The organism is Peribacillus deserti (assembly GCF_016909175.1).
In the GTDB taxonomy this organism is placed as follows: domain Bacteria; phylum Bacillota; class Bacilli; order Bacillales; family DSM-1321; genus Paraperibacillus; species Paraperibacillus deserti.
On the sequence record NZ_JAFBFI010000006.1, the window covers coordinates 173015 to 217646 of the forward strand.

Genomic DNA, 44632 nt, shown 5'->3' on the forward strand with positions numbered 1-44632 from the left:
GGTGTTAAAGTTGACAGGAATGGTTCTCCACAGCCTGACAGAGCAAGCGCCAAAATTGCAAAAATGGAAATCAGACGCCATTTGTGAAGCCGTTTTCTCATAGCTATTGAAACCCCTCTTTCGTAAAAAATTTCTTGTGTGCAGCTATTTGCTGGCTCAAATTCTCTCTATATAAATTCTTTTAAAAAGAAAGAATTCCCGATGAATAAGGAATTAAATTGAAGTTACAATCACCATGGCGACAAAAAGAATAGTTAAATAGTTTAATGAATAAACAAACATTAACTTAGCCCACTTTAAATCATCTTTCATCCTATATCCCATCAAAGCCATTGTTAACCAGCCAATATTTAATATCGCAGCAAGGATAACAAATGAAATTCCAAGATCAAGCATAAAGAATGGCAGCGGCAGCAGGGCAGCTACCCAGAGCAGCATGCTCCGTTTAGTGGCACTAAAGCCTTTTACTACCGGCAGCATAGGGATCCCAGCTGCACGGTATTCTTCGCATCTTTTCATGGCAAGAGCATAAAAATGCGGAGGCTGCCAGATAAACATGACTAAAAACAGCATCCATGCTAATACGGATAAATCCGGGTCAACAGCTGCCCAGCCGATCAGCGGAGGCACAGCTCCAGAAAAACTTCCAATGATCGTATTAGAGACTAGCTTTCTCTTAGCCCACATCGAATAAATAACAACATATGCAAACGCTCCAAATGTCCCAATCACAGCAGCTGTAAATGTAGTGAAGGCAAGCATAATAAGCCCTGAAGCCAGAAAAACAATACCAATAAACAGCACCGTCTTAGGAGAGAAGCGCCCGGTAACAGTCGGTCTCTCACGTTTGCTCTCCATGAGAGGATCAATATCGATATCTATAAAATTATTTAAGGCGCATGAACCTGCAATCACAAAAGCCGAACCTGCAATGGTTAAAAAAACAAGATCGAGATTTGATAAGAAGCCCTGGCCGGTAAAATGAAGTGCAAGCCAAATTCCTGTAAACGCTGTAATAATATTTGAATTGACAATTCCTATTTTAATAACGGAAAGAAAATCCTTCCAGACAGAGGTTTGTGCTGCAGTATCATCAAGGTCTGTATTGCTGTCTTTAAGATCTGCATCTGCCAAAACCCTAGTATTTGACATGTTCTATTCCTCCTCTAACAATTTCCCTGACTTAGGTTGACGTCCTGCTGATTTATCGTAAGAAAACGAATCTTATTCTAATCTAGTATTAAATAAATTAAAATTTATTCATGGGATAAATTAGTCTATTCTCTGTATATTAAAACATAACTTTGAGGTTTTTTGTGAATTTTTTTTGTATAACTTTTGACGGTTTAGTGTCTGTGAATATGTTTATGACAATCTCCTGCTCTTTTTACACGGAACTCTGGTATCATAAATAAAGGAGCCTGCACAGCGTTCTTTATGATTCCTGCAGGTCATATTTTTACTGAATTTCCATATACATCCTCTCTATTTCTATCAAATCAGACTTTAACTTTCAACTATTTTTATTTATATATCTATTCATCTTGTAAAAATAGGCAGAATTGTGTAATATCGAGAAAGTGTTTTAATTAGATATATACTTCATTTTAATAGATTAAGAAGGTGAGAGCTTTGCAACGGAGATTAAAATGGATTGCTGTACTTTCGACCCTGGGAATGCTCCTTGTACTCCTAGGAGGAGCATTGGTTACAAAAACGGATTCTGGAATGGGCTGCGGAAGAACCTGGCCATTATGCAACGGTGAATTCGTTCCAACCCAAATTGATGCCGCTCTTGCCATAGAGCTCGCACACCGGCTGGTTTCCGGTTCTGTCGGGATATTAATTTTATTATTATCTGTATGGAGCTGGAAGAAAATAGGGCATATCAGAGAAGCTAAATTTTTATCTATTCTTGCCTTTTTTTTTCTATTGCTGCAGGGGCTGATCGGAGCTGCCGCAGTAAAATGGGGACAATCTGATTTTGTTCTTGCTCTTCATTTTGGTATTTCGCTTATTTCCTTTGCTGCCGTGTTTCTATTAACATTGCTGATTTTTGAAGTAGATAAAAAGTTTAGAGCTGAAAAAGTTATTATTGATAATAAAATGAAACTTCATATTTATGGGATAATCATTTATACATTTTTTGTAGTATATTCTGGTGCTCTTGTGCGCCATTTAAAGGCCAGCCTCGTGTGTCCCGATTGGCCTATGTGTGTAAACGGCGATTTCGGGCTGCCGGCCAATATGTATCAATGGGTACAAATGGGGCACCGTACTGCTGCTGGGTTCATTTTTATCTGGGTTTTATATGCGGCATATTTAGCATTTAAAGAGTACAAAAGCCAAAAGGTCATTGTGTGGAGCTGGTTCATCGCTTCCATACTCGCTACCCTGCAGGTGACTTCCGGTGCTTTTATAATCGTCTCACGCCTGAACTTAATAGTTGCCCTCGCCCATGCTTTATTTATCTCCTGTTTATTCGGTGTTTTCAGCTACCTTGCATTGTTAGCATCGCGAAGCAGAAAAAATGCCAGAATGATTGAAGCTTCAAATATGGACGATGAAAGAAAAATTACAGCTATATAACAGAAAAGGCCATTTCCCTGTGAAATGGCCTTTTCTTTATAACTGTGCAATCCGTGCAATATACACTGCCGGCCGCATTTATTTTGATTTTGATATCTCTATCATCAAGTCTCCAGTTGCAATAGCTTCTCCATTTTGAACATATATTTCTTTTACTGTTCCTGAGAAAGGAGCTTGAACGGTTGTTTCCATCTTCATAGCTTCCGTTATGATTAAATGATCTCCCCGTTCTACCTTTTCTCCTTTTTCCACCAGCACACGAATAACCGTACCAGGCATAGTAGCTCCAATGTGATCTGCGTTTTTAATGTCTGCCTTCACTTTAGCAGCTACTGCTGATTTGATGCTTTCATCCCGGATAATCACTTCACGCGGCTGTCCATTAAGCTCAAAATATACGACTCTTGTTCCATCTGCTTGGGGCTGGCCAATCGAAATCAGTTTAACAATAAGTGTTTTTCCAGTTTCAATCTCTACCTCTATTTCCTCGCCGAGCCTCATTCCATATAAAAAGGTTGGGGTATCAAGACAAGATATGTTTCCGAAAGAATCAGCCGTCTTAGAATACTCAAGAAATACCTTTGGGTATAAAACATAGCCAAGAATATCAAAGTCGGTAACAGGCCTTCCCAGCTCGTTGAAAAGCTCTTCTTTAACTTTGGAAAAATCGACAGGTTCTAATAGTTCTCCCGGCCTTACTGTAATAGGTTTTTTGTCTTTCAGGATAACTTTCTGCAGTTCCTCCGGAAACCCTCCTTCCGGCTGTCCAAGATACCCCTCAAACAGTTCGATCACAGAATCAGGAAAATCAATCGCATGCCCCTTCTGCAGAACTGCTTCTTCATCCAGATCATTCTGGACCATAAATAAGGCCATATCCCCGACAACTTTAGAGGAAGGAGTAACTTTTACAATATCTCCAAAGAAATAATTAACTCTCCGGTACATTTCTTTGACTTCTTCCCATCGTTCTCCAAGCCCAACAGCTTTTGCCTGCTGCTGAAGATTGCTGTACTGCCCCCCGGGCATTTCATGTCTATAAATTTCTGAATGCGGCGCTATCATTCCGCTTTCAAATTCCTTGTAATATTTACGGACATCTTCCCAGTAGTATCCCAGCTGCTCAATTCCCTGAATATCCAGTTCAGGCTGTCTCTCCTTATTTTCAAGGGCATAATAAAGAGAGTTCATACTAGGCTGTGAAGTGAGCCCTGCTACAGACCCTAAAGCAGTATCTACTATATCGACTCCAGCATCTATAGCACGGGCATACGTATAAATACCATTTCCGCTTGTATCATGTGTGTGAAGATGTATAGGAAGGCTCACTGTATCCTTTAACTCAGACACTAGCATATAAGCAGCTTCAGGCTTAAGCAGGCCTGCCATGTCCTTAATTGCTAGAATATGTGCCCCCTGGTTCTCTAGTTCCCTTGCAAGGTTTTTGTAATAATCAAGATTAAATTTACTCCTTGACCCATCGTTAATATCCCCTGTATAGCAAATGGATGCTTCAGCAATTTTACCAGACTGTCTCACGGCGTCTATCGCGACTTCCATGCTTTTTGCCCAGTTTAAGCTGTCAAAAATACGGAAAACATCTACTCCTGCCTCAGCTGACTTTGCAACAAATTCCCTTACGACATTATCAGAATAATTTTTATATCCTACTGCATTTGAGGCACGGAGCAGCATCTGGAATAATAGGTTAGGAACTTTTTCTCTCAGGGAGATTAACCGATCCCATGGATCCTCCTTAAGGAATCTGTAAGCCACATCAAACGTGGCACCTCCCCACATTTCCAGGGAAAATACATCCTTCATAATTTTAGCAGTCGGCTCCGCAATACCAAGCAGATCAGCAGTCCGGACCCTGGTTGCCAGCAAAGACTGATGAGCATCACGGAAAGTCGTATCCGTTAGTAAAACTTTGTTCTGGCCTTTGATCCAGTTAACGACTCCCTCAGGACCTTCCTGGTCGAGAATCTGCTTTGTTCCATTCATTAATTCATGAGACTGGGACAGGTTAGGGATGCGTGCCCGGTCAAAGATCGGCTTCTTCTTTTTCTCAATACCGGGAAATCCATTTACTGTGACATTGGCAATATAGCTTAGCATTTTCGTTCCGCGGTCCTTCGTAACCGGGAATAAAAATAATTCTGGAGTATTGTCAATAAAGCCGGTATCATACTCCCCTTTTAAGAAATTTTCATGCTTAACCACATTTTCAAGAAAAGGAATATTTGTTTTAATTCCGCGGATTCTAAACTCCCTAAGGTTACGGACCATTTTTGCCGCAGCTTGTTCAAAAGACATCGCATGGGTAGAAAGCTTAACAAGCAGAGAATCATAATAAGGAGTTATGACCGCCCCTTGATATCCGTTTCCTGCATCCAGACGGACTCCAAAGCCGCCGCCTGAACGGTACACATTAATTTTTCCGGTGTCAGGCATGAAATTATTTAACGGATCCTCAGTCGTTACTCGAGACTGAATGGCATAGCCGTGTGTTTTTATCTCTTCCTGCTGTGGAATGGAAATCTTATCTCCATGCAGATCTCCCCCTGCGGCGATTAAGATTTGCGACTGTACAATATCAATCCCTGTAATCATCTCAGTGATTGTATGCTCGACCTGTACCCTTGGATTGACTTCAATAAAGTAAAACTGTTCTTCGGAAACTAAAAACTCTACGGTACCCGCATTTACATATTGTACATTTTTCATTAAATTCACTGCTGCTTCACAAATCTCAGCCCGGAGTTCATCCGTTAGAGACACACTTGGAGCAACCTCAACTACTTTTTGGTGGCGCCTTTGGACAGAACAGTCACGCTCAAATAAATGAACGATATTCCCATGAGAATCACCGAGTATCTGTACCTCAATGTGCTTAGGCTGCAGCACTAGTTTCTCAACATATACTTCATCGTTTCCAAACGCTGCTTTGGCTTCAGATTTTGCCCTTGTGAATGCTTCTTCAAGCTCACCCGCTTCCCTTACAATCCTCATGCCGCGGCCGCCTCCGCCTAGAGCAGCCTTAATGATGATAGGGTAGCCGGCTTTTTCAGCAAATTCATGGACTTCATCCAGGTTTGAAACTGGGCCGTCACTGCCGGGTATAACCGGTATATCAGCAAGAACAGCTTGATGCCGGGCTTTAACCTTATCCCCGAACATATCTAGATGCCTGGACTCAGGACCGATAAAAACAATTCCTTCTTCTTCACACCGCTTCGCAAATTCTATATTTTCAGACAAAAATCCATAACCGGGATGAATGGCATCCACACCGCTTTTTTTAGCGATTGCAATGATTCCTTCAATATCCAGGTAAGCCTCAATCGGGCCCTTCCCTTCTCCTACTAAGTATGCTTCATCCGCTTTATAGCGGTGGTATGCTCCCGAATCTTCCTTTGAGTATATAGCTACAGTTGGTATATTAAGCTCGGTACAAGCTCTGAATACACGAATAGCAATTTCGCCGCGGTTAGCAGCCAGAATCTTAGTAATGCGTCTGTTCAAACGAAAGCACCTTCTTACTATGTATTTTGAAAAGGAGGGAGAAGAGAATTCTCTCTCTTTTTTTCCAAGCTTTTTGAATTCTTATCTAAGTATAATTTGCAGCTTCGTTATGAGGGTCTACTATTTTAAGAGAGGTCGGTATTTAAGAATTCATACCCATAATTAACGCATGTAAAACTATCATAAAGTCATTATAACAGACAAATGATTAGCTGAAAATTAAGAAAATTTTTACTGCAAACTGCCTTGTCTATAAATATAGAATGAACCTGGACAAAATTCTTATATTAGCAGATTAATTATTATACACTATACTATATCACTTGATTCTCAAAGCTTCAAAAAGGAAGAATGCTTTTTGTTATGTAAAACTTGTACAGATCGTAAATAAAAAAACCCAAACATTTTAGATAGAGTGTTTGAGTTTTGATACTTTTATTTTCTTAATGATGCTTCGTGCAAGGCGGATAACTCACGTTCAAGTGTATCCAAAAGTGCTTTTCCTTCGTGTTCAGGTATAAGGCCTAAACGGACTGCAAAATCAATTTCTCGTGACAAACCGAACATTTGTGTATCTAAAACCTCTTCATATAAAGGGCATTGAGGCATAGTCAAATTATCCATCTGCACTTTAATTAATTTTAATATCTTGTCAGCATCTCCTTGTAGTAAGGTAAATGCTTTATCGCGATAGTTCACTAGTATATCTGAAGCCATTCTAAATCCCCCATTTCAGAGCGATTGACAATCTTATTCATAAATTCTACCGTTAAGTATTAAAAAAAGCAAGGAGATGAGAGCACTTTAGATTATATTTTACTCGGGGGACATATGTATGAAGACATAACCGGGACAAAGAGTTTATACTAACTATAGAGATAAGCAGCAGGAGGTATATTTATGGAATCCATTTTAATGATCCAAGGCAGGGTTAAATATCCAATTACTTTAGATCCTGGAGTCTGGATTTTTGATGATCGAAAAATCGACATGGATGTGTTCTTTTCATCGAATCCTGGGAAGCCGGTAAATGAAATCGAGGAATACACTAAAAAAGCATCCAAACATTGGGATAGAGAGATAATGGAAGGCGCGGTTCATCCGCCTACGCTGAAATCCGAAAAGAAATTCGAAAAAGAAAAGATTTTAACTGGAACTTTCGGCATACCGCTGCTGCCTTTTTTAAAGAATGCTGAACCGGAAAGCGGGGCTTCTATTATAAACATAGAAGCAAAAGAAGAAACTATACGGCTTAATCTTAGTGACGCTTCTGAGCTGATCCTTGGATTTTCTCAAGTGGGAAAACCATTAAAAGAGGGCGGACCTGTATATGTTTATTATAAAGATGGATCTAACTATACCAACCCGATTAAAAGCGTCAGCGGATTTAGAATCGAATAGATAACAGGCGGTAAAAAACGGCAAATTTAAGCTTTTGCCGTTTTGTTTATTTTATTTATAAAAGATTGGCCGCCAATTGTGCGAGCCCCGACCGTTCACCCTTAATAAGCTTAACATGCCCCGCAATCTGCTGGTCTTTAAACTTTTCCACCACATAAGTTAACCCATTATTATATTCATCTAAATATGGATGATCTATTTGTTCTGGATCTCCCATCAATACAATTTTACTTCGTTCACCCACACGCGTTAGGATCGTCTTTACCTCATGTTTTGTTAAATTCTGAGCTTCATCAATTATAATGAATTGTTCCGGGATGCTTCTTCCCCTTATATAAGTCAAAGCCTCTACCTCAATCGAACCCATGCCGGCAAGAATTGCGTCCAGCTCTCCTGGTTTCTTCGTATTGAAAAGATACTCCAGATTATCAAAAACGGGCTGCATCCAGGGGCGAAGCTTTTCATCCTTTTCTCCTGGCAGATATCCTAAATCTTTCCCGACTGGTACAATTGGCCGGGCAACCAGCAGCTTTTTATATAAGCCTAAGTCTTCTGTCTGCATTAATCCTGAAGCTAGTGCCAGCAATGTCTTTCCTGTTCCGGCTTTTCCAACTAAGGTCACCAGGGGTATATCCGACCGGAGCAGAAGCTCAAGAGCAATGGTCTGTTGAACATTTCTAGGCTTGATTCCCCATACATGATCGATATCACAAACAAGTTTTTTTACCTTCTGTCCTGTGCTGTCTATCATACCAAGAGCTGACGAAGATCCCCCATGTGCGTTTTTCATAATAAGAAATTGGTTGGGATAAAATCTTGGCTGAGAATAAATATTCGCGAGTGTCATTTCCCCGTCTTTATAAAAGCCGTTTACCTGTTCCGGCGAAAGATATAACTCCTGAAAACCGCTGTAAATATGATCCGTTTCAATAACACGATCACTTAAGAAATCCTCCGCCGTCAAGCCGATGGCATCTGCTTTTACTCTTACCAGAGTATCTTTGCTTACCAATATGACCGCTTTCCCATTTTGTTTTGTTTCTTCCTCTATCGAAAGATTTTTTGCTACAGCAAGAATTCTGTTATCGTTCGTTTTTTCCACAAAAATCTCCTGAAGCTGGTGAAATGAGCGATGATTCAATTCAATTCTTAGGGTTCCTCCATTATGCAGGGGGATTTTTTCGTGCAATTTTCCTATAGCACGAAAACTGTCAATAAGTTTGGAGACCTGCCTTGCGTTCCTGCCTACCTCATCCATGTACCTCTTTTTGGAGTCAACTTCTTCAAGGACCACCGCTGGGATGACCACATCATTATCTTCAAAAGAAAAGATGGCATGTGGATCTTGCAATAGGACATTGGTATCTAATATATAGATTTTTGTCAATTGGATGCCTCCTGCTTAAAATATCAAAAGCTTAAACCGAAAAAATTTCAGGTGAATTGCTTTGATATTAGTTTATGAATGGGACAAGACCGTTGCTAAAATATATGACATTTTGCATAAAGATAGAATGCTAAATCCACACTAATTAAAAATGATTTCAAGATGCGTGTTTGCCCGCAGCTGTTTCACTATACATACTACGAGGAGGATTTTGATGAAAAAACTGATTCCACTCCTTTTTGTCTGTCTAATTTTAGGAGCTTGTCAAAGTACTGATGACGCAAATGATACAAATGGCAGAGGGGGAAATGTCAGAGTCAAGAATTCTGCGCTTCATAGCAATAAGGATCGAGAAACTGGGCAGCGTATATCAAGGCACTTAGAAAGTCTGGCAGTAAGAAACCCGAGTGTAAATAACGCTACGGCTGTAGTTTTAGGGAATTTCGCTATTGTCGGGATTGATATTGACAATGATATTGAACGCTCACAAGTCGGTTCCATAAAATATGCAGTTGGCGAAACTCTTAAGGATGATCCAAATGGTGCGAACGCCATTGTGGTAGCCGACCCAGATCTGAATGCGAGGCTTAGGGAAATTTCAAATGATATTGCTGCTGGCAGGCCTGTCCAAGGCATATTAAATGAGCTTGCTGATATCTCTGGAAGAGTAATCCCTACCGTCCCTGGAGATGATAACAGCCAGGCTCCTTATAAAACAACTGAAGAACCGAAAAACCAAATGAGTCCTAAGGACAGAAAAACACTGGAACAGGAACAAGACCGCCAATCCAATCACTACCAGGACAAAAATAGATAAAATAGCTCAGAGGAAAGAAAAAACCTGTCAACTGGTGATTGACAGGTTTTCTATTTTATTCTCATTGCTTCCATTATCTGGTGATCAAGCCTTTCTGCTGCCTTCTTATCGTATGTTTTATCGTATTCGGGCTCTGTTACGATTTTGGAACCATAAAACATGACATCTCTCACTTCATTTATGGTCATCTGAATTAATGCCAGTTTCAAGGGTACATCATCCATTTTTTGCATTTTAATGAAGGCATCACCGCTCACGGAGAAAGTAGATTCATCAACAAGCAAAGTCAGCACCGTCTTCTTATGTTTGTTAATGTTTTCGATAATACGGGATCTATTATCTACGGCAAAATAAATGGTTTGTACATCTTTTGCAAGAACCCAGGAAAGTGCATTAACATTGGGCCCTCCTGTTTCAAAATCTACTGTTGAAAGAATCACAAAGCGTTCCTTTTGAAGTGATTGAAACAGGATTTCTGTTAATTGAGATTCAACTCGATTAGCCATTTACTTCAGTCCTTTTTATTAGAGCTGGCTGTTATACTTATAATGTTATGCTTATCCTTATTATATGAAATCCGATAAGTGTATATCAAATATTCCATCCTCAAGGAAAGATGGTATACTAAAAGAGAATACATGGCAAAAGAGGTGCCGCAGTGAGAGTAAAATGTGTGCTTTGTGAAAAAATAGAATCCCTTAACAGTGATACATTGCTGGCTAAACGCTTAAGAAACCGGCCTATTCATACATATATGTGCCAGGATTGCTATAACCGTATTGAAGACCGAACAAAGGAAAGGCTCGCTACAGGAAATTTCAAGCTGTACCGTACTCCGAAAAAACCTGACGACTGGTGACCCGCGGCGGCTTCCCAGAATATAAGGGTTTCTTATTAGCGGCTTCACAGCCCCGTCAACAAAAAAAAAGGTACAAAAAGGCCCAGCCATAGCTTAATGCTCTGGCTGGGCCTTTTTATTCTTTTTAAATGGAACCCTAAGTAAAATTCCTGTATCTATGAGGTTCCTCGTTGATCTGCTGCAGCATGACTTCTACTAATTCCACCGGAAATCGAGCTGTTTTTGTTTCGCCTGCCTGTGTATATTCAACAACATACATGGGTTCTTGTTTAACTGCTTGAAAATAGCTGAGTTTATGGTCTTCCACTAAAAGCTCTTCAAACATTTGCTTAGTATCCTGTGCGGCTGTATCATCCGGTCTTGCATCGCAGACAATCTTTATTGTCAGCCAGTTATATATGGCATCCTGCAGTGAATTCATAAGCTCTGCTCACTGCTCACATCATGACGTTTCTGCTTATGAAGCCTTATTTTATATATACCGAGAATAAAGGCGGCTACTAACAGGGATTCAACAACAGGAAGCTGAATGGCGAGAATGGTTAAGACTAAACAGCCAAGCGCTAACGAAATATAAATGACCACATTTTTAAGGAAAGATAATTTTCGTGCAAACCCAAGGTTATACACTAAAATTGACAGAATCACCAAAGCTAAGTAAAGAACATTCGTCCCTGCCTTTGTGCCAAAAAGGTCTACAAATAATCTCGTGGCTGGACTTAAGTGCTCCATTCCCTCCATACAAATACCTCCCCCGCTGAACTGCTATTAGTTCGACTCTGCGAATTTTTTCTTTTTAGTAACTCTTTCGCGTTCATTTTTTTCAAGTATTTTCTTTCTAAGACGAATAGATTCAGGAGTTAATTCACAATATTCATCGTCATTCAAATACTCAAGAGCTTCTTCTAAAGACATAATTCTAGGTTTTTTCATTGTTGTAGTCTGATCTTTATTGGCTGAACGCATATTTGTCATTTGTTTTACCTTAGTAATGTTAACTGTGATGTCGCTCTCACGGTTATGTTCCCCAACAATCATACCTTCGTAGATTTCAGTACCCGGCTCAACGAAAATAACTCCGCGGTCTTCTACCTGCATGATTCCATACTGAGATGCTTTCCCTGATTCCATGGAAACAAGAACTCCACGGCTGCGTCCGCCTACCTGACCCTGTGCCATTGGCTGATAGCTGTCAAAAGTATGGTTTAAAATTCCATAGCCGCGTGTCAGCGTTAAGAATTCTGTAGAATATCCGATTAATCCACGTGCCGGTACCATGAATATTAATCGAACCTGGCCGCTTCCGTTATTAATCATGTCAATCATTTCACCTTTTCTTGCCCCAATAGATTCCATGATCGCACCAGTATGCTCTTCAGGCACATCGATCTGAACGCGTTCTACTGGTTCACAGCGGACACCATCTATATCTTTAACGATAACCTCTGGTTTTGAAACCTGCAGTTCGTATCCTTCTCTTCTCATGTTTTCAATTAGGATGGAAAGGTGAAGCTCTCCGCGTCCAGATACTACCCATACATCAGGAGAATCCGTATTTTCAACACGAAGGCTGACGTCTGTCTGAAGCTGCAGATCCAGTCTTTCTTGAATTTTTCTTGCAGTCAAGAATTTACCCTCGCGGCCTGCAAACGGGCTGTTATTTACAAGAAATGTCATTTGAAGAGTCGGCTCATCAATACGCAAAATAGGCAGTGCTTCCTGCGCGTCAAACGGACATACCGTTTCCCCGACATTAATATCTTCCATTCCTGAAATGGCAATAAGATCTCCAGCCAATGCTTCTTCTATTTCTACTCTCTTAAGACCGGTGAAGCCGAAGATTTTAGTCACACGGAATTGTTTCACACTGCCGTCAAGCTTCATTAATGCAACCTGCTGTCCAACTTTCATTGTCCCGCGGAATACACGTCCAATACCAATTCTTCCAACATAGTCATTGTAATCAAGAAGTGCAATTTGGAATTGAAGCGGCTCCTCACTATTATCAACTGGAGCTGGAATGTTATCGACAATTGCTTCGAATAATGGCTCCATGTTTTCCTCCTGCTTAGCAGGATCCGGTTCAACGCTCGCAGTACCGTTAATGCCTGATGCATATATAACTGGGAAGTCCAGCTGATCTTCTTCTGCTCCCAGCTCAATGAACAAATCGATAACTTCATCCACAACTTCTTCAGGACGGGCAGCATCACGGTCAATTTTATTTACAACCACGATAGGAGTGATTTTTTGTTCTAATGCCTTTTTAAGAACAAAACGTGTTTGAGGCATACAGCCCTCATATGCATCAACAACAAGAAGAACACCGTCAACCATTTTCATGATACGTTCTACTTCTCCGCCAAAGTCAGCGTGTCCTGGAGTATCCAGGATATTAATACGTGTATCTTTATATTGAACGGCAGTATTTTTTGCCAGAATCGTTATTCCTCTTTCTCTTTCGAGATCATTGGAGTCCATAGCCCTTTCTTCCACATGTTCATTAACGCGGAATGTCCCGGACTGTTTCAAAAGTTGGTCAACCAGTGTAGTTTTACCATGGTCAACGTGGGCAATGATTGCTATATTGCGAATATCGCTGCGAAGATTCAAAGAATTTCACTCCTAGATTTGTTTGAATTTTTGATTTAACCATTAACCTATATATTATATCATAAAGACAGTAGAAACAAAATTCGAAATTAAGTACAATAGGTAGTATAGAGGTGATACACATGAAATACAAGGGATTGTTTATAGTATTATCTATTCTTGCAGCCGCAAGCATAGCTGGAATAGGTATTGCCATTGCTGAAGAAAGTATCCTGCTGACTTTAATTTGCATAGCTGCCCTTATTATTATTATGGGCTCAGGCTTCAGCTTTAAAAAGAAACTAAGGGAACGGGGAGAATTATAAGCTCTTCCATCCCCCTGTAAGTTTACAAAAAAAAATTGCCCGGCATTGGGCAATTTTTTTCTATTCTTTTGTAAAATATGTATCAATCATGTCCTGATGGAGTCCAGGTTTGGAAGCAAAGATAGAGCTTTTCTTCAAGAAATCAATTTTATCCCCGAAAACATCTGTCACTTCTCCGCCGACTTCCTCTACAAGTAGAATTCCAGCCGCATAGTCCCATGGTGACAATCTTAATGTAACATATGCGTCATATCTTCCTGCGGCTACATAGGCAAGCTCAAGGGCTGCAGAACCTGTGGAGCGAGTACCCCTGACATCTGAAACCAGGCTGATCAGCTTTTCTTTAGGCACTAATTTATTCGAGTGGATCCAGGAGGCATTGATAGCTAATATGGTTTCTTTTACAGGTACCGGCTTTAAAGGCGGCAGCTTTACTTCATTCATGTAAGCTCCTTCCCCTTTAAAAGAATGATAAAGCTCATCATGCACCACATCGTAAATAAGCCCGATTTTGCCCACTCCATCCGCGAAAATTCCGATTGAAATTGCAAAGTTCCTCTGCTGATGAACAAAATTAATCGTTCCGTCAATAGGGTCAATAATCCACACAACCCCTTTTAGATCGGTAATTTCTGAACCGATGCCCTCTTCCCCTAGTATTCTGTGATCAGGAAATTGCTTATTAACCTTTTCATAAAAAAACTCTTCTGTAGCACGATCCATATTTGTGACAAGATCATTGGCATTCGACTTGGTCTCTACGGTAAGCTCTAAATCAAAGGAATCCCTTATCCTTTTTCCAGCTTCTTTTATCCATTGCTTTGCGTATGTATCGATTTCTTTCCAGTTCATAAATCCGCCTCCCGCACTTATTGTATGTGTTGCTGATGGTTCATTGTTGTGTTTACTCCTCCAAAGTGGAACTCTTCAGACAGCTGACGGTAATTAAAAACCATCTATCCGAAACAACATCCAATCAGAAAACTCACTTATATTTCACTCTATTTTCAGCTTAAGATAACCTTCGTAATCATTCAAGTTTTTCCAACCATATATAAAAGGCGGACTGGGTATAGTTTAACTTTAACCGAGCCCGCCTTAAGGATTTTCTTCCATCTGGCCATATAAAGTATCCATTTATTCTGCTTTGACTCCTATTCTTTTCCTGTTCCTTAGAAACTTCTTAAACGAACCAGTTCCTGGCGAATTTTTTCTAGTCTTTGTTTGCATTTTGTTTTCTTTTCATCATTTTTTTCTGTCATTGCCTCATAAAGTGTTGCTAACTCATAATCCATTTCCATTCTTAGGACGGCTGTTCTATGTTTTTCAACTTCTTTTGCTTTAAGAGCTTGATTCATGACCTGTTTCATAATAGGCACCCCTTCTTTTACTTGTGCTTAATTATTTAAATTTTCAGATATTATTTTTACTATTCTATGATTACCTAGACAAAACTGCAACAAAATTGTGCTGAAACCTATTTATAATCAAAGAATCTGATCCTAACATTTTTTTGTTTAATGCCTCTATGATAAAATCACTACATAATTAGAAAGTTATAGGAGGATCTATTTTGGAACTCAAAGCATTTTCAGCATCAGATTTTAACGTTTTTAAAATAAATGGTCTTGAAGATAGAATGTCAGCATTACAGGAAAGAATTCGTCCAAAACTTGAAGCGCTGGGGCAGCATTTTTCGAAGGAACTTTCCCATTTAACCGATGAAGAACTATACTATCATGTGGCAAAACATGCACGCCGGACTAAAAATCCGCCAAATGATACATGGGTTGCTTTTGCTGGCAGCAACAGAGGCTATAAAATGCTGCCGCATTTTCAAATAGGTCTTTGGGAAACTCATCTTTTCATCTGGTTTGCTGTAATCTACGAAGCTCCAAACAAAATCAAGGCTGGCCTGGCATTTGAAGAAAACATCGACGAAATTATGACAATGGTACCTGACGATTTTGTTTGGTCAGGCGACCATACTGTCCCAAATGCAACACCTCATCGAGAGCTTTCCAAGGACGAATTACTGGCACTTTTCCAAAGAATCCAGAGGGTTAAAAGCGCTGAAATCCTCTGCGGTTTACATATCCCCAGGGATGAAGCTATCGAGTTATCTCCACAAAATTTAGAAGATAAAATTTATAAGGTGTTTGAAAAATTAATACCCCTTTATAAATTTTCTTAAACACAGAAAGCCTTCTTGGAGACCAAGAAGGCTTTCTCTTTAAGGACTTATGGCTGCATGCTAAGTTTACTGCCTTCCTCTGCGGTTTTTGCTTTTTGCAATATTTTATATGAAGAATAACCACTCATTTCCTCAAATTCGCCAGTCAGCTTTTTTTCTTCAGCCTTCCCTGGTACAATCTGTTTAAATCGGCGGTATTTATCCATAAACTGTTCTTTAGTTATTCCTTTTTCATACGCCTGCTCAACTGATTCAAAAAATTTAATAACATCGATTGTTTCTTCCGTTGACCAGCTGTAATCTATTGGATATTGGTAATCCATAATATGTCACCTGCTTCTTAATGTTTATTGCCGCTGCTATTAAAGTGCCCAATTTCTCCGAATTTCTTCAGCCTGGGATATGATATCGCGAATAAGGTCTTCTGCTGATGGCTCATTTTCGATCAACCCCATAACCTGTCCGGCCCATGCAAAGCCGTTCTCAAGATCTCCATCATAAATGTATTTCTTGTTTGCCTTTCCACTTATATAGTCCTTCACATCTTCATAAGCGGCTCCCTGCTTCTCCAGTTCTATTAACTTTGAAGTCCAGCTGTTTGCTATCGCACGGGCTGGAGCACCAAGCGAGCGTTTAATAACAATTGTATCACTTTCACTGCCCTCAATCAGGGCTTTCTTATAGAAGGGATGCGCATGAACACATTCCTTTGTGGCAATAAACCTTGTCCCCATCTCTATGCCCTCGGCTCCAAGGGACAAGGCTGCCATTAATCCCCTTCCGTCTCCAATGCCGCCTGAGGCTATAACGGGGATACTTACAGAATCGGCTACCTTTGGAATCAGCACCATCGTTCCTGTATCACTTTTACCCAGATGGCCTCCTCCTTCCTGCCCAACGACCATCACTGCGTCTGCACCCAGCTCCTCGGCCTTTACTGCCTGCCTCCTTGCAGCCACAAGTACAAGCTTCTTGACGCTGGTCCCCTTAAGCATGTTAAAAAAAGGAGCAGGGTTGCCTCCCGTTACCGACATAACCTCTACATTTTCTTTCAAAGCCGCTTCAACGAAATGTTCAAAAGGCCTGCCATGCTGGCCAATTGCAAAATTCACTCCAAACGGCTTCTCGGTTAACTGTTTTGCCTTATGTATCTCTTTTACTAGCTGGTCAGGATTTTCTAGGGACATTGCGGTAATCTGTCCAAGTCCCCCCGCATTTGAAACCGCAGCAGCAAGCTCTGCATAAGCGAGGTAAGCAAGCCCTCCCTGTATAATTGGGTATTTAATTTCCAATAACTTAGAAACCCTCGTCTGCCACAAAAATATAACCTCCTTTATTCAACCAGCTTCTTAAAAACTTTTCCGGGATCAATCCTCAGGCTCTATGCAAAAAAGTAAACAAATGCTATAATTCATTTGTTTTGTTAATACTAACAATGACTAGCAGCATTAGTACACTAATTTAAGCAAAGAGGTGTTTATGAAATTGACTCAGAACGAAACACCCCTTTTTACCGGATTACTTGAACATGCAAGGAAAAATCCAGTTCAATTTCATATTCCCGGCCATAAAAAGGGACAGGGCATGGATCCTGAATTCAAAGAATTTATTGGAGAAAATGCTCTCTCCATTGATTTAATAAATATTGCACCCCTGGATGATCTCCATTCACCAAAGGGTATGATACATAGAGCACATGTCCTTGCTGCTGAAGCTTTTGGCGCAGATCACACCTTTTTCTCTGTGCAGGGAACAAGCGGTGCAATCATGACCATGGTAATGGCGGTCTGCGGACCTGGGGACAAAATCATCGTTCCGCGAAATGTTCATAAATCAGTTATGTCCGCAATTGTTTTTGCTGGTGCCGTCCCTGTGTTTATTCATCCTGAAATTGACAATAATCTAGGGATTTCCCATGGAATAACTACTGATTCAGTTGAAAAAGCATTAAACCAGCATCCCGATGCAAAAGGTGTATTGGTTATTAATCCAACCTATTTTGGCATCTCAGCTGATTTAAAAAAGATTGTGGAAATTGCTCATTCATTCCATGTTCCAGTGCTTGTAGACGAGGCCCACGGTGTCCATATTCATTTCCATGAAGATCTGCCCCTCTCAGCCATGCAGGCAGGCGCTGACCTTGCAGCAACCAGCGTCCATAAACTGGGAGGTTCATTAACACAAAGTTCTATTCTTAATGTTAAAGAAGGATTAGTGTCAGTTAACAGAGTTAAGTCGATCCTCAGCATGCTGACAACCACCTCTACCTCCTACATCCTGCTTGCTTCATTAGATGTTGCAAGAAAAAGGCTGGCAACAGAGGGCCGTGAGCTGATTGAAAAGACGATTAACCTGGCCAACTACATCCGCAGCGAAATCAATAAAATACCCCAGCTGTACTGTGTTGGAGAAGAAATTCTAGGCAGCAAAGCTACTTATGATTATGATCCAACCAAGCTGATCATTTCAATTAAAAAGCTTGGCTTAAATGGCTACGATGTAGAAAAATGGCTCAGGGAAAAACACAATATAGAAGTAGAGCTTTCAGACATGTATAACATCCTCTGTATTGTTACGCCTGGTGATACTCAGCAGGATGCCGGAGCCCTGATTCATGCGATGAAAGATCTTACGGTTGAATTTAAAAATTACGCCGAAGAACATAAAGAAATACCTGTAATTCTTCCAAACATCCCTGGTCTAGCCTTGACCCCAAGAGATGCCTTCTATGCTAAAACAGAAACCGTTCCGTTTGACGAATCGGAAGGAAGAATCATAGCCGAGTTCATCATGGTTTATCCCCCAGGCATACCGATATTCATTCCTGGTGAGATCATAACCAAAGAAAATCTGTACTACATCAAGAAAAACCTGGAAGCTGGCCTTCCAGTACAAGGACCTGAAGACAGCGACTTGAACTATTTAAGAGTCATAAAAGAGCAGCAGGCCATCAGATAAAAATGAGCCCGCGTAACAAAACAAAACCTTGTCAGGCATTTGCTGACAAGGTTTTTTCTATGATTATTTATCTTGTTTCCTGCCCGTGTTCTTCACTTTGGCAGCAATCGCACTTAGCCGAATACAATACATTTACTTTTTCATCCTCATAATGATCAATCGTCGAGTTGCAAGTTTGACAAACAATAATACCCATATTTTCAAACCCCTTTATACATGATTTTGGTCACTCATTATGAAAGCGCTTTACATCCTATAAATCTATAATAATATATCACTTTTAATAAATCAAGGTTTAATTGTATGTAACATTTATAAAAAAAAGCCTATTTTTATGCTTCATTGGACATATTTGATGCGAATAGAGCATATAGTTATTAGATGTTTTTTATGTCATCCCTCTTATTACTCAGAAAATTATGTGAAAAAGGACCATAGCAGTGTTAAAATTAGTTAAATATTCAATCTACTTTTAGGAGGTTTCCCATATGTCTGAAAACGCATATATCAAACTTGTTGAAGGCTCTGAACAGCAAACGGTTACACTGGATGAATTAAAAGAATGGTTCAGCTATTACAAGTATATCACCTCTAAGACAGGCCAGCAGGTGGAATGGAATTACAGCAGCAAAGCCTTTCCATACGAGATCAAAGAAACTACTGAACAGTCTCAGGACTGGTTTTATCTAGCCTCCGGAGAGGACCGGTACAAACACATCATCCTGGGAGTCTCTAAAGAAAAAATCATCTTGGATGACGAAACAGAAAAAATTCAATCATACATACAAATCACCCTGCCCGACTCCTCCACATATGGCGACAAAGGAAAAGCCAACGAATTCTGCAAATTCCTCGCAAAAAAACTAAAAGGCGAACTTCATCTCTTTAACGGCCGGGTTATGTATTATTATCCAAGAAGATAGAACAGCCGCTGGTGAGCGGCTTTTTCTATTTGGTATGGTGGTTGGTTAATGTTAATAATGGGTAATGTTGGGCATCAACGCAAATATATCTTATAAACGGAATAAAAATCTAAAGGTGAGCTCATAAAAATATGCTTGCTTCATTTCAGCTCATATATTTCCGCTAACAGCGCATTTATTTTAAATTACAGCTCATATTTCTTTGATAACAGCTCATTTTTTTAAATATTCTGCTCATATATTGCTCAACACTAAAAAAGTGGAATGAGTAGAACTTTTTTAATACTCAATAAAATTAGTAAAGAGTAATTACACTCCTGAAAAAGCTCATTTCTTTCGACGAAGAATATAAGACCTCTATTGAAACATCTAATTAGTAAACCAGATTTCTTTTTCAAATTTAAAGGAATAATTTTTATCTTGTCGAACTCTTTTCTTATCACACGAAAAGGAGTGAAATAATTGATTGTAAAAAATAGGACAGTGCCGGCAGTAATTTTAAAAATGGAAGCATTGTTAAGGAGATTAAATAAACAACATCCAAAACGCAAGGAAATTGAGTCAGATTTGTCAAAAAGACTTGCAGGATATAAAGGAGAACAGTCTTTAGATTACTATTTAAATCAGCTGCCTTACGAGGATTTTATAATATTTCACGATCTTAGACTGTTTGCAGCTGGCTGTCATTTTCAAATTGATACACTGATTATATCCCCTTTTTTCATCCTCACCATAGAAGTAAAAAATATGTCAGGAACCTTGTATTTTGATAAAGATTATAACCAGCTTATTCGAACTCATAATGACAAAGAAGAAGGTTTTCCAGATCCGATTTTACAATCAGAGCGGCATCGATTGCTCTTAGTGTCTTGGCTTCAGTTAAAAGGCTTTTCCACCCTTCCTGTAGAAAATTTAGTTATCGTTAGCAATCCCTCAACCATTATTAAATCTTCCCCTGATTATGTAATAAGTTTAGAACGAGTCTGCCATGCTGCAAGATTATTGAAAAGAATTCATGAATTCAAAGAGTTTTATAATAAAAAAATGTGTAGTCCTTACCGTCTGAATCGATTAACACATTTGCTCTTGAAAGATCATATTCCGCTTATGAGTGATGTTCTATCTAGATATAAATTATCAGAAGATGAAGTAATTAAAGGCGTATTGTGTCCAGCATGCCATTTCGTAATGGAACGAAAACAAAGGTCATGGCATTGTAAATCTTGCAAGTTACCTTCTAAATATGCCCATTTAAAGGCGCTGGAGGATTATTTCATGCTGCTGGATAGTTCAATTACAAATGTAAAATTTAGAAAATTTCTAAATATAGAATCCCGTCACACAGCTTCAAATTTATTATCCTCATTGAAATTGCCCTCCACCGGCAAAAATAAAGGCACCATCTACCACCAGGCCCTTGCCTCTAATGAACCGACCTTCACAAACTTAAGACCAGGATACCCCGCACAACGTCAACTCGGCACCTCGATGAGTGCTGGGTCAACAAAACCATAGCCTTTTTTCTTTAGGCCGGCGATAATGTCAGGGAGGGCTTCTTTGGTCCATGGGCGGTCATGCATGAGGAGGTTGGCTCCCCTTGTCAGGTATGGTGAGTTTACCATGATGCTGGTGAGTGCTGTTTTATTCTGGTATGCCGGTTCCCAGTCGTAGCCATAGGTCCAGTTCATGATCGCCATTTTTTCCTGGGCAGCGATTTTTCTGGAATATGGGGTATTTACTCCAAAGGGGGCACGGAAAAATTTTGGACGATCTCCAGTTATTTTTTCTATTTCGTTGTTTAAGGTCACAATTTCGTTGTATTGTTCTAGTTCGCTTAGTTCTTTAAGATTTGTATGATGATAGGTGTGGTTTCCAATAGCAAAGCCCATTTGAGAAATATGTCTGAGTTTGGCTCTTCCCTCAGGCGAGTCAATGAAATGGCCATTTACAAAAAAGATGGCCGGGACTCCTAATGCTTTTAATAGTCCAGCCATCTCTACAGCATGTTTATCGGGGACATCGTCAATGGTGATGAGCACTATTTTCCTGTTTGCTTTTGAAATGGGTTCAATAGACCAGTCATTAGGATTAATTCTATATTGCGGCTTACCTTGTTCAGTTCCCTTTATTACTTCTGTTTCCTTTTTGTTTTTTGTCTGTTTATTTTTTACTTGCTGCTGCTTTTCTGTATTCTTTGTCACCGGTTCGAAGCCGTGGTTTGAACAGCTGTACACCATAATGAACAGAGTACACCCCATCAGCAAGATCAATTTTTTCACGAATGTGAACTCCTTTATAAATAGACATTAACTAACGTACTCAGGTCACACCTTCAACGGTATAAAGCTGTGCAGGCAGATTGTGATCAAACCATGGCACACCAGGCTGGTACATGTGATCAGGAGCGTTCTTTTATTGGATTTCAGAATCGTTTTTCCTATTATAAGGGCGAGGTAACAAAAAATAATGAACATTGTAATTTTATAGATCATCCGGTCATGGTTAGACAGCCATTCCGCAAGTGTATACCCACTCCAGACCATTGTCTGGAAAAGGAAGACAATATAGCTTTTCAAAAGACCTCAGCTCCAATTCCACCTATCATAAATGCTTCATATACTTATATGTATTACGAATTGGACAAATTCATGAGGAAGTTTACCTGAATGAAAATAAAAACACCCCTGCCAAATCCGGCAAGGGTGTTTCTTTTTTAATATTATTTTACGATATGGATTGGCATTCCTATAGCAACTTCTGCTGTTTCCATAGTAATTTCCCCAAGTGTTGGGTGAGCATGGATAGTCATGGCAATATCTTCCGCTGTCATTCCTGCTTCAATAGCAAGGCTAAGCTCAGAAATCATGTCAGAAGCACCTGCACCCGCAATTTGAGCCCCAATTACTACGCCATCTTCTTTTGTAGTAATAAGTTTCATGAAGCCATCAGTGCTGTTTAATGAAAGAGCACGGCCGTTTGCTGCAAATGGGAATTTAGAAGCTTTCACTTCAATTCCTGCATCTTTCGCTTCTTTTTCAGTGTATCCAACTGAAGCTAGTTCAGGTTCAGAGAATACAACTGCTGGAATTGCAAGATAGTCAATTTCTGCAGGATGTCCAGAGATCGCTTCAGCAGCAATTTTACCTTCGTAAGATGCTTTGTGTGCAAGCGGAGGACCTTCAACAATGTCACCGATTGCGAAGATGTTCTTCACGCTTGTACGGCATTGCTTATCGATTTCGATAAGGCCTCTTTCAGAAGTTTTAACACCAATCTGCTCTAATCCAAGCTCATCCGTGTTTGGACGTCTTCCTACAGTTACAAGAACGTAGTCAGCTTCTACAGTATGAGTTTCGCCTTTTGCTTCGTAAGTTACAACTACGCCATTTTCGGTTTCTTCTACACCTTTAGCCATAGCTTTCGTTACGATGTCTACACCTTTTTTCTTAAGGTTCTTTTTAACTAGTGAAGACATTTGTTTTTCAAAGGTAGCAAGGATTTCATCCATGCCTTCAAGGATTGTTACTTTTACACCAAAGTTAGCGTATGCTCCGCCAAGCTCAGTTCCAATATAGCCTCCGCCAATAACTACCATTGATTTAGGCATTTCTTGAAGGTTTAGAGCTCCAGTTGAGTTAAGGACACGCTTAGAATATTTGAATGCAGGCAGTTCAATAGGAGTTGAACCTGTTGCAATGATAGCATTTTTAAATGTATATGTTTGAGCAGAATTCTCATCCATTACACGAATGCTGTTTTCATCAGCAAAGTACGCTTCTCCGCGGACGATGTTAACTTTGTTTCCTTTTAAAAGACCTTCAACACCGCCAGTTAATTTGTTTACTACAGATGATTTCCAGGCTTGAACTTTTGAAAAGTCAACCTTTACATTCTCTGCAGAAACACCCATGTCTTCAGAATGAAGAGCATGATCATAGCGATGAGCAGCAGATATTAGCGCTTTTGACGGGATACAGCCGACGTTTAAGCAAACTCCGCCCATATTAGCTTTTTCAACGATTGTTACTTTTTGTCCTAATTGTGCGGCACGGATTGCAGCTACATAGCCGCCAGGGCCTGCACCGATGACAAGAGTATCTGTTTCAATTGGGAAATCTCCAACTACCATTTGTTACCCCTCCATTAACAATAGTTCTGGGTCGTTCAATAGACGTTTGATATGATTCAATGCATTCTGAGCAGTAGCCCCGTCAATCATACGGTGGTCAAAGCTTAAAGATAGTGCCAATACTGGTGCAGCAACGATTTCACCGTTAAGAACAACTGGTTTTTCAGCAATACGGCCAATACCAAGGATTGCAACCTCAGGGTGGTTAATTACAGGAGTGAACCATTGTCCGCCGGCAGAACCGATGTTGCTGATTGTGCAAGAAGCGCCTTTCATTTCTGCAGGTGCTAATTTGCCATCGCGCGCTTTACCAGCAAGCTCATTGATTTCGTTAGAAACAGCGAATACAGATTTTCGGTCCGCGTTTTTAACGACAGGAACAAGCAGGCCTTTTTCTGTATCGGCAGCGATACCAATGTTGTAGTAATGCTTGTGAACGATTTCGCTTGTTGCATCATCGATAGATGTATTCAACGCAGGGAATTCACGCAATGCACTTGTTAATGCTTTTACTACGTAAGGAAGGAATGTAAGCTTGATTCCTTTTGCAGCAGCCACTTCTTTGAACTTCTTGCGGTGTGCAACAAGCTTTGTCACATCAATTTCATCCATTAATGTCACGTGTGGAGCAGTATGTTTAGAATTAACCATTGCTTTTGCGATGGCTTTACGAATTCCGCTCATCTTCTCGCGAGTTTCTGGGAATTCACCTTCTGGGATTGCTGCAGCTGCAGGAGCTGCTGCTCTTTCTTCCTTAGCTGCTGGAGCTGCTTGTGCAGTTTCAGCGGCTGCAGGTGCTGCTTGTCCGCCTTGTGTGAAGGCATCAATGTCACCTTTAAGGATTCGGTTGTTGTCGCCAGATCCCGCAACTAGACGGATATCAACGCCTTTTTCACGTGCATATTTACGAACGGATGGCATAGCGATTATACGGCGGTTAGGATCCACAGCGGCTTGTGCTCCAGCGCCAGTAGCAGCTGCAGATTGTTCAGCTTGAACTTCCTCTTTCTTAACATCCTGGCCAGCTTCGCCTGTAGACTGAACTTGTTCTTCAGTCGCCTTGCTTCCTTCGTCTCCATGATCATCGCCTTTGAATTGAAGGTCTTCATAGCCTGGTGCATCAAAAGTAATTAAGACATCGCCTACAACGGCCACCGTGCCTTCTTCCACCTTAACTTCTAATACAGTACCTTCAACTGGAGATGGAATTTCTACTACCGCTTTATCGTTTTGCACTTCGCACAAGACATCGTCTTCCTGTACTTTATCTCCAGGTTTTACAAACCATTTCACTATTTCGCCTTCGCGGATACCTTCACCGATATCCGGAAGCTTAAATTGAAATGCCATGGATTTAACCTCCTAATATTATCGTAAATTCTTTTTGATTGAAAATAATAAATTAATTTTTCTCAAAACTTTTCAATTTTTCATTTTCCATGCAAAAGCTCTCTTTTTGGAATCGAGAGAGCTTGTTACACAATTGAAAACTAAAAATTAAAAGTTAAGAACTTTTTTAGCCGTTTCAATGACATCTTTATAATTTGGAAGCCATATTGATTCTGCCTGCGAGAATGGATAAATAGTATCTGCAGCCGCAACACGCAATACAGGTGCTTCAAGGCTTAAAACTGCACGCTCCATGATTTCACTGACTACATGGTTAGCAATACCAGCCTGGCGCTGTGCTTCTTGTACCACAATTGCACGGCCAGTTTTCTCAACAGAAGCAATAATCGTATCTACATCAAGAGGCATGATTGTACGAAGGTCAATAACCTCAACTGAGTGTCCTTCTTTTTCAAGCTCTTCAGCTGCTTTTAGAGACTCGTGAACCATAGCTCCGTAAGTAATGATAGAAAGATCAGAACCTTCACGTTTTACGGCTGCTTTTCCAAGAGGAATCGTATATTCTTCTTCAGGTACTTCTTCACGGAAAGCACGGTATAATTTCAAGTGCTCTAGGAAGATAACTGGATCGTTATCACGGATTGATGAAATTAAAAGTCCTTTTGCATCATATGGAGATGATGGAATGACTACTTTTAATCCTGGTGTCTGAGCCATCAAGCCTTCTAAGCTGTCTGAATGCAATTCAGGAGTATGAACGCCGCCGCCGAATGGAGAACGCACAGTAACAGGCATGTTATAACGGCCGCCGGAACGGTAGCGCATACGGGACATCTGGCCGGCAATGGAATCCATTACTTCAAATACGAATCCGAAGAACTGGATTTCAGGAACCGGACGAAAACCTTGAAGAGAAAGACCAATAGCTAAACCGCCAATACCAGATTCAGCAAGCGGAGTATCAAATACTTTATCTTCACCGAATTCTTTTTGAAGACCGTCCGTTACACGGAACACACCGCCGTTTACGCCAACGTCTTCTCCAAATAATAGAACATTTGGATCGTTTTTAAGTTCATTGCGCAATGCATCATTGATTGCTTGAACCATTGTCATTTGAGCCATGGCTTACTTCGACTCCTTTTCTTTATAAATTTCATACTGTTCTTTCAAGTGGTGAGGCATTTCTTCATACATATTTTCCATCAAGTCAGTTACCTTTTGTTTAGGCTCTGCGTCCGCTTCCTTGATAGCGTTTTTAATATCTTCTTTAGCTCTTTCAATTACTTCGTTTTCCTTATCTTCATTCCAAAGGTTTTTGCCTTCAAGGAATTTACGGAAACGAACAAGAGGATCTTTTTTCTCCCATTCATTATCCAGATCAGAAGTACGGTAGCGTGTTGGGTCATCCCCAGCCATGGTATGCGGTCCGTAACGATAAGTAAGTGTTTCGATTAATGTAGGACCTTCACCGTTTATTGCGCGTTCACGAGCGTCACTTACCGCCTTGTAAACAGCCAGTGGATCCATTCCATCTACCTGGATTCCAGGGATTCCTGCCGCAACCGCTTTTTGAGCAATTGTTTTAGCAGCTGACTGCTTTTCAACAGGAGTTGAGATGGCAAAACGGTTATTTTGCACAACAAAGATCGCTGGTGCTTTATATGCACCTGCAAAGTTGATTCCTTCATAAAAGTCCCCTTGAGAAGCTCCGCCGTCACCTGTATAAGTAATAGCTACCGATTTAGCGCCTCTCTTTTTCATTCCAAGTGCAACACCAGCAGCCTGGATAATTTGAGCACCAATGATAATCTGAGGAGAAATAACGTTTACTCCTTCAGGAATCTGGTTTCCTTTGAAATGTCCGCGGGAAAATAAGAAAGCCTGTGACAATGGAAGACCATGCCAGATTAATTGAGGTACATCACGGTATCCTGGAAGAATGAAATCTTCTTTTTCTAAAGCGAACTGAGATGCAAGCTGTGATGCTTCCTGCCCTGCAGTAGGTGCATAGAATCCAAGACGCCCCTGACGGTTTAGTGAGATTGAACGTTGATCAAGTATACGAGTGTATACCATGCGCGTCATCAATTCCTGAAGCTGTTCATCCGTTAATTCAGGCATAGCAGCTTCGTTTACAACTTCTCCTTCTTCATTAAGAATTTGAAGTGTTTCAAATTGGTTTTCTACAGCCTGAAGCTGTTCTTTGACATCAAATTGTGCCTTCTGTGTTTTACCAGCCATCTGGGTCACCCATCCTTTCAAATTAAAAGGTTTTATATAAAGCATTTCGTGAGATTAAAGTCTAGGAGATCTTCTCTATTCTACAGCCCCTACACTAATTTCCACTATATGTAGGAGTGAAACATCCCCGCTTGTAATCTTGCAGTTGAACTAACCCTGTATCTATAAAATTAATTTTCATAATGATACAATGCTTTATTTTCCTCTAACAGTTTACAACAACTTATTTAGTATAGTCAAACACTAGGTTTGTAATCCATTAAATCATAAAATATTGTTTTTTTGTTACCGCTTTACACAGGTAAAATAATATCTGTTACATATCAGACACTTTAACTGTACTACAAAAACCCCCTTAAGTAAAAATAATTGCCTCGCTTTATTAAAAGACAAAAATGTTTGGTTTACCTATTTAATTTTTCCTTTCATGCCAAAAATAATCCAAAAAAAATAAGCGGCATCCTATCTGCCGCTTTTGTTCACTTTTGCGAATCCTACTCTCCGCTGTATAATAAGCTTTGTTTTCGGTAATTATATTCCTCTGTTAACTTATTAAACCTTTCATTTTCTGTTCTCACTTTCTCGTAAAGCTGATTAATCTTGTTAATTTGAGATTGGAGCTCTTCGAACTTCAGGTTCTTCTCTTTAAACATTTCATATAATCTAATATCCTGCAGAATACTATCCCTATAATAATCAACCAGTTTGTCGTGTGCCTTGTATCTATCCTGCATGGCGGCGTAAAGAAGCTTTTCCTCTCCATTATCCTGCAAAGCGGACAGCGGCTCCTTCATTTCCCCGAATGCTTTTTTAGACTGTCTCATGATTTTGTCTTCCTGATCAAGACTTTTACTCCGGGAATGAATAGCAGCAATCGCTTCATCTGAAAGTTTTACAATGGTACTGTATTCTTTCATGCTTAAATGAATAATCCTGTCGTATAGCTGCTTTTCCTTCGCCTCCAATTCCATCAAACGATTTTGCTGCTTATCAATTTCTTTTTCTGCTTTAACAATCTTGTCCTGCGCTTGGTTTATTTTTTCTTCCGGGCTCTCTTTATCTGTACATCCTTGTAAAAGAAGAATTGCAGCGATTAAAAAAAGGAATTTTATTAAAAGGTGTTTGAAAAGCATTTAGTTTCCCCCCATTTTGGTGTGCCGGGTTACATTTAAGATTAAACCTTCCGTTCTTATGCTTAAAAGCCTGTCCCTTGAATTATAGCAGGTCTGAATTCAGCTTTTACTAAAATACGTAAAAATAGGCTGATGCCTGCACAGTTGGGTTGTATTTGCATAGGCTATATTAAACCTGGTGAGCTGAAGCTGCCTTTTCGACACATATTCAATTGCAGCGCGCCATCAGGAGAAAAATGACAGGAGGAATTTCTTATGTACGGTTATGGCGGTTATTGCTATCCTGCATACGGCTATGGAGGCAGAGGCTTTGGAAGAGGCTTCGCATTACTGGTCGTACTTTTTATTCTGCTGATTATTGTTGGTGCATGCTTTCCATTTTAATGAATTTGATGCATCCCATTACAAATAATCCGTCCAGGGATGAGCTTTCCCTGGACTTTAATTATTGAACTGTTTTACATACTTAATTATGATTAACTTTTATATAATTATTTGCTACACTTATTGGTACATATTTTCGTCTAGCATGGGGGTAATGGAATGATTACAATGAAAGATATAATAAGAGAAGGACACCCAACTTTAAGGAAAGTGGCTGAGCCCGTCCCTCTTCCTGCATCTGAAGAAGATCAGGCTACATTAAAGAGCATGATGGAATATATCCAAAACAGCCAGAACCCGGAGATTGCCGCGATGTACAGCCTCCGTCCCGGAATCGGCCTTGCTGCACCTCAAATTAATGTTCCAAAAAGAATGATAGCTGTCCAGGTTCCCGATGACCGTGGAGGATTGATCAGCTATGCTCTGTTTAATCCAAAAATCGTAAGTCATTCTGTAGAGAAAAGCTATCTCACAGCGGGTGAAGGATGTTTATCCGTTGACCGTGAAGTTCCTGGCTATGTGCCGAGATATGCCCGTGTAACAGTAGAAGGCACTACATTAGAGGGTGAACAGGTTAAATTGCGGTTAAAAGGACTTCCAGCTATATGTTTTCAGCATGAAATAGATCATCTAAACGGAGTCATGTTTTATGACCACATAAACGAATCGAATCCATACGGTCCAATTGATGGTGTACCGATAGAAAGATAATGGTTTAGAAAAAGCTGTCATTTATTTGAGGCTTTTTAAGCCTGTAAAACTTGCCTGTTGGTTGCTGAGAATGGCACTCGCTTTTTTGCGGGCGGCCCGGGAGCCTCCTCTCACGCTTACGCCTTTGGGGTCTCCCTTGACCCGTTTTTCTGCTCAGAAGTCCCGCGCCTGCAGCGAAGATCAACATAGGGCCAAAATCAACAATAAACTTTAGCCATTCATATAAAAAGTGAGCTGCCCAAATGAGCAGCTCACTTTTTATATTAACTTTAATTTTTTCAGTCCCTGGAAGATTCCATCCTCACTTACATCGCTTGTAACGTAAGCAGCGTGTTTTTTTACTTCGTTTATAGCATTTCCCATGGCTACTCCGTGTCCGACCGTTCCAAGCATTTCAATGTCATTCAGACCGTCTCCAAATGCATAAACGTCTTCTAGTTTAAAACCTATTCGATCCATTAAGGATTTGATTCCTTCAGCTTTTGAGGCTCCTTTTGGGAGAACGTCGACGGCCAGCTCGTGCCAGCGGATGTAACGAAAGAAGGAGTGGTTCTGGTGATAGAACATTTCATCTTTAGGCTCACAGAAAAGAAGGGTCTGATATATTTCTCTGTTAGTGTAGAACTCTGTGTCTTTTTCCGGATGGGGAAAATTAAGAGTGCCCAGGCTTTCTTCAATAAAACTGCTGTGTTTAACCGAGGCTTTCATTGTTTTTTCGTTCATGAACACTAAGGAGTGTCCTGCTTTTTCGGCTGATTGATGCAGTCGTTCTAATTCCGCTGTATGAAGCGGATTTTTATAAACAACCTCATTTTCAAACACTACATATTGGCCGTTAAAGCTTACAAACGTTTCGATATCAAGTTCTTCCCGGATATAGTCAAACATGAATGGTGCCCTTCCTGTGGCAATTGCTACGTAAACACCATTTTGCTGAAGGGTTTTAATAGCTTCTCTAGTACTGTCGGGAATTTTCTTTTCATGATCAAGTATAGTGCCGTCAATATCAAAAAAAACGATTTTCTTCATTTTTACACGTCCTCTGAGAACTTATGGATTATTTTATTTTGCACCCATAAGATTTTGTTATTAGCTAGTGTTCCATTCTTCCTTCTTCACATGTAACTATTCTATTAAATTAATGTCAATTCATAAGCACTTCTTTTTACATTTCCATTAACATCCAGATTTTTTTTAGCAGTTTCTGCATAAAATACTAGCAGAAGAATGGAACGTGATTCTAGTCAATGCGGGACGCCATAAACTGCTCATAAAGATGTATTTACTTTATAGAATTTTCAGTTAAAATAATAGGTAAGGAGTGATCCGCCATGTTAAAAAAGTTACGTAAAAAACTAGTTAACCAATGGAAGGATTTACTTAGAAAAAAAACAATCGCATAAAACTTTTAAAAAAAGCCCTTCAAAACTTGCGAAGGGCTCTTTCCTTATTGTAAAGTACTCTAAGTATACTAAAAATAGGCTGGGAAATAATTCTTTTAGTGACTAAATTGTTGTAAAACATGAAAAATTCCCTTTTTTTTTATATAATCTATATACATAAAGGAAAATGAAAGATAATCTGTGAACAGAGCTTTTTTTTCATAAATCCTGGGCAGAATATAAAAATACGTTGATAGAGCAAATAATATTTAATTATATATATTAAAATAAGGTTGTTAGGAGAGATAGAAAAATGATTTTCAAAGTGTACTACCAAGAGACTGCCAGTGAGGTTCCAGTCCGTGAAATGACTAAAACGATATATGTAGAAGGCGAGTCCGCACGGGAAGTTATCAAAAAAGTATCTGAGCGCAAGTATAATATTGAATATGTTGAAAAGGTAAGCGGAAATTATCTTGAATATGAAAAACAAAACGAAGATTTTAATGTATTGGAGCTATGATGATTTATGAAATTTGTTAAAAATGACCAGACAGCTGTTTTCGCCCTCGGGGGTTTAGGCGAAATTGGAAAAAATACTTATGCCGTTCAATTTCAGGACGAAATTATTTTAATCGATGCAGGCATTAAATTCCCTGAAGATGAGCTTCTTGGAATTGATTATGTAATCCCTGACTATACGTATATTGTTAAAAATGAAGATAAAATTAAAGGGTTATTTGTAACGCACGGACATGAAGACCATATTGGCGGTATTCCTTACCTTCTTAAGCAGGTTAACATTCCTATTTACGGCGGTAAGCTTGCTCTGGGACTGATTCGGAATAAACTTGAAGAACACGGCTTGCTGCGTCAAACCAAGCTGATTGAGTTTCAGGAAGATGATATTATTAAATTCCGTAAAACTTCCGTAACATTTTTCCGTACTACACACAGTATTCCGGATTCGTACGGAGTTGTGGTTAAGACTCCAAACGGCCAGATTGTCCACACTGGGGATTTCAAATTTGACTTCACACCAGTAGGTGAGCCGGCTAACTTAACAAAAATGGCTGAAATCGGAAAAGAAGGCGTTCTCTGCCTGCTTTCAGACAGCACTAACAGTGAAGTTCCTAATTTCACAATGTCTGAACGCCGTGTCGGTGAAAGTATCCAGGATGTGTTCCGAAAAGTCGATGGACGGGTCATTTTTGCTACTTTTGCATCAAATATCCACCGCCTTCAGCAGGTGATAGAAGCTGCTGTTGAACATGGCCGTAAGGTTGCAGTTTTCGGGCGCAGTATGGAGGCAGCAATTGATATAGGCCAGGATCTCGGTTATATTGTCTGCCCTAAAGATACGTTCATTGATGCTCAATCTATAAACAGGCTGCCGGCAAATAAGGTGACCATCCTTTGTACGGGAAGCCAGGGAGAGCCAATGGCTGCTCTTTCTAGAATTGCCGGCGGAACACATCGCCAGATTCAGATTATTCCTGGAGATACTGTTGTATTTTCTTCTTCACCAATACCCGGAAACAATATCAGTGTATCGAGAACGATTAATATGCTCTCAAGGGCAGGCGCAGAAGTCATTCATGGTCCTCTGAGCGACATTCATACTTCTGGACACGGCAGCCAGGAAGAACAGAAGCTGATGCTTCGTTTAATCAAGCCTAAGTTCTTTATGCCGATCCATGGTGAGTATAGAATGCAGAAAATGCATGTAAATCACGCCGTTGACTGCGGTGTGCCGGAAGAAAATTGTTTCATTATGGATAATGGTGAAGTTTTAGCTCTAAGCGAAGACAAAGCGGCTGTGGCCGGTAAAATTCCTTCCGGAAATGTTTATATTGACGGAAGCGGAATTGGGGATATTGGCAATATCGTGCTTCGTGACCGCCGTATTCTTTCAGAAGAAGGCCTAGTAGTAGTTGTTGTAAGCATTAATATGAAGGATTTCAAAATTTCAGCAGGACCAGATTTGATTTCTCGCGGTTTTGTTTATATGCGTGAATCAGGGGATCTTATTAACGATGCTCAAGCTCTAATTTCTAAGCATTTGAACAAAGTGATGGAACGGAAAACCACTCAATGGTCTGAAATAAAAAATGAGATTACAGATACTCTATCTCCTTTCCTATATGAAAAAACAAAGCGCCGCCCAATGATTCTTCCAATAATCATGGAAGTGTAATAGGCGTAAAGATAAAAAAAACTGTCTCCTTAATCGCAGGAGACAGTTTTTTTATTAAATAAGAAAGGCTCTATAATATTTGTTGGGGTCGAGGGAAAATTTCCGGGCATAAAAAAACACGCAAACTTCCATTTCTTTTATACTTGAATTGTCGAGAAACAAGTAAAGGAATGAAGTTGCGTGCATATGAATTTTACCATGAATATTCCAGGTTTAAAAGGGGTTATCCCTACTAGATTTGAAGATGTAGGAGGAGTTATCCGGATTTACATAGAGGTGGAACGGAAGGCACACCGGTGTCCTCGTTGTCAAAATAGAACAAGCCGTGTCCACGACTACCGTATTCAAAAGATCCATCACTTAAAATGGTTCGAGAGGCAGACTCAAATCTATTACAAACGTAGACGATATGCATGTAGCTGCGGGAAAAGGTTTTCCGAAAAGAATCCGATTGTTCAGCGCTACCAGCGTACTTCAATTGAGTGGAACCAGGCTATAATGATTCGAGCTGTAAAAGGTAAGACTTTTAAGGAAACTGGCGAAAACTATGGTGTTTCGGCCACTAAGATTGTTCGCCGATTTGATCAAGTGGCTCGCAGCGAAATCCGAACTGTAGAACACTTACCTTCGGTCATTGCAATAGATGAATATAAAGGGGACACAAGGGAAGGAAAGTATCAGCTGATCATTGCGGACACGGTTACTCGAAAACCGATTGACATTCTTCCTAATCGTTATAAAAAGACGATTAAGCACTATCTGCAAAAACATGGCAGCCGGTACAGATGGTCGTCATGGATATGAGCCAATCCTTCAAGGCAGCTGTCCAGTCCGCGCTAGGACGTCCGGTTATCATTGCCGACCGTTTTCACTTCTGCCGATATATCCATTGGGCACTTGATGGAGTAAGAAGACGGTGCCAGCAGTCATTTCACGATTATGATCGTAAGAAATGTAAACGGATGAAGCACGTATTCCATAAATCTAGTACAAAGCTTAACGAAGAGGAACGATGGCATTTACAGCGTTATTTGGAGATGTCTAAAGAGCTCAGAAGAGCCTATGAATTAAAAGAAGCTTATCAGGCTTGGTTTTCACATGCCAAGGAAAAAGGGACCCACCAAATGGGAGAAGTAAAAGAGGAATTACACGAATTTTATGAACTGGTAAGAAGATCAGAAATTCCTGAAATGAATAAGGCGATAAAAACCTTGCAAAATTGGCAGACTGAAATCTTGAACAGCTTTATTTATCCCTATTCCAATGGGTTTTTAGAAGGTATAAATAATTCAACTAAGGTGCTGAAACGGAATGCCTTTGGTTTTAGAAGTTTCGACCGTTTTAGGGCTAAAATTTTATTAACACATCAGTATAAAGGAATTGGGGTTCACATTGGATAGGGGTGACTACTCAAGTCATCACCCCAACATTTGACGGAGAACCATAAGAAAGACAAATCTTAGGCAGGTACCGCTTTTCTTAATGCCTTTCAGGTGTCTGCTTTTCAAGTAGAATGATGTTTAAATAAAATTGTTTAAAGCACCGTTCTCCGCTTTTCTTGTTATCCAGCTGCGAACTGCCTTCCTTGAGTCTTAAGCCAATCAGTCCATGAGAGGAAAGAGCGCCTCTCATGGACTGCTCGTCTTGAGCTTGTCGGAAGGCTCCTCCACTTCGTTCCGGACCGTTCTCCGCTTTTATTCAACCATTTGTTTTTCAAACTTATTAACATCTTTATCAGCGCCTATTACAATCAGGATATCTTCATCCAGTATAGTTTCTTCAGCACTAGGTGAAACAATTATATCTTTATCTCTTTTAATGGCTACAATATTAAGCCCGAACCGCGCCCTTACATTGAGACCAATGATTGAATTTCCTGCCAGTCTCTTGCCTGCCCTGATTTCCACAATGGAGTGTTCATCAGAGACAGCCAGATAGTCGAGCACATTATTGTGCACTAGGTGATGGGCGATCCTCTTCCCCATGTCGCGTTCCGGATGAACAATACGGTCAGCTCCAATTTTCTTAAGCACTTTTTCATGATAATCATTCTGTGCTTTCACTGTAATATTGCTTACACCCAGTTCATTTAAAATTAAGGTTGTGAGTATACTGGCCTGAATATTTTCTCCAATAGCTACAATTACGTGATCGAAGTTGCGTATTCCCAAACTTTTAAGTACCGTTTCATCTGTAGTATCGCCCACGACTGCATGTGAAGCTATATTTGCAAATTCGTTAACCCTTTCTTCATCACTGTCTATTGCCAGTACATTGATCCCCTGCTCGACCAGCTCCCTGCAGATGCTCCCGCCGAACCGGCCTAATCCTATAACTGCATATTCTTTTTTCACGATTAATCCCCCAAATACATACAAAATCTGATAGTTTTGTGTTTATCAGCACGCCAGTTTTACACTCATTCACTTTTATTTTACACAAAGAAAAGGCTTATTAGCTATTTATTTCTCTCCGCCGCGATGGTGAATAGATGATAGATGACAAAAATACGTTCTTTTATGGATCTCATGCGTTTTAATAGTAAAATAATATAGCTTATCCTCATTATTATTTCTGCAAAAGAAAATCAAAAACCGCCTCTATATGTAAGAGGCGGCTGCTTGAGCTATCCAGCATCCAGCATATTAAATTGTGCTTTTACAAGGCTATAGTACTCCCCTTTTTGGTCCATTAATTCTTCGTGGCTGCCTTCTTCTAAAACACTGCCTGCCTTCAGTACAAATATCTTATCAGCATCCCTGATAGTAGAGAGCCTATGTGCAATAATGATAGAGGTACGTCCATGCAGCAATGTTTTTAATGCCTCCTGAATTTTCATTTCTGTTTCTGTATCAATACTCGCGGTAGCTTCGTCTAGAATAAGGATTTTTGGATCAGCCAGCAAGGCCCGAGCAAATGATAAAAGCTGTCTCTCTCCAACTGAGAGAATATTTCCTCGTTCCTGAACTTCGGTTTCGTAGCCGTTTGGCAGTTTTCCGATAAATTCATCGGCTCCTACGGCTTTGGCGGCGAAGAGTACTTCCTCATCAGAGGCATCCGGCCGTCCAAATCTGATATTTTCCATGATTGTACCTGAAAAGATGAAAGTATCCTGCAAGACGATGCTAATATGTTTTCGGAGACTGGAAAGACTGACCTCTCTTACATCAAGCCCATCAATCTTAACAGAACCTTGTGTAGGGTCATAAAAACGGCTGACCAGATTAGCAATCGTCGATTTACCAGAGCCAGTGTGGCCGACAAGTGCAACCGTACTGCCTGCTGGCATTTTTAATGAAATATGATTGAGTGCTTTTCTATTTTTTTCGTATGCAAATTCCACATCTTCAAAAACAATCTCTCCATGCATAGAGTTTAATTGAACGGCATTCATTTTTTCTGATACAAGAGGCTTCTCATCCAGAAATTCAAATATTCGTTCTGAGGAAGCCATGCCTATTAATAATTGATTATAAACCTGGCCCAGCCGTGAAATAGGCTCCCAAAACATTCCAAGATAGAAAGCAAATGAGACAAAAACACCTATAGAAATAGCTCCATTTTGTATTAAGCTCGCTCCATACCAGATAAGAATCACGGTACCAGCGGCATTAGTCATCTCTACAAGCGGCCGGAACATAGCGTTTTTCTTTGATGCCTGCTTCCAGCTCTCATAGTTTTCCTTGTTCACTTCATTAAAGAATGCCATATTTTCTGGTTCTTGAGTGAATGCCTGAGTCACTCGAATTCCCTGTATACTTTCATTAAGATGAGAATTCAGCTTTGATTGGCGGATCCTTACCACCTGCCAGCTTCTTCGGATGTTTTTTCGCAGGCTGGTAGAAATAAGGAACATCAGCGGCAGAATAATCATGATAGCTAATGTGAGTTCAGGACTCAGTGTAAATAACATCACCAGTATGCCAGCCAAAAGAATGATATCCATCAGGAGATTAATGACACCATTAGTGAATAGCTCCTGCAAAGAATTAATGTCATTCATGATCCTGACAAGAATCGATCCTGCAGACCTTTGATCAAAGAAACGGTGTGAAAGGGTCTGGACATGCGTAAACAGGGCTTTGCGCAAATCATAAATAATGTTCTGCCCAAGCTCATTCATCCACTTAATCCGAAAAATATTCGCAATATATGAACAAACATATAGACCGGTAAGTACTGCAACTAAAGTTATTAGCAGTCCTGTATCTTTATTTTTCAAGGCATTATCCAGTGTATACACCCCTATTAGGGCAGGTACAGCAAGCCTGACTGCCGTGGTGGCAATGACCATCAGCAATGCAAGCGGCAGCAACCGCTTTGAGTAAGGCTTCATATATGCCATAAGCCTCAGCATCTGTCCCCAGTTAAACGGTTTTTCAATAATTTCTTCAGTCGAGTAATGAAATCTTTCAAGCACTTTTTTATTTACCTGTTTCGTCTGCATCAATATTCCCCCCTTTTACTTCGACTCTAACAATACCTTTTCTCTGTCTTTATATTGAATGTCATAAATTCTACGATAGTAACTTCCGGATTGCAGCAGTTCATGATGTGTACCTCTCTCAACAACTTCACCATGATCAAGCACTAAAATCTCATCCGCATGCTTCAAAGAGGAAATTCTATGTGCGATGATAAAAGTGGTCCTGCCTTTCATTACTTCAATTAAGGCATCCTGTATCCGAAACTCCGTTTCCATGTCTACAGCACTTGTAGCATCATCAAGCACCAAAATACTGGGATTTATACAAATGGCCCGGGCAATTGCAATCCTTTGCTTCTGCCCTCCTGATAAGCCATTTCCCCTCTCCCCCAGGACCGTATCGTATCCATTGGGCAGCTCCATAATAAATTCATGTGCCTGAGCCCTTTTGGCTGCATCTATGATCTGATCCATAGTAGCATCGGGATTCCCATATGAAATGCCTGCTTTGATGGAAGAAGAGAATAAAAACGATTCTTGAAGGACAAATCCTATATTGCTCCGAAGAGTTTCCAATGAATATTGTGTTATGAGATGGCCGTCTATGTAGATATCTCCGCCTTCAGGCTCATAGAAACGGGTTATTAATTGAGTCAGGGAGGTTTTCCCGCTTCCTGTCGGCCCAATCAGCCCGATGACTTTACCAGGCCGGGCATGAAAGCTGATATTTTTCAGCGCAGGCTGATCATCTTCCGAATAAGTAAGAGTTACATTTCGAAACTCAACTTCTCCAAGCAATGAGGATTTTACAATTGGATGGTTCCTCTCTGCTATCTCCTGTTTTTCATCCAGGACTTCCAGCAGCCTTTCTCCTGAAGCTTTCGCCTGTGAAAACATATTGATCACAAAACCCAGATTAACAATTGGCCAGATGATGTACCATACGAGACTATAGAAAGCGACTAACTCGCCAAGCTTCAGCGAATCATCAATAACCAGGTAGCCTCCGTAGGAAAGGAGGAGAACAACAGAAAGATTCCCTATAAACTCCATTAACGGAAAGTATTTTGCCCAGATATCTGAAGTGAACAGATACTGATCTTTATAATCATTATTAGACCGATTAAACTTACCTATCTCGAAATCCTCTCTTGACAAGGATTTTACGGTGTTTATACCGCTTATATTCTCTTGAACATTTGTATTTAATTTTCCAAAAGATTTTCGAATACCCCTAAAAGCGGGATGTACGGCTCTATCAAATTTATAAACAACAATAGCCAGGAATGGCAAGGCTAAAATCGTAACGAGAGTTAAAGAAGCGGAGTAATAAAACATAACTCCAAGACTTATTCCTATCAAAAGGAAAAAACGGAGCAGCTCTGAAAATCCATAGGAAAGGAAAAAACGAAAGCCTTCGACGTCCGCTGTCAATCTGGACATTAAATCTCCCGTTTTGGCATTATCATAATATCGATAAGGAAGGTACTGAAGTTTTTCATAGAGGGAATTTCTTAGTTTGTAAACAGAGATGATTCCAAAAAGATCTCCTAGATACTGATTTATGTATGTGGCAAAGCCCTTGACGGCCATTAAACTGACGAAAGATAGAGCCAATATAGGAATCCAGCTATACTTCCTCCTAAGCACTACATCATCAATCGTAATCTGAAGGATGATTGGATAAAGAACGGTAATACCTGTAACTAGAAGCAAAAATGCCAAAGAAATAAAAAAATAGTTTCGATACGGCCAATAAAACTGTTTTAGCCTTTTAAAGGTTTCCAAACAGTTTCCCCCTTTCTTATTCACCATAAAAAAATGATTACGGCTTGAAACATATAATTTCAAAGAACAATGTATTACTAAATATATCGGGTTTCGAAATGATTTTCCACCCGTTTTGTAAAAAAGTTTGAAAATTAAGTAAAAATATTCATATGCTAATTTTTATACAAAGCTCTGTTAAACTTGATTGTTGGTTGCAGCGAGAGGCACTCGCTTTCCGCGGGCGGCCCAGGAGCCTCCTTTCACGTTTACGCCTGACGGGGTCTCCCTTGACCCATTTCTCGCGCAAGAGTCTCGCGCCTTCCACTCCAATCAACATAGTGCCAAAATCAACAATGAACTTTAACATAGCCCACAAAAAAAAGAACCTCTCAAAATGGTATTGAGAGGTTCTTTCTTTTATGCTTCTTTTTCCATTTCATCTAAGACACGATTGACGCGTTTTTCAAGCATTTTCATTCCGCTGCCGCCCGCCTGGAAGTGACGCAGATTTCCTTCTTTATCAAATACATAGTAAGCAGGAACGTACTGATTCTCGAATGAATCGTTCAGCTTTAATTCACTGTCCACGAATATAGGCTGTGTAATGCCATGTTCTTTAGCAACTGCTTCAATTTGCGCTAAATCTAGATCATCCTCTGATCTGGGCATATGAACAGCAACCACGTTCAGTTTATCTTTGAAGTCGTCACGGAATTGATTTACCTGAGGCATAGCCTCTTTACATAAATGACAGCTGATGGACCAGAAGTGAATTAAAGTTGGCTTAGTTCCCACTAATTCTTCCCGGCTTAGCTCGCCATTTAACCATGTTGTTGCACCATTTAATTCTGGCATTGGTTGTCTTAACTTCATTGTGGCACCTCCATTTAGTTATTGATATTAACACTTGCGACGTTAATACCCTTAGAAGAAAAGGCCTAACCGCATGTTAGGCCTGTCCGCTTTTTTAGAAAAGTTTAAAACTTATAATGTAGCCTGGCCTGGTCTCCAGTTAGCCGGGCAAAGTCCGCCTGTTTGAAGAGCCTGCAATACACGAAGAGTTTCATCTACGTCACGGCCGATGTTGTTATGGTTAACAACTGAATACATTAATTCTCCCTCAGGGCTGATAATGTAAAGACCACGAAGAGCTACTCCTTCTTCTTCAATTAAAACACCGTATTCACGAGAAACCATATGGTTAGTATCAGCCGCTAAAGGATATTTTAAATCTCCAAGGCCGTTTTCTTTACGGTCAGTATTGATCCATGCTAAGTGAGTGTGGATAGTATCAGTAGAAACACCGATCACTTCTGCGTCTAGATCTTCAAACTCATCGTAACGGTCAGACATTGCAGTAATTTCAGTCGGGCAGACAAATGTAAAGTCCATTGGATAGAAAAATAGAACGGTCCATTTATCATTTTTCATGTTTTCTTCTAAGCTGACTTTTCCAAATTCCTTGTTAGCTAAAACAGCATCCATTTCAAATCTTGGTGCTTGTTTACCTACCATACGTTCTGGCATATGTAATCCCTCCAAAAATAAGTTATATGAGAAAAATGCTGTTGATTTCTCATTTGTAATTTTAATCACATTTTTCATTATAGAGTAATGAGAATCCGCGAGTCAATTGGAATCATTTCTAAACAGAAATTATTACAAAGTGGTGATTTATTTCTGCCAAATATCAGTCTTCCCATTTACCTGGCTTTTTATTTCTTAGCTTTTGTTAAACTTGTCTGTTGATTTCCGCTACAGGCACTCGCTTTCCGCGGGCGGTCCGGTAGCCTCCTCGGCGTGATACGCCTGCGGGGGTCTCCCTTAATAGAAAAGCAGAGGACGGTGACTTTCAAGGTAGTTCTTTTTAGAGAATTGTGATGAACAAACTCGTTTAAAAAACCATTATATAGAAAGTCAGATACCTGACAGACATAAGACAAGCGCAGCGAAAGGCGCTTTTTGCCTTTTGATGGCGATTGGCTTATGACCGAAGGTGTCAGTCCGGAGCTGGACAATACTCGCTTTTCTGAGCAGGAGTCTCGCACCTTCCGCTCGAATCAACTTAGCGAGAAAATAAACATTGAGCTCAAACATCGCCTATTTATTAAGACTATACAAGTTTATCATTCCTCTTCCTTGTTACAAAACATAATGGCTCCATCCCTGCCCTTATGCTGTATTTTTTCTTTTCTTTGTTGTACGTTAAAAGGTATAAAAGCAAGAAAGGTTGAATCACCATGCGTAATTTTTTTGAGGGGAATGAATTTATGAACGGCATAAGACAAATCGATTATAGTGCACTCTTCATCAGCTTCGGTGCTGGTGTATTAAAAATTTTGGCGATCATTATTATCTTTTACTTAGCTAAGACCATCGCTGAGAAACTCATACATAAAAGCTTTGGTACATTGCAGTCACAAAAGAAAGTGTCAGCCACCAGAGTAAAAACGTTAGAAAGCCTCACAAGCAATATTATTGGATATGTGTTGATCTTCATTCTCATTGTAACGATCTTACAGGTTTTAGGTATACATGCTACTGCCGTACTGGCAGGTGCCGGAGTGGTCGGTTTAGCTGTCGGTTTCGGTGCACAGGGGCTGGTAAGCGATGTTGTCACAGGTTTTTTTCTTTTGCTGGAAAGACAGGTGGATGTTGGGGATAATGTAACAATTGCTACATTCTCTGGCATTGTCGAGCAGGTGGGGCTGCGCACTACTCATATTCGCGGATTTGATGGAACTTTGCACTATATTCCAAACAGGGGAATTACGAACTTGAGCAACCACTCCAGGGCAGATATGAAAGCCATTATTGATTTTAGTATTCATTATCCGCACGACCCGGAATTGGCCCAGGAGCTCATTCAAGAATCTTTTAATACATTTAAAGCAGATAACTCATCTATAGTGGACGGCCCAAGCATATTTGCCGCCGGCGTTGGACAGCCGCAGGGAAGCCTGAGAATCATAGGAAAAACTGTCAGCGGCGAACGGAATGCAATGAAAAGAAAACTGATGATTTTGATTAAAGAAACTCTTGAAGCTAATGGCTTAGAAGCACCTTCTATGGATCAGCCTGCTTTGGAACGAAAAAATAAAATGTAACAAAAAAAGTTGAGGCTTCCCCTCAACTTTTTTATTTATTACCTTTAAATTCAATATACTGAACGGCTAATTCGATGGCCTTTTCAATGGCATTTTCGTTTGGATTCAGTTTTGAATGGTGAAGTCCAAACTCTGAATTCACTCCAAGCCAGAACATGAATCCCGGAATATCCCGGGTCATAAAGCCAAAATCCTCACCTGTCATGGCTTCTTTGCATTCATGCACGTGAATACCTGATTGCTTTCTAGCAAAGTCCATAAACTCCCGTGCTAATTCTTCGTTATTATATACCTGGTGATACATGGCTCCATAGTCTAATGAAATCGTACATTGATAGCTTTTTTCGATACCCGTTATAATATCTTCTATTCTCTGTTTGACCTTCTGCATATTTTCCTCTGAAAAAGTCCGGATTGTTCCTTCTAAATGAACATTCTCAGCAATAATGTTCTGGGCAGTGCCGCCGTTTATGATCCCGAGCGTAATTACAGCTGAATCCAGCGGGTCTACATTTCTGGAAATGATGGTTTGAAGCTGGCCGACCAGCGCACTTGCAGCAACAATCATATCATTACTCAAATGCGGATAAGCGGCATGCCCGCCTTTCCCTTTTAAATCTATATATAATTCAGAAGTATTCGCAAATAAAAGTCCTTCTTTTAGGGCAATCGTACCCACTGGATACTCAGGGGCAATGTGAAGGGCAAAGATCATATCGGGCATCCATTTTCTCAGGACATCCGATGCAAGCATAGGTTCTGCCCCGCCAGGGCCTTCTTCAGCTGGCTGGAAAATAAACAGCACATCATCCTGAATGGGATGATGGATGATGTGTGTAAGAACTCCTAGGGCAATACTCATATGCAGATCATGTCCACAGGCATGCATTCTTCCTTCATGCTCCGATACAAACTCCAGACCGGTTTCCTCTTTTATCTGCAGACCATCAATGTCCGTACGGTACCCGATTGTCTTTTTAGGCTTCGATCCTTTTACTTTTACTAAGATACCTGTTTTCCAAGTTTCAATTTCCATACGGTCACCTGGAAGCGACTGAAGATAGTTTAGTAGATATTTCTGGGTTTTAAATTCCTGAAAACCCAGCTCTGGAATTTTATGAAGGTCTCTCCTAATTGAAACAAAAGGATGTAATCCCATGACTCTCCCCCGATCGTTTTATTTTAATGTAAATAATCCCTGTCAATTCTAGGTTGACAGGGAAGTTTTAAGAGGTTCAAATTACAGCTGGCGAAGCTCTTGTTTAATTTCAGTTTTTGATTTAGTTTTTTCATCAATTTCCTTGATAACTCTTGCAGGGGTTCCGGCAACAACTGTATACGGAGGAACATCTTCGATTACGATAGCACCCGCAGCTACAACAGCACCTTTGCCAACAGTTACTCCTTCAAGAACAACCGCATTCGCACCAATAACAACATCATCTTCAACAACGACCGGCTTTGCAGAAGGCGGTTCAATAACCCCAGCCAGTACAGAACCTGCACCAATGTGGCAGTTCTTCCCTACAGTTGCACGTCCGCCAAGCACCACATTCATATCGATCATAGTGCCTTCGCCAATAACCGCACCAATATTAATAGAAGCCCCCATCATAATGACAGCATTATCGCCAATTTCAACCTGATCACGAATAATAGCGCCCGGCTCAATTCTAGCTTTAATATTTTTCGTATCAAGCAAAGGAATCGCCGAATTACGACGGTCATTTTCGACCACATAATCCTCAACCTTATCCTTATTCGCATTTAGAGCTTCATTAATTTCAGCCCATTCCCCAAACACAACCCCTGTGTTCCCTGTAACAAACACTTTAGAGCTTTCACCAAAATTAATACCCTCAAGTTCACCTTTTATATAAACCTTAACGGGCGTAGACTTCGTGCTGTTTTGAATAAAAGAAATAATCTCATTCGCATCCATCATTTTCACGATACATTTCCTCCTACATAACTATGTATTTTCATTTTTTTACTTTAACAGACTAAAACACTTAAGACAAGCGTGAAAAGCGGAAAGCGGTGCCTTTCCACTCTTACAATTTTTTGCATAATGATAAATCGACTCTATATAAGACACCACATTGGATCGAAAGGCAGAGACCTGACAAGCACAAGACGAGCAGGCCGTGGGAGGCGCCTTCCCTCCCATGGACTGATTGGCTTATGTCTCGAGGGTGGCAGCTTGGAGCTAGACAACCAGAAAAGCG

The 44632-nt window shown here is 40.2% G+C and carries 43 protein-coding genes and 1 pseudogene (1 of these 44 only partly in view); 15 read left to right on the top strand and 29 right to left on the bottom strand.

The window, feature by feature from the left end; genetic code table 11:
• Window positions 1-101: the beginning of a cytochrome c oxidase subunit II gene (gene coxB / locus JOC77_RS08775; RefSeq protein ID WP_204541893.1), read on the bottom strand. The gene continues 982 nt to the left of window position 1, outside the view; only the first 101 of its 1083 coding nucleotides appear in the window; it begins with the start codon at window positions 99-101; the stop codon falls past the left edge of the window.
• 112 nt (window positions 102-213) lie between these two features.
• Window positions 214-1152 (bottom strand): heme o synthase, encoded by a 939-nt coding sequence (gene cyoE / locus JOC77_RS08780; RefSeq protein ID WP_204541896.1) that lies wholly within the window; start codon window positions 1150-1152, stop codon window positions 214-216.
• Between the two features lie 480 nt (window positions 1153-1632).
• Between cyoE and JOC77_RS08785 the strand changes: the two genes are divergently transcribed.
• The gene (locus JOC77_RS08785) at window positions 1633-2589 is read left to right on the top strand and encodes a COX15/CtaA family protein (RefSeq protein WP_204541899.1); all 957 of its coding nucleotides are present in this window, start codon (window positions 1633-1635) and stop codon (window positions 2587-2589) included.
• Window positions 2590-2667: 78 nt separating this feature from the next.
• On the opposite strand, the gene pyc is transcribed toward JOC77_RS08785, so the two are convergent.
• Together pyc and JOC77_RS08795 are read right to left on the bottom strand one after the other, a co-directional pair.
• Window positions 2668-6114 (bottom strand): pyruvate carboxylase, encoded by a 3447-nt coding sequence (pyc, locus tag JOC77_RS08790; RefSeq protein ID WP_204541902.1) that lies wholly within the window; start codon window positions 6112-6114, stop codon window positions 2668-2670.
• A 435-nt stretch (window positions 6115-6549) separates the two neighbouring features.
• Entirely contained in the window at window positions 6550-6831 is a 282-nt protein-coding gene (locus JOC77_RS08795) for an Fpa/YlaN family protein (RefSeq protein ID WP_204541905.1), read from the bottom strand.
• A gap of 183 nt (window positions 6832-7014) precedes the next feature.
• On the opposite strand from JOC77_RS08795, the gene JOC77_RS08800 reads away from it, so the two are divergent.
• Entirely contained in the window at window positions 7015-7515 is a 501-nt protein-coding gene (locus JOC77_RS08800) for a peptidyl-prolyl cis-trans isomerase (protein WP_204541908.1), read from the top strand.
• A 55-nt stretch (window positions 7516-7570) separates the two neighbouring features.
• On the opposite strand, the gene JOC77_RS08805 is transcribed toward JOC77_RS08800, so the two are convergent.
• A complete protein-coding gene (locus tag JOC77_RS08805) occupies window positions 7571-8902 on the bottom strand; it encodes a PhoH family protein (protein WP_204541910.1) in 1332 nt (443 codons plus the stop codon).
• 214 nt (window positions 8903-9116) lie between these two features.
• Between JOC77_RS08805 and JOC77_RS08810 the strand changes: the two genes are divergently transcribed.
• Window positions 9117-9719: a YhcN/YlaJ family sporulation lipoprotein gene (locus JOC77_RS08810; protein WP_204541913.1), complete on the top strand. Its 603-nt coding sequence runs from the start codon at window positions 9117-9119 to the stop codon at window positions 9717-9719.
• Between the two features lie 50 nt (window positions 9720-9769).
• Here the strand turns inward: JOC77_RS08810 and JOC77_RS08815 are convergent, their stop codons facing one another.
• Entirely contained in the window at window positions 9770-10225 is a 456-nt protein-coding gene (locus tag JOC77_RS08815; protein WP_204541916.1) for a pyridoxamine 5'-phosphate oxidase family protein, read from the bottom strand.
• 152 nt (window positions 10226-10377) lie between these two features.
• Here JOC77_RS08815 and JOC77_RS08820 point away from each other — a divergent pair, with 152 nt between their 5' ends.
• On the top strand, window positions 10378-10578 hold the full coding sequence (locus JOC77_RS08820) for a DUF2197 domain-containing protein (protein WP_204541918.1): 201 nt from the start codon (window positions 10378-10380) through the stop codon (window positions 10576-10578).
• Window positions 10579-10714: 136 nt separating this feature from the next.
• Here JOC77_RS08820 and JOC77_RS08825 read toward each other — a convergent pair whose 3' ends face one another.
• Genes JOC77_RS08825 through typA form a run of 3 tightly spaced genes read right to left on the bottom strand, consistent with a single transcriptional unit; the run spans window position 10715 to window position 13191 of the window.
• Window positions 10715-10999, bottom strand: coding sequence for a hypothetical protein (locus JOC77_RS08825; protein ID WP_204541921.1), 285 nt, complete (start codon window positions 10997-10999; stop codon window positions 10715-10717).
• Complete coding sequence (locus JOC77_RS08830) at window positions 10996-11310, bottom strand: YlaH-like family protein (RefSeq protein ID WP_377336899.1); 315 nt, start codon at window positions 11308-11310, stop codon at window positions 10996-10998. The genes JOC77_RS08825 and JOC77_RS08830 overlap by 4 nt, the downstream gene beginning before the upstream one ends.
• A gap of 36 nt (window positions 11311-11346) precedes the next feature.
• Entirely contained in the window at window positions 11347-13191 is a 1845-nt protein-coding gene (gene typA / locus JOC77_RS08835; RefSeq protein ID WP_204541926.1) for a translational GTPase TypA, read from the bottom strand.
• A 122-nt stretch (window positions 13192-13313) separates the two neighbouring features.
• Between typA and JOC77_RS08840 the strand changes: the two genes are divergently transcribed.
• Window positions 13314-13496 carry a DUF5325 family protein gene (locus JOC77_RS08840; protein WP_204541930.1) on the top strand — a complete coding sequence of 61 codons (183 nt, stop codon included), beginning with the start codon at window positions 13314-13316 and terminating at the stop codon, window positions 13494-13496.
• A gap of 60 nt (window positions 13497-13556) precedes the next feature.
• On the opposite strand, the gene JOC77_RS08845 is transcribed toward JOC77_RS08840, so the two are convergent.
• Together JOC77_RS08845 and JOC77_RS08850 are read right to left on the bottom strand one after the other, a co-directional pair.
• Entirely contained in the window at window positions 13557-14348 is a 792-nt protein-coding gene (locus tag JOC77_RS08845) for an inositol monophosphatase family protein (protein WP_204541933.1), read from the bottom strand.
• Window positions 14349-14668: 320 nt separating this feature from the next.
• Window positions 14669-14866 carry a hypothetical protein gene (locus JOC77_RS08850; RefSeq protein ID WP_204541936.1) on the bottom strand — a complete coding sequence of 66 codons (198 nt, stop codon included), beginning with the start codon at window positions 14864-14866 and terminating at the stop codon, window positions 14669-14671.
• A gap of 203 nt (window positions 14867-15069) precedes the next feature.
• Between JOC77_RS08850 and JOC77_RS08855 the strand changes: the two genes are divergently transcribed.
• Complete coding sequence (locus JOC77_RS08855) at window positions 15070-15690, top strand: YktB family protein (RefSeq protein ID WP_204541938.1); 621 nt, start codon at window positions 15070-15072, stop codon at window positions 15688-15690.
• A 47-nt stretch (window positions 15691-15737) separates the two neighbouring features.
• On the opposite strand, the gene JOC77_RS08860 is transcribed toward JOC77_RS08855, so the two are convergent.
• Together JOC77_RS08860 and JOC77_RS08865 are read right to left on the bottom strand one after the other, a co-directional pair.
• Window positions 15738-16013, bottom strand: a complete 276-nt coding sequence (locus JOC77_RS08860) for a UPF0223 family protein (protein ID WP_204541941.1) — start codon at window positions 16011-16013, stop codon at window positions 15738-15740.
• A 39-nt stretch (window positions 16014-16052) separates the two neighbouring features.
• Window positions 16053-17009 carry an NAD(P)H-dependent flavin oxidoreductase gene (locus JOC77_RS08865; RefSeq protein ID WP_204541944.1) on the bottom strand — a complete coding sequence of 319 codons (957 nt, stop codon included), beginning with the start codon at window positions 17007-17009 and terminating at the stop codon, window positions 16053-16055.
• A 166-nt stretch (window positions 17010-17175) separates the two neighbouring features.
• Between JOC77_RS08865 and JOC77_RS08870 the strand changes: the two genes are divergently transcribed.
• Window positions 17176-18648 carry an aminotransferase class I/II-fold pyridoxal phosphate-dependent enzyme gene (locus JOC77_RS08870; protein ID WP_204542057.1) on the top strand — a complete coding sequence of 491 codons (1473 nt, stop codon included), beginning with the start codon at window positions 17176-17178 and terminating at the stop codon, window positions 18646-18648.
• Between the two features lie 67 nt (window positions 18649-18715).
• Here JOC77_RS08870 and JOC77_RS08875 read toward each other — a convergent pair whose 3' ends face one another.
• Entirely contained in the window at window positions 18716-18844 is a 129-nt protein-coding gene (locus tag JOC77_RS08875; RefSeq protein WP_204541947.1) for a GapA-binding peptide SR1P, read from the bottom strand.
• A 292-nt stretch (window positions 18845-19136) separates the two neighbouring features.
• Between JOC77_RS08875 and JOC77_RS08880 the strand changes: the two genes are divergently transcribed.
• Window positions 19137-19571: a DUF1885 family protein gene (locus JOC77_RS08880; protein ID WP_204541950.1), complete on the top strand. Its 435-nt coding sequence runs from the start codon at window positions 19137-19139 to the stop codon at window positions 19569-19571.
• A 462-nt stretch (window positions 19572-20033) separates the two neighbouring features.
• A complete protein-coding gene (locus JOC77_RS08885; protein ID WP_204541953.1) occupies window positions 20034-21086 on the top strand; it encodes a nuclease-related domain-containing protein in 1053 nt (350 codons plus the stop codon).
• On the opposite strand, the gene JOC77_RS08890 is transcribed toward JOC77_RS08885, so the two are convergent.
• From JOC77_RS08890 to JOC77_RS08920, 7 genes are all read right to left on the bottom strand, one after another.
• Window positions 21044-21850: a polysaccharide deacetylase family protein gene (locus tag JOC77_RS08890; protein WP_338047203.1), complete on the bottom strand. Its 807-nt coding sequence runs from the start codon at window positions 21848-21850 to the stop codon at window positions 21044-21046. The two genes, JOC77_RS08885 and JOC77_RS08890, sit on opposite strands and share 43 nt — an antisense overlap.
• A gap of 45 nt (window positions 21851-21895) precedes the next feature.
• Window positions 21896-22147: a hypothetical protein gene (locus JOC77_RS08895; RefSeq protein WP_204541956.1), complete on the bottom strand. Its 252-nt coding sequence runs from the start codon at window positions 22145-22147 to the stop codon at window positions 21896-21898.
• Window positions 22148-22290: 143 nt separating this feature from the next.
• On the bottom strand, window positions 22291-23700 hold the full coding sequence (lpdA, locus tag JOC77_RS08900; RefSeq protein ID WP_204541960.1) for a dihydrolipoyl dehydrogenase: 1410 nt from the start codon (window positions 23698-23700) through the stop codon (window positions 22291-22293).
• A 3-nt stretch (window positions 23701-23703) separates the two neighbouring features.
• The gene (locus tag JOC77_RS08905; protein WP_204541963.1) at window positions 23704-25050 is read right to left on the bottom strand and encodes a dihydrolipoamide acetyltransferase family protein; all 1347 of its coding nucleotides are present in this window, start codon (window positions 25048-25050) and stop codon (window positions 23704-23706) included.
• Window positions 25051-25197: 147 nt separating this feature from the next.
• Window positions 25198-26175: an alpha-ketoacid dehydrogenase subunit beta gene (locus JOC77_RS08910; RefSeq protein ID WP_204541966.1), complete on the bottom strand. Its 978-nt coding sequence runs from the start codon at window positions 26173-26175 to the stop codon at window positions 25198-25200.
• A 3-nt stretch (window positions 26176-26178) separates the two neighbouring features.
• Window positions 26179-27294 (bottom strand): pyruvate dehydrogenase (acetyl-transferring) E1 component subunit alpha, encoded by a 1116-nt coding sequence (pdhA, locus tag JOC77_RS08915; protein ID WP_204541968.1) that lies wholly within the window; start codon window positions 27292-27294, stop codon window positions 26179-26181.
• Window positions 27295-27788: 494 nt separating this feature from the next.
• Window positions 27789-28427, bottom strand: coding sequence for a YkyA family protein (locus JOC77_RS08920; RefSeq protein WP_204541972.1), 639 nt, complete (start codon window positions 28425-28427; stop codon window positions 27789-27791).
• Between the two features lie 255 nt (window positions 28428-28682).
• Between JOC77_RS08920 and JOC77_RS08925 the strand changes: the two genes are divergently transcribed.
• Both JOC77_RS08925 and def read left to right on the top strand, forming a co-directional pair.
• On the top strand, window positions 28683-28811 hold the full coding sequence (locus JOC77_RS08925) for a YjcZ family sporulation protein (RefSeq protein WP_204541989.1): 129 nt from the start codon (window positions 28683-28685) through the stop codon (window positions 28809-28811).
• Between the two features lie 159 nt (window positions 28812-28970).
• Window positions 28971-29522: a peptide deformylase gene (def, locus tag JOC77_RS08930; RefSeq protein ID WP_204541992.1), complete on the top strand. Its 552-nt coding sequence runs from the start codon at window positions 28971-28973 to the stop codon at window positions 29520-29522.
• Between the two features lie 258 nt (window positions 29523-29780).
• Here def and JOC77_RS08935 read toward each other — a convergent pair whose 3' ends face one another.
• Window positions 29781-30551 (bottom strand): Cof-type HAD-IIB family hydrolase, encoded by a 771-nt coding sequence (locus tag JOC77_RS08935; RefSeq protein ID WP_204541994.1) that lies wholly within the window; start codon window positions 30549-30551, stop codon window positions 29781-29783.
• A gap of 666 nt (window positions 30552-31217) precedes the next feature.
• On the opposite strand from JOC77_RS08935, the gene JOC77_RS08940 reads away from it, so the two are divergent.
• From JOC77_RS08940 to JOC77_RS08950, 3 genes and pseudogenes are all read left to right on the top strand, one after another.
• Window positions 31218-31427: a DNA-dependent RNA polymerase subunit epsilon gene (locus tag JOC77_RS08940; protein WP_204542010.1), complete on the top strand. Its 210-nt coding sequence runs from the start codon at window positions 31218-31220 to the stop codon at window positions 31425-31427.
• Between the two features lie 6 nt (window positions 31428-31433).
• Window positions 31434-33101 carry a ribonuclease J1 gene (gene rnjA / locus JOC77_RS08945; RefSeq protein ID WP_204542013.1) on the top strand — a complete coding sequence of 556 codons (1668 nt, stop codon included), beginning with the start codon at window positions 31434-31436 and terminating at the stop codon, window positions 33099-33101.
• A 186-nt stretch (window positions 33102-33287) separates the two neighbouring features.
• Window positions 33288-34501: pseudogene (locus tag JOC77_RS08950) on the top strand (ISL3 family transposase).
• Between the two features lie 294 nt (window positions 34502-34795).
• On the opposite strand, the gene JOC77_RS08955 reads toward JOC77_RS08950, so the two are convergent.
• From JOC77_RS08955 to JOC77_RS08975, 5 genes are all read right to left on the bottom strand, one after another.
• A complete protein-coding gene (locus JOC77_RS08955) occupies window positions 34796-35455 on the bottom strand; it encodes an NAD-binding protein (RefSeq protein WP_204542016.1) in 660 nt (219 codons plus the stop codon).
• Window positions 35456-35727: 272 nt separating this feature from the next.
• Window positions 35728-37548 carry an ABC transporter ATP-binding protein gene (locus JOC77_RS08960; protein WP_204542019.1) on the bottom strand — a complete coding sequence of 607 codons (1821 nt, stop codon included), beginning with the start codon at window positions 37546-37548 and terminating at the stop codon, window positions 35728-35730.
• A gap of 15 nt (window positions 37549-37563) precedes the next feature.
• Window positions 37564-39315 (bottom strand): ABC transporter ATP-binding protein, encoded by a 1752-nt coding sequence (locus JOC77_RS08965; protein ID WP_204542022.1) that lies wholly within the window; start codon window positions 39313-39315, stop codon window positions 37564-37566.
• A 399-nt stretch (window positions 39316-39714) separates the two neighbouring features.
• Window positions 39715-40170, bottom strand: a complete 456-nt coding sequence (locus tag JOC77_RS08970) for a TlpA family protein disulfide reductase (RefSeq protein WP_204542025.1) — start codon at window positions 40168-40170, stop codon at window positions 39715-39717.
• A gap of 111 nt (window positions 40171-40281) precedes the next feature.
• Window positions 40282-40824: a peroxiredoxin gene (locus tag JOC77_RS08975; RefSeq protein WP_204542027.1), complete on the bottom strand. Its 543-nt coding sequence runs from the start codon at window positions 40822-40824 to the stop codon at window positions 40282-40284.
• Window positions 40825-41567: 743 nt separating this feature from the next.
• On the opposite strand from JOC77_RS08975, the gene JOC77_RS08980 reads away from it, so the two are divergent.
• Complete coding sequence (locus JOC77_RS08980; RefSeq protein ID WP_204542030.1) at window positions 41568-42404, top strand: mechanosensitive ion channel family protein; 837 nt, start codon at window positions 41568-41570, stop codon at window positions 42402-42404.
• Between the two features lie 31 nt (window positions 42405-42435).
• On the opposite strand, the gene JOC77_RS08985 is transcribed toward JOC77_RS08980, so the two are convergent.
• Window positions 42436-43563: an N-acetyldiaminopimelate deacetylase gene (locus JOC77_RS08985; protein WP_204542032.1), complete on the bottom strand. Its 1128-nt coding sequence runs from the start codon at window positions 43561-43563 to the stop codon at window positions 42436-42438.
• Window positions 43564-43644: 81 nt separating this feature from the next.
• Window positions 43645-44355, bottom strand: a complete 711-nt coding sequence (dapD, locus tag JOC77_RS08990; RefSeq protein ID WP_204542035.1) for a 2,3,4,5-tetrahydropyridine-2,6-dicarboxylate N-acetyltransferase — start codon at window positions 44353-44355, stop codon at window positions 43645-43647.
• Between the last annotated feature and the right edge of the window lie 277 nt (window positions 44356-44632).

Bases quoted from the DNA above. Each gene is read 5' to 3' on its own strand.
- JOC77_RS08830 (WP_377336899.1), bottom strand. From the start codon at position 11,310: ATGGAGCACTTAAGTCCAGCCACGAGATTATTTGTAGACCTTTTTGGC.
- JOC77_RS08935 (WP_204541994.1), bottom strand. From the start codon at position 30,551: ATGAAGAAAATCGTTTTTTTTGATATTGACGGCACTATACTTGATCAT.
- lpdA (WP_204541960.1), bottom strand. From the start codon at position 23,700: ATGGTAGTTGGAGATTTCCCAATTGAAACAGATACTCTTGTCATCGGT.
- JOC77_RS08940 (WP_204542010.1), top strand. From the start codon at position 31,218: ATGATTTTCAAAGTGTACTACCAAGAGACTGCCAGTGAGGTTCCAGTC.
- pdhA (WP_204541968.1), bottom strand. From the start codon at position 27,294: ATGGCTGGTAAAACACAGAAGGCACAATTTGATGTCAAAGAACAGCTT.
- JOC77_RS08800 (WP_204541908.1), top strand. From the start codon at position 7,015: ATGGAATCCATTTTAATGATCCAAGGCAGGGTTAAATATCCAATTACT.
- def (WP_204541992.1), top strand. From the start codon at position 28,971: ATGATTACAATGAAAGATATAATAAGAGAAGGACACCCAACTTTAAGG.
- JOC77_RS08860 (WP_204541941.1), bottom strand. From the start codon at position 16,013: ATGGATTACCAATATCCAATAGATTACAGCTGGTCAACGGAAGAAACA.
- JOC77_RS08880 (WP_204541950.1), top strand. From the start codon at position 19,137: ATGTCTGAAAACGCATATATCAAACTTGTTGAAGGCTCTGAACAGCAA.
- JOC77_RS08810 (WP_204541913.1), top strand. From the start codon at position 9,117: ATGAAAAAACTGATTCCACTCCTTTTTGTCTGTCTAATTTTAGGAGCT.
- JOC77_RS08970 (WP_204542025.1), bottom strand. From the start codon at position 40,170: ATGAAGTTAAGACAACCAATGCCAGAATTAAATGGTGCAACAACATGG.
- JOC77_RS08850 (WP_204541936.1), bottom strand. From the start codon at position 14,866: ATGAAACAGGTCATGAATCAAGCTCTTAAAGCAAAAGAAGTTGAAAAA.
- JOC77_RS08980 (WP_204542030.1), top strand. From the start codon at position 41,568: ATGAACGGCATAAGACAAATCGATTATAGTGCACTCTTCATCAGCTTC.
- JOC77_RS08840 (WP_204541930.1), top strand. From the start codon at position 13,314: ATGAAATACAAGGGATTGTTTATAGTATTATCTATTCTTGCAGCCGCA.
- JOC77_RS08905 (WP_204541963.1), bottom strand. From the start codon at position 25,050: ATGGCATTTCAATTTAAGCTTCCGGATATCGGTGAAGGTATCCGCGAA.
- JOC77_RS08985 (WP_204542032.1), bottom strand. From the start codon at position 43,563: ATGGGATTACATCCTTTTGTTTCAATTAGGAGAGACCTTCATAAAATT.
- cyoE (WP_204541896.1), bottom strand. From the start codon at position 1,152: ATGTCAAATACTAGGGTTTTGGCAGATGCAGATCTTAAAGACAGCAAT.
- JOC77_RS08825 (WP_204541921.1), bottom strand. From the start codon at position 10,999: ATGAATTCACTGCAGGATGCCATATATAACTGGCTGACAATAAAGATT.
- JOC77_RS08815 (WP_204541916.1), bottom strand. From the start codon at position 10,225: ATGGCTAATCGAGTTGAATCTCAATTAACAGAAATCCTGTTTCAATCA.
- JOC77_RS08975 (WP_204542027.1), bottom strand. From the start codon at position 40,824: ATGCCAGAACGTATGGTAGGTAAACAAGCACCAAGATTTGAAATGGAT.
- JOC77_RS08910 (WP_204541966.1), bottom strand. From the start codon at position 26,175: ATGGCTCAAATGACAATGGTTCAAGCAATCAATGATGCATTGCGCAAT.
- JOC77_RS08875 (WP_204541947.1), bottom strand. From the start codon at position 18,844: ATGGGTATTATTGTTTGTCAAACTTGCAACTCGACGATTGATCATTAT.
- rnjA (WP_204542013.1), top strand. From the start codon at position 31,434: ATGAAATTTGTTAAAAATGACCAGACAGCTGTTTTCGCCCTCGGGGGT.
- JOC77_RS08960 (WP_204542019.1), bottom strand. From the start codon at position 37,548: ATGCAGACGAAACAGGTAAATAAAAAAGTGCTTGAAAGATTTCATTAC.
- JOC77_RS08795 (WP_204541905.1), bottom strand. From the start codon at position 6,831: ATGGCTTCAGATATACTAGTGAACTATCGCGATAAAGCATTTACCTTA.
- JOC77_RS08845 (WP_204541933.1), bottom strand. From the start codon at position 14,348: ATGAACTGGAAAGAAATCGATACATACGCAAAGCAATGGATAAAAGAA.
- JOC77_RS08925 (WP_204541989.1), top strand. From the start codon at position 28,683: ATGTACGGTTATGGCGGTTATTGCTATCCTGCATACGGCTATGGAGGC.
- JOC77_RS08920 (WP_204541972.1), bottom strand. From the start codon at position 28,427: ATGCTTTTCAAACACCTTTTAATAAAATTCCTTTTTTTAATCGCTGCA.